The sequence below is a fragment of the Olleya sp. YS genome (assembly GCF_029760915.1).
Classification (GTDB): Bacteria; Bacteroidota; Bacteroidia; order Flavobacteriales; family Flavobacteriaceae; genus Olleya.
Map to the genome: position 1 here is coordinate 1,335,070 of NZ_CP121685.1, position 57,671 is coordinate 1,392,740.

Genomic DNA, 57,671 nt, shown 5'->3' on the forward strand with positions numbered 1-57,671 from the left:
ACGTTGTACACGTCTTGCTCTAGATACTGCTAATTTATCTTCTTCAGATAATTCTTCCATACCTAAGATGGCAATAATATCTTGTAATTCTTTATAACGTTGTAACAACTCTTTAACACGTTGTGCACAGTTGTAGTGTTCATCACCTAAAATGTCAGCAGTTAAGATTCTTGAAGTAGAATCTAGTGGGTCTACCGCAGGATAAATACCTAACTCAGCAATTTTTCTTGACAATACCGTTGTTGCATCTAAGTGAGCAAACGTTGTTGCTGGCGCAGGATCCGTTAAATCATCTGCAGGTACGTAAACCGCTTGTACAGATGTAATAGATCCTCTTTTTGTAGATGTAATACGCTCTTGCATAGCACCCATTTCGGTTGCTAACGTAGGTTGGTAACCTACCGCAGAAGGCATACGACCTAATAATGCAGATACCTCAGATCCGGCTTGTGTAAAACGGAAGATATTATCTACGAAAAATAATACATCTTTTCCTTGTCCTTCACCAGCTCCATCACGGAAATATTCTGCTATAGTTAATCCTGAAAGTGCTACACGAGCACGCGCTCCAGGAGGCTCATTCATTTGTCCAAATACAAAAGTTGCTTTAGAATCTTTCATTACAGTTTTATCAACCTTTTGAAGATCCCAACCACCTTCTTCCATAGAGTGCATAAAGTCGTCACCATACTTAATAATTCCTGACTCTAACATCTCACGAAGTAAATCGTTTCCTTCACGTGTTCTTTCTCCAACTCCTGCAAACACAGATAAACCACCATGTCCTTTTGCAATGTTGTTAATTAACTCTTGGATTAATACTGTTTTACCTACTCCTGCACCACCAAATAATCCAATTTTACCTCCTTTAGCGTAAGGCTCAATTAAGTCAATTACTTTAATACCAGTAAATAATACTTCAGTAGACGTTGATAGGTCTTCAAACTTAGGCGCTTGTCTGTGTATTGGTAATCCAGCATCTCCAGCTTTAGGTAAATCACCTAAACCATCAATAGCATCTCCAATTACGTTAAATAAACGTCCGTAAACATCATTTCCAATTGGCATTTGGATAGGTGCACCAGTTGCAATAACTTCTGTGCCTCTACTTAAACCATCTGATGAGTCCATAGCGATTGTACGCACTGTGTCTTCACCAATGTGAGATTGTACTTCTAATACTAATTTTGAACCATCAGCATTATTAATTTCTAATGAATCGTAAATTTTTGGAAGTTCAGTACCTGCTCCGAATTCTACATCAATAACTGGACCTACTATTTGTGCAACTTTACCTGTAACTTTTGACATTACTTATTTATTTAATATTATGGTATTTAATTGAAAGAAAACACCTTCTGTTTTCGCGTGCAAAGATAGGAGTTTTAATTTAAAATAAAAGTGGTTTATAAACCTTTTTTTATACAAAAAAACGTCTTCCATTGGAAGACGTTTTTAAAACATTTTATTGTTTAATTTTTATTGTAAACCTGCAGAGTAGTTTGTATTGTATTCTCCTATATCTACTAGGTTTCCAGATGCTTCAAAGTTAGAGCCGTATTTTAAATCGATTGCCTTTAAAAATTGATTTGCTAATAAAGCATATCCTCTAGATGTAGGATGTACACCGTCTAAAGAAAAGGCTCCTCCTGTTACTAAAGCAGAAGTTAAATTATAATTTCCAGAGGGTAAATTACCGTCTTTCAATAAATTTAATAATGCATTAGCATCTACAAATGCTAAATTGGCAGCACTTGCTTGAGATTGGATTGTTGCATTGAAACTTGCAGTAGCAGTAGCTATGTCTGCTTGCTCTTCTGGTGTTAATGCCCATCTGTCTTCTAATGGAATTTGGGTTCCATATCCCTGAGGTATTAAAGAAGATAAAGGCAAAACAAATAAGTCATCTTCTGTAGATTGTCTATAACTTGGGATACCAAAATTACTTAAATCAGTCAAATCTTCGTCAATTAAGACCATTGCATTATTTGATCCTTCAGCAAAAGCGATTGTTCTTTTATCTAGTTCTGCTTGCGTTAATAGTCCATTAGTAAATGCAAATTGAAGTCCACCATTGTATGTAGCGTATCCTTGATTTAATGCACTTGCAGTTGCAGCGTCTAAAGGTACAGGATTGTGTGGTACTGTTGTAAAATGAGGTATTGCAGTTACATCTGGAATATTAGCGACTACACCTTTAGCACCACCTGATGTTAAAGTTGTGATTAAAGTAGAATACGCAAAATCAAAAGTAGCAGTTGGTGTAATTGGATTAGTGCCATCTCCACCTGATAAAGCATATCCTAAAACATCGTTATTTCCAATCCATAGAGAAAAGAATGTAGGTGCTTGTGCCATAGCGTCTGCTATTACTGATGTTGTTGTAGAGCTAGCCATTCTTACAAAATATGGATTTGCTGTTGGTGGATTTGAAAATAATCCATTTAGATTTCCATATCCAGGTGCTAGTAAGTGAAAACTTTTTGCGCCTGGAACACCCATGTTATTAAATGGTCCAGTTGGATTGTTTAATACAATATCAGTTGTAGTCATTGCACCTGGATTTAGATTTGTAATTGGCACAGGTCCTGACCCATCAAATACTAATCTAGGCCCAAACCCTTGTAAAGGAGATCCTCCAGCAAGTAAACCACCTACGTTATCATTCATCAACGGTTGATTAAAATTACCACCACCAACTAATGAGAATTTACTTGCCATTATGTTTGGTGTAGAATTCTCTTGGGCGATACTATATAAAGCACCATCTGCAAAACCAGCAGTTAGAGAGTTTCCTAATGATACAAAAGTTGAGAAATCTGCTGAACCAGCAGTTGGAGCAGGTAGTGTAACAGCATCCATTGGAGGCATATCTAAAAACTGCTCGAAATCTTCTTCATCATTACATGCTGTAAAACTAATTGCTATGGCAAGAAGTCCTATATATTTTATGTTTTTAAATGTCTTCATTATTATAAGTTATTAATTGTTAATGATGCATAATACATAGACCCGATAAATCCAGTTCCAAAAGCAGTAAAGTACTCATCTCCTGTTAGGTTTGTAGCTCCTACTTTGATAATAGATTTTAAACTTGGAATTTTATAATTGATTTGTGCATCCAATACGTGAAATTCTGGAACGATACCATTTCCAAATGTAGCTTCCCAGAAATAATCATCACTAAATCTGTATGCTATGTTGAAACCAAAGTTTTCAAACACTTCTGTATGTCCAAAAGTTGCTTTAAACTTATGCTCTGGTGTATTAAAGTTTGTTTGAAAATCTGGATTTGCAGCTTGATCAAAATCTTGTTTAGTGAATGTGTAACTACCACCAAGATCAAAACCACCAAACACTTTAGTAGATAATCCTAAAGAAGCACCATAAGATTTAACATCAGCATCAGAATTAGTGTAGGCACTGTACGCCTGAACATCTCCATTTGCCAATGCAGCCACAGATAGACCTCCATCTCCTGCTGTACCATATAACGGAGAAATCACTACTTCCTGAGAGATAAAATCTTCGTATTTGTTGTAGTAAGTACTAAAATCAACAATAAGACTTTCAAATTTACCTCTATAACCTACTTCAACAGAGGTTACTCTTTCTGGTTTTATAATTTCAGGATTTGCAACTGTTAATAATGCTGGGTTACCTGAAGCTGCAAATGCACTAACAGAGCTAGCAGAGTATGAGTTCTCATAGGCTGCTCTACCAGTTTGATTAACAGTAGCAGGTTGTCCAAACATTGTTTGACCTTCTAAACTAATTGCATAGTCTCTAGAATATCTGTCTAAATTACTTTCAGCAGAACCTACTAAAATGGCTCTACCTGCATCTAAACCAATAAACAAATCTTGAGTTGTTGGGTTTCTAAAACCTGTTTGAGCAGAAGCTCTAATATTATGATTCTGGTTTAAGGTTAGACCTGCAGAAATTCTTGGAGAGAAAAAACCATCAAATAATTCTGATTTGTCGTAACGTCCAGACGCAGTTAACTTTAATTCCATATCCTCAGAAACTTCAATGTCTTTTTGGATTTGAGAATACACTCCAAATTCTGAGTATTCTATTGGGCTATCCCTATCTGTATAAATTGTACCTCCAGAATTTAATGTGTATTTTCTGTAAGACCCTCCAACTTGTATTTCAGCCCAATCTGTAAGGTCACCAAAGTTATAATTTGCATCACTATGGAAATATTTAGAAGCATCTTGAAATTTTGAACCTGTACTTAAGTCTGGATCATTAATACTTCTGTTAAATGCGGCTTGATATTCCGGTGTTCCTGGTAAAAAACGACCAGTATCTGCTGCTGCTCTAGCTGCTTCATGTTTTTGTTGTTCTGTAAGACCTAATGGATTACCAGATAAGTCAATACCTACAAAAGTATTTATATAGTCTCCAAACCAATCAGCATCACTTTTCCATGCTCTATTTATGTTAATACCAGTAAAGACCATGTCATATGAATCACCTGCTTTGTCTGACACCTCATAAGCTCTAACAAAAAAGTTATCGTTTCTAACTTCTAATTTATGTTGTTGCTGGAAGAAACCATTAATGTTATATCTGTTTGTACCTTGATAGATAGTAGAACCTGATCCAACTTTTCCAACATAAGAAAACTCTAAATTATTTCCTTCAATTGGACGATAATATAATCCCCAGTCTGCTTTAACACTTTCAGCATTATAATTTGTCAAATCACGCTCATTATAACCTGTTCTACTAACAACTACGTCTGGTACAACACCTGTACCTCCAGCTAGTGCGTTAATATTTGCAGCTACTTCATCTCCATACACGTTGATACCATCGTAATCTGTATTAGCTCTTGTTCTTGTTGGGTCAATTTTATCTACTTCACTAGTCGCTTGCCAATCTGTTCCTTTTAAGTAACCGAAGTTAACTTTTGCAGCAAATTTATCGCTAAACTTGTGAGCCATTCTGATGCTTAAGTCTGTGTAAGGATTGTCTCCTGCAGACTCTTGTGAAGTGATACCTCTTTTAATAGATCCACTGATACCAGTATAGTCAAACGGGTTTTTACTTCTCATAAATAAAATACCGTTAAAGGCATTTGCACCATACAATGCAGATGATGCTCCTGGGAGTAACTCGACGCTTAAAACGTCAGTTTCTGTCATACCTACTAAGTTTCCAATAGGGAAATTTAATGCAGGTGTTGAATTGTCCATTCCATCTACTAACTGCATAAAACGTGTATTTGCAAAAGTGGCAAAACCACGAGTGTTTACAGATTTAAATGTTAAACTGTTTGTATTAACATCTACACCTTTTAAGTTTTCTAAACCATCATAAAAATCAGCAGATGCTGTATTTTTAATTTCTCTTAGACCAAAACGTTCTACCGTTACAGGTGACTCAAAAATACGTTCTGGTGTTCTTGATGCAGATATAACTACTTCGTCTAGAGACGTTCCTTCTGCAAGGACAACGTTAATATTTTGATTGTTTGAAGTAATTTCAACATTTTCTGTTGTAAAACCTACGCTACTTACTTGAATAGTAAAAGGAGGATTTTCATTTGTTGTTAAGGTGAAATTACCATCGAAATCTGTAGCTGTTCCTACAGATGTGCCATTTATTACCACATTAGCACTAGGAATAGGTTGTTGACTATCGTCCACAACTGTTCCTGTTATTGTTGTTTGGGAAAAAGCTATTCCGCTAAAACACAACAATACAATTGAAAGGATTGTTCTCATTTTTTAGATTTAGTTAATTTATATCGCCAATATACGTTTTTTAACGAAACCTTAAAAAAAACAAGTTAAAAATTATGCATGCATAATAAGTATTTACAAAAAAAAGAGACTTTAAAACTAATTATTAATAAAAATCAACCTTGATTTTTATTAATAAGAAACTTTAAAGCCAAAATTGATTTGTAATAAGATGTTTTACTCTACTGTTACAGATTTTGCTAAATTTCTTGGTTGATCTACATTTTTATCTAACATTACCGCAATATGATATGATAACAATTGTAGAGGTATAGTTGTTAATAGTGGTGTTAAAGATTCTAGTGTTTCTGGAACCTCAATAACATGATCTGCTAATTTTTTGACACTAGTATCGCCTTCGGTAACAATACCTATAATTTTACCGGATCTAGATTTTATTTCTTCAATGTTACTGACTACTTTTTCATAATGCCCTTTATTGACTGCTATAACAATGACTGGCATTTGGTCATCAATTAAGGCTATGGGACCATGTTTCATTTCTGCAGCGGGATAACCTTCTGCATGTATATAAGAAATCTCTTTTAATTTTAAAGCGCCTTCTAGGGCTACTGGAAAATTATAACCTCTACCTAAGTATAGACAGTTTTTTGCATCTTTATATATGTCTGCAACCATTTTTATATGTGCATCAGACTTTAGTGCTTTTTCTACTTTTTCAGGAATAAGTTCTAATTCTTGTAAATGATAGTGATAGTCTGTGTTAGACAAAGCACCTTTAATTTTACCTAATTTAAGTGCTATTAAAGTTAATACTGTTATTTGAGTTGTAAATGCTTTAGTTGATGCTACTCCAATTTCTGGCCCTGCATGAGTATAAGCTCCAGCATGTGTTTCTCTAGCTATAGATGAGCCTACCACGTTACATACTCCAAATACAAATGCGCCTTTTTCTTTAGCTAATTTAATTGCAGCTAAAGTGTCTGCGGTTTCACCTGATTGAGAAATAGCAATAACAACATCGTTGTTTGTTATTACGGGATTACGATATCTAAATTCTGAAGCGTATTCAACTTCTACAGGGATTCTAGCCAAGTTTTCGAAAATATATTCTGCGACTAAACCTGCGTGCCAAGATGTACCACAAGCGACAATGATAATACGACTGGCATTAGTGAACTTTTCAATATTATCATCAATCCCAGCCATTTTGATGATACCTTCTTTTACTCTAAGTCGACCTCTGTAAGTATCCTTAATGGCGTGAGGTTGTTCGTGTATTTCTTTTAACATGAAATGTTCATAACCACCTTTTTCAATTTGCTCAAGGTTAAATTTAAGCTCTTGCATAGAAGGTGTTACCTCAGAATCATCCTTTATTTTTCTAATTTTTATTTTTTTATTTAGCCTTACAATTGCCATTTCCTCATCTTCAAGATAAATGGCATTTTTAGTATATTCTATAAATGGAGAGGCATCACTTGCTATAAAAAAATCGTCTTCGCCAATACCAATAGCTAATGGGCTACCTAATTTTGCGACAACAATTTCATTAGGTTTATTTTTATCAAATACTGCTATTGCAAAAGCACCTACTACTTCTGTTAGTGCTAACTGTACAGCTTTACCTAATTTTACATTTTGTTTTTTCTTAACTTCTTCAATAAGATTTATTAATACTTCTGTATCCGTATCAGATTGGAAAGTGTACCCTCTTTTTATTAATTCTGTTTTAATAGATTCGTAATTCTCAATAATTCCGTTGTGAATAATAACTAAATCTCCAGAGTTAGAGTAGTGTGGGTGAGAGTTAACATCGTTAGGAACACCATGTGTTGCCCATCTGGTATGTCCTATAGCTATATTTCCTTCTGTTGCAATTTCATTGTTTATTTTTTTCTCTAAATCAGCTACTTTTCCTTTTGTCTTAGATAGTTTTAGATCGGTTCCATCATAAATTGCTATACCAGCACTATCATAACCTCTATATTCTAGTCGTTTTAATCCGTCTATGACAATTGGATAAGCTTTTCTTTTACCAATATATCCTACAATACCACACATAATGTTTTAGTTATTAGGTTCTGTATAAAAAATTTCAAAAGTTGCTCTAACATTTTCTGGAACAGTGGAGGAACTTCCATGTAAAATGGTGCCTTCAGGACTTATTGTAGAGCTTTGAGGAACAAACCTTACAACATCATCCTCTAGTGCGTTTTCGATTTGTGATGTACCAAAAAGATTAATGTTAGATGTAACATATAAACCTAGTTTGACATTTGTAGAATCATTTAGTAAAATACGTTTAATGTGTTCTGTTAATCTAATTTTATATTTAACACCGTTTTCGTCTACATCTCTTTCTAATCTAGGAGAGTAAATAATTTTAGAATTTAGTGGTGTAGTCGAATTTGTTGTTGGATCTGTAAAATAATCTACTATTGGTGTATCATTTTTTAAGTCGTAAAGAATAATTCTATCTGGCTCTGCGGTTCCTCTAGTTTGTAAACCTTGATTAGTGTAGTCGACATAAAAATTAAGATTAGCTTCGTTAATTAACCATTTACCCTCTCTGTCTTTAAAATATTCCAAAGCATCTTGCGAGTTGTTGTTTTCGTCAATGATATTACCATTGAAAAGATCTAAAACAGTCATAGATCCTTCAAACCCTTTTAGATATAATTGGTCGTCTCCATTTTGATCATCCCCATCTGTTAATGGTTGGAAATTAGATAAATTTTCTAAAGTGTTAAACTTTATATTATTGAAATTAAATGTGTAAGTTTCTCTTAATCTTTGATTCTCTACAGTTCCATCTCTTTCATATCTCACGTCAATTCTAGCGTTATTCATATTTAGAAATATCATGCTACCATCATTAGACATATTGTCTTGTTCAACCTTAAAGATTAAACCTCTAAAGGCATTTTTAAAATCCGCCTGATCTGATAAAACAGGGTTAGCAGTTCCGTCTTCTTGGATTAAAAAATCTTGCCAATAGTTTATACCTAGAGATTCTGCAAGGTCAACATGTAATCCAGGGGTTAGCTTTTCAAGCTCTTCCTCTTCTGTTGAACCTACTGGAGCTTCTTGAACACTAATTTGCAATTCACTAGGAGTAAAACTATCATTTACATAAAACAAATCTCCTTCAAAACTAGACAGATTTAAGTTAGTATAAGCATTAGAGTAATAGTCTTGTGACTCTTCAAAATCAGATTCTGGATCTAAATCTCTTAAATAATAATTATTTCTAAATATGGATAATTTGTATGGACTAGAAGTATTACCAAATACAGAATCTAGCTCGTATGTGGAATTACCTTCTCCATCTGTTTCTAATAAGGTATAAAAATAAGGTATGTATAATTTAACAGAAATAATCTCTGGGTTTTCTCCAAAATTAGGAGCTGCTAATGTTGGAGCAATTTGTGTAATTAAACTAGCAGAAGTAGATCCATAATTAGGGTCATTATAAATACCTAATACTTTATTGGATAAGTTATTGGTTTGTATGGGATCAACTTTTTTGTTATAAGATACAAAAGGAAATAATCTACTGCCTGTGTTAAAATTTTGAGCACCTCTAATGTCACTTTCAACATTTACAAAATCTTCATCACATGCAACTAAAATTAAAGCAATAGACGATATAAATAATAAAGGTTTAACTATATTTAAAAAGAATGTTTTCATAAATAATTTAAAATATGGAGATACTACTATGCTAAAACGCTAGTTGTGTAAAAATTAGTGTATGCTTCGCTAAATTCGTCTTTAGCGTGATAATCCAAAACTGGTTTTTTAGACTTATTAAGATAGGTTGTAAGCTCTTCTGGTAAATCTTCAGACCCAATAATCAATGCGTCAGAACTGTCAATAGCTACTTTCATTAAATTATTATATGTAGGTTCTGTAAGTAGTTTTATTTTGTCCTCTTCTATATTATCAAACTGAATTTTTTTAATCAAATCTGGATTAAGAGTATTTTCATATCCACTTTTATAAATAGAAGTCACAATTTTACTTTCGTTAAATAAAGGTTCGTCTTTATAAAATTGTTTAAGATAAAGCGGTAATAAGGAAGCCAACCAACCATGAACATGTATAATATCTGGAGACCAGTTTAATTTTTTTACAGTTTCTATCACACCTTTTGCAAAGAAAATTGCTCGCTCATCATTATCTTCAAAAAGTTTTCCGTCTTCGTCAGTTAGTGTTGCTTTTCTTTTAAAATACTCATCATTATCAATAAAATAAACCTGAATACGCTCTTTTGGGATAGAGGCTACTTTAATAATTAAAGGCATATCCAAATCGTTGACTACTAAATTAATTCCTGAAAGACGGATAACTTCATGTAATTGATGTCTTCTTTCGTTGATATTTCCATATCTAGGCATGAATATTCTTATTTGTCCTCCTTGCTGATTTACCATTCTAGGTGTCTCAAATGACATTGAAGAAATTTCTGTTTCTGGTAAATATGGCACCACTTCAGATGATACATATAATATCCTCTTATCTTTCATAAATTGTTTAGCTTTTCAGAATTATAAATAAAAAACACGCAAAAGTACAAAAATTTATGCAGATTGCCACTAAAATATTAAGTTTGCATGCGTTAATTAAATATTAAAAAATGCTTGTATTTGCTGATAAAAACAAATTAACCTCACATCTTTCTGCTTTAAAAGAGAAGGGTTTAAGTCTTGGCTTTGTGCCTACAATGGGTGCATTGCATGAAGGACATATATCTTTAGTTAGGCAAGCATTAGATAACAACAGTCTTTTGGTGGTCAGTATTTTTGTCAATCCAACACAATTTGATAATGCTGAAGACTTAAAAAAATACCCAAGAACTTTAGAGGATGACGTCAACCTGTTAAAGACAGTCTCTAAGAATATTATTGTTTACGCACCAACTGTAGATGATATTTATAACGGAAACACCAAAGCACAAACATTTAGCTTTGATGGATTAGAATTTGAAATGGAAGGGCGTTTTAGAAAAGGGCATTTTGACGGTGTTGGAACTATAGTAAAACGTTTGTTTGAAATTGTACAACCTGATAATGCTTATTTTGGTGAAAAAGATTTTCAGCAATTAACCATCATAAAAAAGTTGGTTGAAAAGCATAAGATACCAGTAAACATTATAGGTTGCAAAATACATAGAGAAAGTAATGGATTGGCCATGAGTTCTAGAAACGTACGTTTAAAACCAGAATATAAAAAAGCTGCACCATTTATCTACAAAACCTTAAAAGCTGCTAAACAAAAGTTTGGCACAAAAAGTGCTAATAAAGTTACAGAATGGGTAACTAAACAGTTTGCAAACCACGATTTCTTAGAATTAGAATATTTTATTATTGCAGATATAGATACCTTAAAAACCGTAAAACGAAAAACTAAAACTAAAACCTACAGAGCGTTTATTGCAGTTTATGCAGACGACATAAGATTAATAGATAATATCGCTCTAAATTAATTATCTTTGCCCTATGCAAATACAAGTAGTAAAATCTAAAATTCACCGAGTAAAAGTAACAGGAGCTGACCTAAATTATATTGGTAGCATAACCATTGACGAAGATTTAATGGATGCAGCCAATATAATTCAAGGTGAAAAAGTGCAAATTGTAAATAATAATAATGGAGCACGTCTAGAAACTTATGCTATTCCTGGTCCAAGAAATAGTGGGGAAATCACACTTAACGGAGCAGCTTCAAGACTAGTTGCAAAAGATGATATCTTAATTTTAATAACTTATGCTTTTATGGATATTGAAGAAGCTAAAGTGTTTAAGCCTGCATTGGTGTTTCCAAATGAAGCGAATAATTTGCTTAAATAAATGTCTAAAAGACCTATTATAAAACTATTAAAAATTTCACTCCCAATTCTGTTGGGAGTTTTTTTAATATGGTATTCTCTATCAAAATTATCTTTTCAAGAGATTATAGGTTTTGCTAAAAATGCAGATTATACATATATTATTCTAGGTGTCTTTTTTGGGTTGTTAAGCCATTTGTCAAGAGCATACCGTTGGGTGTTTATGTTAGAGCCTTTAGGCTATAAAATTAAATTAGGTAACAGTATTATGGCTGTGTTTGCAACCTATTTAATTAATTATACCATCCCACGTGCAGGTGAAGTCGCCAGAGCAACTATTTTAACCAATTATGAAGGTGTCCCTTTCGAGAAAGGCTTTGGTACTATTGTCGCAGAACGTATTGCAGATATGATTATAATGCTTGGTATTGTTGCCATAACACTATTTTTACAGTTTGATTTTATTTATGATTTTTTAGTCGGAAAATTTGACGTAACTAAAATAATTATTGGTGTATTAGGACTTTTAATAATAACTGTTTTTTTTATTCTTTTTATCAAAAGAAGTAGTGCTAAAATAGCTGTCAAAATCAAAGACTTTATCAATGGATTAATAGAAGGTGCGCTTAGTATTTTTAAAATGAAAAAAAAGTGGGCTTTCATTTTTCATACACTATTTATATGGACTATGTATGTGTTAATGTTTTATGTCACAACGCTTGCTTTTTCGGACTTAAATGATATTCCATTTGGAGCTGTTTTAATTGGATTTATTTTGGCAAGCTTTAGTATAGCAGCAACAAATGGAGGTATTGGTTCTTATCCAGAAGCTATAGTTATAGCATTTACATTATTTAACTTACCAGAAGATCCAAGTCGTGCATTTGGATGGATTATGTGGAGCTCTCAAACACTACTAGTTTTTATATTTGGAGGGATTTCCTTATTATATCTACCATTTTTTAACCGACACAAATAATTTGTAACTTACAACCCAAACTAAATTAATACTTATTATGAAACGCATTCTTTTTCTTTTTGTTAGCCTATTTTTTATGCAAAATATTAGTGCGCAAACCATATATAAAGAACTTAATTCTGAAAAGCTTGGTGAAACTAGACAAATAAAAATTCAGTTACCAAGAAACTATGATACCTCAGATAAAAAATATCCAGTAATCTATGTGTTTGACGCAGATTATTTATTTGAACCTGTCGCTGGAAATGTAGATTATTATGCCTATTGGGAAGATATTCCTGAAGCAATAGTTATTGGAGTTAACCAATATGGATTAAGAGAAAACGACTGTTATTATAGCGAGCAAAACTCGTTACCAATCGAGTCTGGAGCAGCATTTTTTGAGTTTGTAGGAATGGAGTTAGTTCCTTTTATTAATAAGACGTTCCGTACAGAAAACTTTAAAGTTGCAGTTGGACACGGTAAGACTGCTAATTTTATCAACTATTATCTGCTAAAAGGAATCCCACTATTTCAATCTTACATTGTGTTAAGTCCAGATTTAGCTCCTGATATGTCAGATTATTTAATAGAAGTATTTCCAAAATTAGAGCAAAAAACATTTTATTATTTAGCAACTACTACTAATGATGTGTCAGATATTCAGAAAAAAACAGAAGCTTTATCCAATAGCTTAAAAGCAATAGATAATGATAATGTATTAAAAACATTTGACACTTTTGAAGGGCCTTCACATTACTCTTTGCCAGCACACGCCATTCCAAAAGCACTAGAGAGTATCTTTTTAGTGTTTCAACCTATTAGTAAAAAAGAGTATAAAGAAACTATCCTTAAATTAGAAGGTAATCCAGTTGAATATCTGACTGATAAATACCAAATGATAGAAGATTTATTTGGTATTGAAAAACCTACTTTAATTAACGATTTTAAAGCTATTGAAGCAGCTATAAAAAAGAACAAAAAATGGGAATATTTTGAAGATTTAGGTAAGCTAGCTAGAAAAGAATATCCAGATACTTTACTTGGAAATTATTATTTAGGACGTTTTTATGAAGAAACAGGTGAGCCTAAAAAAGCAATGAAAACGTATCAATCTGCTTATGTTTTAAATGAAATTGCAGGTATTACGAAAGATCAAGTTTTAGAACTTGCAGAGCAAATTAAAGCAGACTTTGGATACTAACTTATGGCAAAAGTAAAGACCACTTTTTTTTGTCAAAATTGCGGAACGCAATATGCCAAATGGCAAGGACAATGTAACGCTTGTAAAGAGTGGAATACTATTGTGGAAGAATTGGTGCAAAAACCAGAAAAAAGCGATTGGAAAACACCTTCTAACACTCAAAAAAGAATATCAAAGCCTTTACGGATTAACGAAATTGACGCGTCAAAAGAAGCTAGATTAGATACGTTAGACGCAGAATTTAATCGAGTTTTAGGTGGTGGAATTGTACCTGGATCGTTAACACTTTTAGGCGGAGAACCAGGAATTGGTAAAAGCACATTGTTACTTCAAATATCTTTAAAACTACCATATAAAACTTTATATGTTTCTGGTGAAGAAAGTCAGAAGCAAATAAAAATGCGCGCAGAACGTATTAACCCAAATAATGAAAGCTGCTATATTCTTACCGAAACTAAAACACAAAATATCTTTAAACAAATCGAAGCTTTAGAGCCTGATATAGTCATAATTGACTCAATACAGACTTTACATAGCGATTATATCGAATCGTCTAGTGGAAGTATTTCTCAAATTAAGGAATGTACTACAGAGCTAATCAAATTTGCTAAAGAAACAAATACACCTGTTGTTCTAATTGGACACATAACTAAAGATGGTAATATTGCTGGTCCAAAAATATTAGAACATATGGTTGATACGGTTTTACAATTTGAAGGTGACCGCAATCATGTATTTAGAATTTTAAGAGCTCAAAAAAACCGATTTGGTTCTACTCACGAACTTGGAATTTATGAAATGCAAGGCTCTGGATTAAGAGAAGTGACTAATCCAAGTGAGGTGTTAATATCTAAAAAAGACGAAGAGTTATCAGGTCACGCTATTGCAGCGACCTTAGAGGGTATGCGACCGTTAATGATAGAAGTCCAAGCATTGGTTAGTACAGCTGTTTATGGTACACCACAACGAAGTGCAACAGGATTTAATGCTAAGCGATTAAATATGTTATTAGCGGTCCTAGAAAAGCGAGCAGGATTTAGATTAGGTGCTAAAGATGTGTTTTTAAATATTACTGGTGGTATTACAGTTGACGATCCTGCTATAGATTTAGCAGTAGTTGCAGCTATTTTATCTTCTAACGAAGACCAAGCGATTCCTGCTAACTATTGTTTTGCTGCTGAGGTTGGTTTATCTGGAGAAATACGACCAGTACAGCGCGTGGAGCAACGCATTCTAGAAGCTGAAAAACTGGGCTTTTCAACAATATTTGTATCTAAATACAATAAAATATCTTTAAAAAAGACTTCAATAAAAATTCAATTGATTTCTAAGATTGAGGATTTAGTTGAGTTTCTTATTCAATAAGATTAGTTTTCTAGCCTGATTATATGTTTTTTATCGATGTTTTTGGAATAATTATTTATTTAATCGTCAAAAGACATCCTCTTATCGAAAATCCCTCGCTCTATTCTCATAATTAATACTTTGGGCTTAATTTTGATATGTATTAGATCCCAAATCTATATAATATATGAACCTACTTTTAAGCAGAATTAACTGTTTGTGTTTTGGTTATATCACTTCAAGTGTTGTTTCCAATTTTTTACTAATTATTGTATTGTCATTTACTACTATGGTTAATGCACAGACTAATGCACCTAGCATTCAAGCTGGTGTTAGCTTTCAATGGAGCGACAATCAAACCGATAAAGATGATCCTGCTACAATACAGACCATTACTGTAAATGGTACATTATATTATAATTTTGGAGTGCCTTCAGGTTATGAATTAACCCAATTAGGTCCTGGAGGACATGATAAAAATAAAATTAGATTAGACGGAAATCTTGTAGAAAACTCAAGTGCAAATGCAACATGGGATGCTTCTGCTTTATCAGCTTTTCAGTCATTAAATCTTAATCACTATTTTGAGTCTAATGGTAATGGAGATAATATTTGTGATGATTTTATAGATGAAGAAACTACTGATGCACAAAGACAAACTTTAACTTACGGGACAGGTATAAAATCTAATTCAAGTGGACTTATTGCTATCACAGAGCGTAATGCAAACAATTGTTATCATTTAGAATTTTTTGGTATTCCTTTTGGAGGAACGATTGAACAGTCTTTAGGTGAAACATTTGTAAACTCTGGAAATGCAACAGAATATGGTTTTGGCGGAACAGGTAATGGAGGAAATTTAGGTACACCTGGAGCTGTAAATCCACCAGATGCAAATTCAGATTACTGGTTGAGTGATAGAGTTGTTAATACAGGTGGTACAATTGGGATAGCATTATTTTATCTTGATGATATCGCACCTTTTGGTTCTACAATTACTAAAGTACAGCTAACTGCTGCATCAAACGACAATGGTGATGGGAAGCTTTTTATTTTAACATTCCCAGATTATGATGGCGATTCGTTAAGTAATATAGACGATTTAGATGATGATAATGATGGGATTCTTGATACAGATGAGTCTGGTGGTATAAATCCATCTGGAGACCACGATGTAGATGGGATTTTAAATTATCAAGATGCAGATTTTTGCACTTTGAACAGTTCTGGTATATGTGTTAGTCTGGATTTTGATTCAGATGGAATACCAAATCATTTAGATCTTGATAGTGATAATGATGGAATAACAGATGTTTTAGAGTCAGGAGGAACAGATATTGATAATGATGGGATTGCAGATGGTACTGTAGGTACTGGAACAAATACTTTTGGTATTCCTAGTTCTGCAGGTACTGGTAATAGTCCAATCAATACAGATAATACATCAAACTATGATTTCTTAGATATTGATTCTGACGATGATGGTATTCCTGATAATATCGAAGCTCAGCTAACTAGTGGTTATATTACTCCGAGTGGCAACGGACTAGCAATGACAGATTTAGATGATGACGGTATAGATGATAATTACGGCTTTGGATTTGTTTTGCTAGCAGATACAGATGGTGATGGTACACCAGATTATTTAGATATAGATTCTGATAATGACGGTACACCAGATATTGAAGAAAATGGAATGGCTAATGTAGTTTCAGGAGTAGATGCTGATTCTGATGGGTTAGATAATTCTTTCGAAACAACAAACACTAACGATGCTGTTTTAGATGTGAATGAGGGTATAGAAGACCCAACAAATCTAACTATATTACCAGATACTGATGGTGATTTGTTTTCAGGTGGTGATTTAGATTATCGTGATTTATTTGATGTAAATTTACCTTCTTCAGCTACAATAGATTTTGATGGAGTTGATGATTATTTATCTGGTAATAGTATCATAGAAGGTTTAAATGAGGTTACAATTATGGCATGGATAAAAATTGATCCATCAAACCTTGGAACTTCAGGAAATACAATTGCAGGAGAAGACATTACATGTAGATTGTACATTGATAGTGGTAATAAAATTAGATTTGGAACTAGAACAACCGCTGGATACACTAGTGTGACAAATGGTGGTTCAATAAATTATGATGAATGGCATCATGTAACTGGAACATTCTCAGCAACTACTGGAACACAAAGCATTTATTTGGATGGTAAATTAGTTACTACAGTCACAAATACTAATCAAATCGGAAAAACTTTTTTAAACACTTCATCATGGACAGGTAGTTTTGAAGTGGGACGTTACTCAAGAAATGTATCTAATATGCAGTATTTTAATGGAGAAATAGATGAGGTTAGAGTATTCAAAACAGCCATGACTGAAGAACAGATACAGCAGATGATTTATCAAGAAATTGATGACAATAGTGGCTTAGTTAGAGGACGTATAATACCAAAAGATGTTGAGGATTTAACAATTAATGTTAAAGTGCTATGGGATGATTTACAAGGATACTATCCAATGACTGATATTACTAATAATACCACTTTTGATTATTCTGGAAAAGGCAACATTTTAAAATTACATAATATAACTACGGTTCAACCTCAAACCGCTCCAATGCCATATCAGACAACCAATGATGGAAGCTGGACCCAAGAATCTACGTGGTTACATGGAGATGTTTGGGATATAGAAGACGTAGCTTCTAACAAAGATTGGAGTATAGTACATATTAGAGACAATGTTAACGCATCTCACTCAGTCAAGAATCTTGGGTTAATTATTGACATTAATAAATCGTTGACTATTAATGGAGATAATCAAGAAGACAATAGTTGGTATCTAGAATTAAATGGAACTTTAGATTTAAAAGATGATTCACAACTTATCCAAGGGTTAAATAGCGATTTAGTAACTTCTTCCGAAGGACGAATACTAAGACGTCAAGAAGGGTTGAGTAGCGTATATAGATATAATTATTGGAGTAGTCCAGTTGGTGAAAAAGCAACAACTGGCTTAATAAATAATAATGGTATCAGTAATAATCCAAACAATACTACCTTTTCATTAAACATGTTAAAAGACTCAGCAACTAATAATGTGCAATTCACTAATGGATATCATGATGATGGTAAAATTAGTACGTATTGGTTATACAGTTATCAGAACGGAGTCACGTATTACGATTGGGATGTTTTAAATATCAACACACCGTTAATTTCAGGTTTGGGTTACACGCAAAAAGGAGGAGGCTCATTATCTGAGTATATTTTTGAAGGAAAACCAAACAATGGTACAATATTATTAAGTGCAACTGATACAGGTGGTTCTGGTTCGGTTCCAGGAGTAAGTAAGACGGAATATTTAGTAGGTAATCCATATGCTTCAGCAATTGATGCGCATCAATTTATCGACGATAATAGCATGGTAACAACAGGAGCTATTTATCTATGGGAGCAATGGGCAGGAGATTCACATGTCTTAAATCAATACGAAGGGGGTTATGCAACTCTAAACAAATTAGGGAAAGTAAGAGCTTATCAATTTATTGGTATAGATGGAGCAGCGACAAACTATCAAGGAGGTATAAAAACGCCTACTAGATATCTTCCTGTAGGACAAGGTTTTATGATAGAGATTAATGGTACAGGTGATATTAATTTTAATAACGGACAGCGCATTTTTAAAACAGAAGCATCTGGTGAATCAATGTTTTTTAGAGCTAACACGAGCAGTGCAACAACTTCAGTAAATCAAGAAGTATCAATACAAAAAATAAAACTTGAGTTTACTGCAAATAATGGATTGGGTAGAGAGTTGGTGTTAGGTTTTAGTAACACAACTACAGATGACTTTGATTATGGCTATGACGCATTAGCAAATGAAACGTTTGTAAATGATTTAACATTGAACTTAAATAGTAAGCCAATGGTAATTCAAGCTTATAATCAAATTACAACAGATAAGATAGTAGATCTTAATTTTAAGTCAGATGGGTTATTAACCTATTCTATAAAAGTTTCAGAGTTTGAGAACGTTTCAGAAAATCAAGACGTGTACTTATTAGACAACCTTACAGGTGTGTATCATGATTTAAAATCAGAAATGGCATATAATTTTACGTCTGAAGCTGGTACTTTCAACAATCGATTCGATATTGTATTTCAAAATCCTGACACTCTAAGTAGTGAAGAGTTCGAGTTAGATAGTCAAAACACGCTAATTTACTTTAACGACTATAATGAGTTATTATTTATAAAAGGATTAAAACAAGAGGTTAAACTAATAACATTATATAATGTATTAGGTCAAGAAATATTTAATAGTACCACTGCCACCAAAGAACAACTTGAAAAAGGATTACAAATATCTAACACAAGCACAGGATTATACGTTGTAAGTATTATTACCGAAAACAATCAAAGTATCGAAAAAAAGATTGTAATAAAATAGTAAACTAAGTTTAGCTATTTTTTCTTTGTAAATATTAGGGATAACTAAGCTTTTCCAACACTTATTTGGAAGATTATTTCTAATCCAATTAACCTGTTTTTTAGACGTTTATCGGAATTAGATATCACATTTTGCAGATTAACTAATTTTTTAAGTGTTATAACGAAATTAGTGTTTTTCGTTTGTCATACAGTTTATATTTGTTTCATAATTGACCCCAAATCAATAACTTATGAAAACTAAACTACTTGTGGTACTTACCACTTTGTTGGCTTGTAATATCGCGTTATCCCAGAACTCTGATGTGCAATTAACCGTTAAATGGCCAACCAATTCTTACCAAAATAAGATAGAAGTTTATAATACCGCTAATGATTTACTAGTAACTATATGTGATGACAATCAATGTTATACTGGATCTTACGATGGAGATACGGACGAATATGGTGCTAAATATGATTTAGGTTGTGTTGCTAATGGTAACAATTATTATGTGAGATTATATCAAATAGATAATAATAGTTGGGATTCTGGATACGTGTCAATTGTTGTTGCAGGTACAGAAGTAATTAATAACGATGGATCAAATGCCTCAAGTAGTGGATATGATATTTATTTTAATGTATCTGGTGGAGATGCAACTTGTAATACTCTTTTAGATACAGATAATGATGGAATAATTGATAATTTAGATTATGATGATGATGGTGACGGAATCGTAGATTATATAGAGGCTTTAGGTGAGGATGTGTTTACATGTACAATACCAGAATTAGATTTTGAGAACGGTATTTACGACGCGTCTGCAAGTACAGGAGCAGATAAACAAGTAGGTGCAGTTTACAGATTTACTAATGCAATTCAGGGGTACGATATATTATTAGAAGTTTTAGCATTAGATAATACTACAATCTCCAATATAGATAACGATACTATTGATAATCCTACCTTTTTACAAACAGAATTAACGTTTAGTGGGTCAGGTACACCAGGTGCAGAGTTTGGTTTCACTATAGTAAATTCAGGAACTACAACTGCATCTTCCGAGATTTTTAGAATAAATGGAACCACATGGGATTGCGATGGAGGTGGAGGTTTAAGAGAGTCTTTAATCTTTCATAACCCTGCAGCTTATGGTACTGAGAATCCAACGTCATTGATAACTGAAGATTTAGGTGGTGGAGATATTCAAATAAGTGCCTCTGGACTTCAAGAAGGTCCTGGTTTTTCTAATCTTAAAGTCTTAAAATCGTATTACCAATTTATTGGCAATTCCTTTTCATTAAGAATGCAAGCTATAAAAAATGGTGCAAACTCTTCTACTCGTCAATTTGGTCTATCTTTTTCACAGTGCGAATTTTTAGATTTTAATGCTAATTCTTTAATTATTGTAACTGGAAAAGATAGAGATGGTGATGGTAAATACAATCATCTAGATTTAGATAGCGATAATGATGGAATCCCTGATAATGTGGAAGCACAAAGTACACTTAACTACAAGGCGCCTTTAGGAACTGTTAATGGAGATTCAGGTATTGATATCGCTTATGATATTTCTACTGGTATAGATGTTGTAGATACAGATGGAGATAGAATCCCAGATTACATAGATTTTGATAGTGACAGAGATGGTACACCAGATATTGAAGAAAATGGGATGGTAAATTCTATTGGAACTTTTACAGACACAGACAATGATGGTTTAGATAATGTTTTTGAAGGTTCAAATACATCAGACCCATTAGATGTAAATGATGAAATTGAAAACCCAAGTGCTTCAGTTTTACCAGACACAGATGGAGATTTATTTTCTGGAGGAGATTTAGACTACAGAGATACTATTGATATCTATATTGAGTCTGCAACGTTAGATTTTGATGGTGTTGATGACTATGTTATTGGATCAGAAACATTTTCCAGTATAAATCAGACTAATACAGATGGTACAACATTTATGGCATGGATTAAGAGCAATTCTGACGCATCAGATACTAATCAAAAATTTGTAATAGGTGAAAAAAATGCAATTGAAATAACATTAACAGGAGAAACCATAAGTGCAAGTATACACTATGTTAAATCAGATAATACTACTGCGACAAGTTCTGTATACAGAAGTACAACTGGTATTGCTAGAAACGTATGGAGACACGTTACAGTATCTGTTTCATTTACAGACAATACAGCCTATTTATTATTAGATGGTGATTTGGTGTTTTCAACAAATTTAATAGATGCAGTTGCTTTTAGAAGTTCTGTAACAACAGAATTGGACTATTTAAGAATGGGTAATGACCAATCACTTATGGCTTCAAAATTCTTTAAAGGATCAATAGATGAGGTAAGAGTGTTTAATAAATTTTTACCTGAAGATGAAGTGAAAGAAATCGTTTATCAAGAGATAAATAATAATGCAGGTCAAGTAGAAGGTTCTATTATTAAAAACCAATTAACTTCTTTAGATTGGTCAAATCTAGAGCTTTACTACCCATTAACTAACATCACTACAGGATTTATTAAAGATCAGTCATTAAACAACAAAAATGCTGAAATGTTTAATATTACTACTGTACAAGAACAATCTGCACCTATGCCTTTTGTAACAAAACAAGCTGGGAATTGGCATGATAAAAACACATGGCTACATGGAGATGTGTGGTATATTCCAGGAGATGAGGTAAGTCAAGCAGCCACTTTTGGTAATGACGAGGTAGTAACTTGGGGAATTTATCAAATAAAGCATAGTATAAATGTAACAACCTCATTGTCTAAACCTAACGTGCCAACTTATTATAAAGGGTTATTAGCATTAGGTGTTATTGTCGATGAAAAAGATGAAGTTAATAACGATGTTGTTTTTACAATAGGAGACTCTAATACAGACTTACAACTAAATGTGTCAAAATATTTAGAAATTAATGGAACTATCAACTTAAAAAGAGATTCTCAGTTAATTCAAGGATTAGAAAGTAATTTAGTGACCTCTGATAAAGGAAAAATTCAAAGAGGTCAAGAAGGACTTAGCAGTGTGTATAGATATAACTATTGGAGCTCTCCAGTAGGGCAAATATCAACAACTAGTTTGATAGACGATAACTCATCAATTAATAATCCAAACAACACACCATTTTCTTTAGGTATGCTTAGAGATGATGCTTGTAATAATGTGCAATTTACAAATGCTTATCATGAAGATGGTAAAATAAGCAGAGTGTGGTTATATGGTTTTGAGAATGGTGTAACTTACTATGATTGGAATGTTTTAGGTACAGGAACTCCTATAGAAGCAGGTAAAGGTTATACTCAAAAAGGAGGTGGATCTTTATCAAATTACACATTTGAAGGTAAACCAAATAACGGAACTGTACTTTTAAGCGCAACTGATACAGGTGGACTAGGATCAGTTGGAGGAGTTAGTAGAACAGAATATTTAGTAGGTAACCCATATGCTTCAGCAATAGATGCACATCAATTTATAGATGATAATGCAGGAGTTATTGGAGGCGCAATTTATTTATGGGAACAATGGGCTGGAGATTCTCACAATTTAAATGCATATGAAGGCGGTTACGCTACCTTAAATAAGTTAGGTAAAGTAAGAGCATACCAATTTATAGGATTAAATGGAGCTAATACTGGATTTCAAGGTGGTCAAAAAACACCAAAACAATATCTTCCTGTTGGGCAAGGATTTATAGTTGAAGTCACTGGAACTGGAAATATTGAGTTTAATAATGGACAACGTACTTTTAAAACGGAAACAGATGGAGAATCTATATTTTTTAGAAATAGTAACCCACAAGAATCTGCAAATTCGACTCAAACTGACAGTACAGGAATCCAGAAAATAAAATTAGAATTTAAAACAAATTCAGATTTAGGAAGAGAGTTAGTTTTAGGATTTAGCGATACGACTTCAGATACTTTTGATTATGGATACGATGCACTAGCAAACGAAACATTTGCTAATGATTTAACTATGACTTTAGATGCTAAACCTATGGTTATACAAGCTTTTGGTCAAATAACAGTAGATAAAGTAATAGACTTAAACTTTAAAGCAGACGGAATTGCAACCTATACCATAAAAGCTACAGAAATTTTAAATCTTGAAGATAATCAACCAGTTTACTTATTAGATAATCTTACAGGTAACTACCACGATTTAAAATCAGGATTAGACTATAACTTTACCTCTTTGGTAGGTGAATTTAATAACCGTTTTGATATTGTATTTCAAAATCCAGATACATTAAGTAATGATGAGTTTGAATTAGACACAGATAACACAGTAATTTATTTCAATAGTACTCAAGAGTTATTATATGTAAAAGGATTAGATCAAGACGTAAAATCAGCGACTTTATACAATGCTATCGGTCAAGAAGTTTTTAAAAGCACTTCAGTAACTAAAAATCAACTAGAAAGCGGATTGCAAATTTCTAATTTAAGTACAGGTATGTATATTGTAAGTATCAAAACAGAAAAAAATCAAATTATAGATAAAAAGATTATAATAGAGTAAATTGTAAATGCTATTTAGTATTTAGAGCTTCAGCATAATTTATGTTGAAGCTTTTTTTATGCATAAAACCACTCTTTTAAACAGAATTTCTTAATTTCGCGACTCGTATAAGAAATCAGAAACAATGAGCGCAGGATTCCCTGAATATAAAGGACTTAACTTACCAAACGTCGCAGAAGAAATTCTAAACTATTGGCAAGACAATAACATCTTCGAAAAAAGTGTAACCACTAGAGAAGGTGCAGAACCTTACGTGTTTTTTGAAGGACCACCAAGTGCAAACGGATTACCTGGAGTACACCACGTTTTAGCACGCGCTATTAAAGATATTTTCCCGCGTTATAAAACCATGAAAGGGTACCAAGTGAAGCGTAAAGCAGGTTGGGATACACATGGTTTACCTATAGAACTTGGTGTAGAAAAAGAATTAGGTATTACCAAAGAAGATATTGGTAAAACGATTTCTGTAGAAGATTATAACGCAGCTTGTAGAAAAGCTGTTATGCGTTACACAGACGTTTGGAATAACCTGACACAAAAAATGGGCTATTGGGTAGATATGGATAATCCATACATTACCTACGAGCCTAAATACATGGAAAGCGTATGGTGGTTGTTAAAAGAAATTTATAATAAAAATTTATTATATAAAGGGTACACCATTCAACCCTATTCGCCTAAAGCAGGAACAGGATTAAGTTCGCATGAGCTTAATCAACCAGGTACTTATCAAGATGTAACAGATACAACTGTAGTTGCTCAGTTTAAAGCTATTAATGAAACCCTACCTGACTTTTTACAAAACGAAGGAACGATTTACTTTCTTGCTTGGACCACAACTCCTTGGACTTTACCAAGTAATACAGCTTTAACCGTTGGACCTAAAATAGATTATGTTTTAGTGGAAACCTATAATCAATACACATTCAAACCAATGAATGTGATTTTGGCAAAATCACTAGTCAACAAACAATTTGATGGTAAGTTTAAACTTGTTGAGGAAAAATCAGAACTGTTAGACTATAAAGATGGTGATAAGAAAATCCCATATTTTGTAGTCAAAGAATTCAAAGGAAAAGATCTAGTTGGTATTAAATACGAACAACTTTTACAATACGCCTTACCAAATGATAATCCAGAAAATGCTTTTAGAGTCATCTCTGGAGATTTTGTAACTACAGAAGATGGTACAGGAATTGTACACACAGCACCTACATTTGGAGCAGATGATGCACTAGTTGCCAAGCAAGCAACTCCAGAAGTCCCTCCATTATTGGTCAAAGACGAAAACGGAAACTTAGTCCCATTAGTAGATTTACAAGGTCGATTTAGACCAGAGCTTAAGGAGTTTGGTGGTAAATATGTGAAGAATGAATACTATAATGAAGGAGAAGCTCCAGAACGTTCAATTGACGTTGAGTTAGCCATTAAATTAAAAGAAGAAAATAAAGCCTTTAAGGTTGAAAAATACAAGCATAGTTATCCTAATTGTTGGAGAACAGACAAGCCAATTTTATACTACCCATTAGATTCATGGTTCATTAAAGTCACAGACGTTAAAGATAAAATGTTTGAACTAAATGAAACCATTAATTGGAAACCAAAATCGACTGGAACTGGACGTTTTGGTAACTGGTTAGCAAATGCAAACGATTGGAATTTGTCACGTTCTCGTTATTGGGGAATCCCATTACCAATCTGGAGAACAGAAGATGGAAAGGAAGAAATTTGTATAGGTTCTGTTGAAGAATTAAAAGCAGAAATGCAAAAAGCTGTTCAGGCTGGATTGCTTGCTAAAGATATCTTTGAAGAATTTGAAGTTGGTAACAATTCTGAAGACAACTACGCGAAGCTAGACTTACACAAAAATATAGTAGATCAAATTGTTTTAGTTTCAAAAAGCGGTCAGAAAATGTATCGTGAAGCCGATTTAATTGACGTGTGGTTCGATTCTGGATCTATGCCATATGCACAGTGGCATTATCCGTTTGAAAATAAAGACTTAATTGACGATAATAAAGCATTTCCAGCAGATTTTATTGCGGAAGGTGTAGATCAAACTCGCGGTTGGTTTTACACATTACATGCTATTGGAACTATGGTTTTTGATTCTGTAGCTTACAAAAATGTCGTCTCTAATGGTTTAGTGCTAGACAAAAACGGACAGAAAATGTCCAAACGTTTAGGTAATGCAACAGACCCTTTTGAGACCTTGGACACTTATGGTGCAGATGCCACACGTTGGTATATGATTAGCAACGCTAATCCATGGGACAACCTAAAATTTGATTTAGACGGAATAGAAGAGGTAAAACGTAAATTTTTCGGAACACTTTACAATACCTACTCATTCTTCAGTTTATATACTAATTTAGATAAATTTAGTTATGCTGAAGCAGAAACTCCGTTAGCAGAACGTCCAGAATTAGACCGTTGGATACTTTCAGAATTACATACGTTAATTCAAAAAGTAGACGACTATTATGCAGATTACGAGCCTACTAAAGCAGCACGTGCTATTTCAGATTTTACTCAAGATTACTTAAGTAACTGGTTTGTACGTTTAAGTAGAAGACGTTTCTGGAAAGGCGATTATCAAACCGATAAGATTTCAGCTTACCAAACCCTATACACCTGTTTGGTGACTATTGCTAAGTTAGGAGCGCCTATTGCGCCTTTCTTTATGGATAAATTGTATTTAGATTTAAATTCAGCAACAAAAAAAGAAAACTTTGAGAGTGTGCATTTAGCAGAGTTTCCAAAATTTGATACCAGTTTTGTTGATAAATCATTAGAACGTAAGATGGAAAATGCACAGACTATTTCATCTTTGGTATTGTCTTTAAGGGCAAAAGAAAAAATTAAAGTAAGACAGCCTTTACAGAAAATTATGATTCCTGTAGATTCTGCTCAATTTAAAGAAGAAATAAAAGCAGTAGAAAACCTGATTAAAAGCGAGGTTAATATTAAGGAGATTGAATTGATGGAAGATGCTTCAGATATCTTGGTAAAGCAGATTAAACCTAATTTTAAGACCTTAGGACCACGTTTTGGAAAAGATATGAAAGTCATTGCAGCAGCAATTAATAAAATGGGTGCTGAGGATATTAAAATTGTTGAACAAAAAGGCGAAATTGATGTGGATTGTAATGGAAAAATTATTACATTACACCTAGAAGATGTAGAAATTACTTCTCAAGACATTGAAGGTTGGTTAGTTGCTAATGAAGGTAATATAACTGTCGCTTTAGACGTTACAATTTCAGAAGCTTTAAAAGAAGAAGGAATAGCTAGAGAATTAGTAAATCGTATACAAAATTTACGTAAAGATTCAGGTTTTGAAGTAACAGATAGAATTACAGTACAGCTTCAAGAAGATAAATATATAACACAAGCAGTAAAATCAAATATAGATTATATTAAAGCGGAAACGCTTACAGATAATCTAGAAATTATTAACCAAGTAAATAATGGTATAGAAATTGCGTTTGATGATGTAAATACCAAATTATTTATTCAAAAAAATTAACATTATGGCATCAGACATAAACGTAAGATATTCAGATAAAGAATTAGCTGAATTCAAAGTGATAATCCAAGATAAGATTAAACAAGCACAACACGATTTAGAATTAATAAAAAGTGCTTACATGAACGACCATAACAATGGTACAGACGATACGTCGCCAACATTTAAAGCGTTTGATGAAGGTAGCGAAACTATGAGTAAAGAGTCTAATTCTGCTTTAGCTATTAGACAAGAAAAATTTATTCGTGATCTTAAAAATGCTCTAATCAGAATTGAAAATAAAACCTATGGTGTTTGTCGTGTTACAGGTAAGTTAATTAATCCAAAACGTTTAGAGTTAGTACCTCATGCTACACTAAGCATCGAAGCAAAAAACATGCAATAATAGTAAGATAAAGACTTAACAATATAAAAACGCTTCAATGAAAATTGAAGCGTTTTAAATTTTAAAATAACTGTAGTTGAAAAACATCTTAACCATCTTACTTTTTTTAATGAGTGCGTCTTTATGTGCCCAAAAAAATACAGAGAAATCATGGAGCGCAAGCAACATCAATACATTATCTATTGCAGGTGATAATATTTTTAAAATCAAGGTGTCAAACAATGTAACTAATATCATTTCATTAAAAGTAAAAATTGAAGGCGAATATGCAGAACAACTAGTCATTGTTGATTCTGTTACAGAAGATAAAATCACAATATCATCCTCCTTTCAGCCTTTATTTAAAAACGATAATGATAAGTTAAGTGCACATAAAGTATTGTCTGTAGAATACGAAATAACGGTTCCAAAACATGTTAAACTAGATATTAAAAGTGATATTGCTTCCGTACAAATTAGTGGTCAATACCCTTTTGTTTTTATAGAATTAAATCAAGGTAATTGTGACTTAAAACAGTTTGTAGGTGATGCAACTATTAATACCATAGAAGGTCATATTACTGTTGAAACCAATAATGCTAAAGTTGAAGCGTTTACTAAAACAGGAACAAAACAAATATATCAATTTAAGTATATAACACATACAATAAGTTGCCATACAATTAATGGGAATATTAAGGTGAGTAAAATAGAAAAATAAACCTATTTTTGCTTTCGTAAATCATGAACTTAAAAAAAGCATCACTACTAATAATTATTATTTTACTTATTGATCAAATAAGTAAAATCTACGTAAAAACTCATTTTGTTTTAGGCGAAGATTTTACGGTTTTTAACTGGTTTAAAATTTATTTTATTGAAAATAATGGAATGGCTTGGGGCACAAAACTAAGCGATATTTTACCATTTATGACCGATAGAACCGCTAAATTAAGTTTAACCATTTTTAGGATTCTTGCAATAATTGGGATTGGCTATTGGCTAGTTAGCGCTATTAAGAGACAACAGTCTAAAACATTAATTTTGGCTTTAATATTCATTTTCGCTGGAGCTTTAGGTAATATTTTAGATTCTGTATTTTATGGTCTTCTATTTGATGACAGTGTTGGGCAAGTTGCTACGTTTTTACCACCAGAAGGTTATGATACTTTATTACACGGTAAAGTTGTAGATATGTTATATATGCCTATTTGGAAAGGATATTTACCAGAATGGATTCCAGGAGTTGGAGGTGATTATTTTACATTTTTCGAACCTGTTTTTAATATTGCTGATGTCTCAATAAGCATAGGTTTTGGGATATTAATTTTCTTTAACAGAAAAGCGTTTGGTAAAAAGGGATAGACTTAAAAGCTATATATTTTTTCTGGTGTCACACAATAGTCTAGTTTAATATCTGTATTAGATGTATCTTCAATTCTAGTTTCAGCTTCAAAAAAAGACAAACCTATTTTAAGGGTTTCTGGTTTGCAAGAGGCTAAAAACGTATCATAAAATCCTTTACCATATCCAACTCGATGACCTTGTAAATCAAATACCAAAAGTGGCACGAAAACAACATCTATTTTATCGTTTGTAATTGCAATACCATCAACTGGTTCTGGGATGTTGTAAGTATTTAGCTTTAGTGTAGTCGCATCTGTTAACAGATAGTTGGTTAACGTATTGGTTTCAAAATCACTTTTAGAAACAACAATATTTTTGTCTTTACCTGATAGTATATTTAAAATAAAATCTGTATTTATTTCTTTTTGTGATTCAATAGATAAAAACACATGATAAAAACTATAATCCCAAATAGAAAGTGTCAATAATTGATTAGCAATTTTTAGACTTAAATCGTCTATGTTTTCATCAGATAATTGACTACGTAATGTTTTGTATGTCTTACGTAATGTAGTTTTAGTCATGATGATTAATCTATAATTTCTGTAGAAATATGAAACAAAGCATCACCTTGATAGACAATTGGCGATTGGTTAATATTAATAATATAACCAGAATGAGTCGCTCTTACAAAATGATTAAATTTCCCGTAAGGATCAGTAATATTACCTATTGTATCTCCAGTATTAACTTGTACACCTAATTTTATGGTTGATTTAAACATACCAGAATAATTGGCTCTTATCCATTTACTTTTCGTGATTTTGACACAAGATTTTTTTGGTTCTGAAACATTAAAAGGTGTGCGCAACATTCCAAAATGATTCAAAATACGTTTGGCACCATTAACACCAGTATTAGTAATAGTACTATCTATATGAAATGATTTACCACCTTCATAAAGCAAAATTGGTTTGCCCATTTTATTACAGGTGTTTCTAAACGATTTATTTAAATTTTTTGAATATAAAATAAACGGAGCTCCAAATATTTCAGCCATGACATCATCATCTTCATTGCCATATTCTATGCGTATTTGCGGTGCATTAAAACGGAAGGCGCCTCCTGTATGAAAATCTACTATAAAATCTACATGCGTTACCACTTCGTGTATAATTTCATAAGCTACACGACTAGCTAGTGATCCATTTTTTATACCAGGAAATACACGGTTTAAATCGCGTCCATCAGGAAACTCACGCTCCATATTTATAAACCCAAAAATATTAAGTACTGGAATACAAATAGTCGTCCCAATTTTAGGCTTATTAATACCTTTTGAGATAAGTTGACGGACAATTTCTATACCGTTAACTTCATCACCATGGATTCCAGCAGTAAATAAAACGGTTGGTCCTGGTTTTTTTGATCTAGAAATAATTATTGGAACATCAACAGGAGTTCTAGTATGAAGTTTTGCAACGTTAAAGCTAACTTCTGCATGTTGACCTGGCTTTACAGTTTCACCTAAAATTTTTAAATCTTGATTAACAAACATATGCGGTTACTTTCTGTTTTTTTCTATGTAGGTAATAATGCTACGCGCTATATTCCTACCTGTAGCTTTTTCTATACCTTCTAATCCTGGACTAGAGTTAACTTCTAACAATAATGGACCTCTTGCAGATTGTAACATATCTACTCCACAAACAGGTAATCTTAATGCTTTAGACGCTTTCATAGCTACCCTTAATTCGTCTTCACTTAATTTAATAATATCTGCACTACCACCTCTGTGTAAATTAGACCTAAATTCGCCATCCTTACCTTGACGTTTCATAGCTCCAACCACATGACCATCTACAACTAAAGCACGTAAATCGGCACCTTTAGCTTCCTTTATAAATTCCTGTACTATAACTCTGGCTTCAAGTCCGTTAAAAGCTTCTAAAACAGATTCTGCTGCATTTTTAGTTTCTGCTAAAACCACACCTAACCCTTGAGTTCCTTCAAGAAGTTTGATAATAACAGGGACACCACCTACATGCTCAATAACTTCTTCGACATCTCTAGAATAATTAGTAAAAACTGTTTTAGGCATGCCAATTCCTGCTTTACTTAAGCGTTGTAAACTTTTTAGTTTATCTCTAGATCTTAGTATTGCATCAGATGATGCTGTTGTAAAGACATTCATCATTTCAAATTGTCTGACCACTGCGCAACCGTAGAAAGTAACAGAAGCACCTATACGTGGTATAACAGCATCTACATAATCTAAATAACGATCTTTATAGTAAATAGTTGGTTTTTCTTTTTCTATAATTATATCACACTTAAGCGGATCAATAATTTCTATTCTATGACCTCTATGTTCACCTTCTTCAACCAATCGGTCTGTAGAATATAAATTAGCGTTGCGAGATAAAATAACAATGTTCATTAGTTGTTTGAATTAAAGGATTGGTTTTGAAGATCAACATCTACTAAAAATTTACGTTTTAAAAATTGGCGACCAATTAAAACAGGAAATCTCATGTCATCTCTCGTGCTTAAAGTTAAGTTAATCTTATATGTTTTACCAAAAAAAACAACATCTGTTTTTATTTTATAGCGGTTTTCTACATAGCCATTACTGCTTTTAACATCTGTAAAAGTATAATCTTTAAAGACTTTAGTTTTACTGTTAAAATTTGGATGACCTTTACTGTAAAACGTGCAATGTAAACCATCCTTTTCTACTCTTACCTCAGAACAATGTATGGCAGACGTATATGCTCCAGTATCTATTTTACAGTCCACTTCAAATAAATCCAACTTTGGGAAGTCAATTTTATCTGTTCTACCAATTGTTTTTTTAGTCATTACTATCTTTAAAATGTGATGCAAGGTAATAAATAAGTCTTCTATATTAATTTTATTTTTTTGGTTTAAAATTATATGCTATAAACACTTAGTTATTTATAAATAATTACCTTTGATAAGCAACCAAATGTCTTCTATTTTATTAAATATAATGAGTCAAACTAATTTAGATATTCAGCTTAAAACCTTGCCAGAATCTCCTGGTGTATACCAGTATTTTGATGCTGAAGGCAAGATTATTTATGTAGGAAAAGCTAAAAATTTAAAAAAAAGAGTTAGTTCATACTTTACAAAAACACATGAAAACGGTAAAACCAGAGTGCTTGTTAAACGCATAACTAACATTAAACATATTGTAGTAGAGACAGAAACAGATGCATTGTTATTGGAAAACAACCTGATTAAAAAGTATAAACCACGCTATAATGTATTATTAAAGGATGATAAAAGTTATCCTTGGATTTGTATTAAAAACGAACGTTTTCCTAGAGTGTTTCCTACACGTCGTATGATTAAGGATGGTAGCGAATATTTTGGACCATATACTAGTATGAAAACGGTCAAGACATTGTTAGACTTAATAAAAGGCTTATACAAATTAAGAACTTGCAATTATCATCTATCTCAAGAAAAAATAGAAGCAGGTAAATATAAAGTCTGTTTAGAATACCATTTAGGAAATTGTAAAGGTGCATGTGAAGGTTTAGAAACCGAAGCTAGTTATAATGAAAATATAATTGCAATTAAAGAGATTATTAAAGGAAATTTTAAAGCCTCATTAGGAAAGTTTAAACTGCAAATGAAACAATTTGCTGAAGACATGCAGTTTGAAGAAGCCCAGAAAATAAAAGAAAAAATTGAAGTTTTAGAAAACTATCAAGCCAAATCTACAATTGTAAATCCAAAGATTAGTAATGTGGATGTGTTTTCAATAGTTAGTGACGCTGGACATGGTTATATCAATTTTTTGCAATTGTCTTACGGTTCAATAATTAGATCACATACTCTAGAAATTAAAAAGAAATTAGACGAAACAGATAAAGAATTATTGGAACTGGCAATCATAGAAATTAGAGCACGATTTAATTCCACTTCAAAAGAAATTTATGTGCCTTTTAAAGTAGATATAGGCGAAGATATTAAAGTAACTATCCCTCAATTAGGCGATAAAAAACACATCCTTGACTTGTCTGTAAGAAATGCTAAATATTACAGGTTAGAGCGTTTTAAACAAGTCAAAATTACAGATCCAGATCGTCATGCTAATAGGATTATGGCACAGATGAAAGCAGATTTGCGTTTAAAAGAAGAACCTAGACATATTGAATGTTTTGACAACTCTAATATCCAAGGTACAAACCCAGTTGCAGCTTGTGTAGTGTTTAAAAACGGAAAGCCAAGTAAAAAGGATTATAGACATTTTAATATTAAAACGGTTGAAGGTCCAGACGATTTTGCATCAATGGAAGAGGTGGTTTATAGACGTTACAGACGTTTGTTAGATGAAGAGCAGCCACTTCCACAATTAATTATTATTGACGGAGGGAAAGGACAACTATCTTCTGCTTTAAAAAGTTTAGATGCTTTAAATTTAAGAGGAAAAATTGCCATTATCGGAATTGCTAAACGTTTGGAAGAATTATTTTATCCAGATGATCCAATTCCATTATATTTAGATAAAAAATCAGAAACATTAAAAATTATCCAACAACTGCGTAACGAAGCACATCGTTTTGGAATAGAGCATCATCGTAACAAACGCAGTAAACAAGCATTAAATACAGAGATGGAAACCATTCCTGGAATTGGTGAAAAAACAATTATCGAATTATTAAAAACATTTAAATCTGCAAAACGAATTGCCAACGCTAAACTAGACGAGTTAGAAGATGTAGTTGGTGTTTCTAGAGCAGCAAAAATTTATAATTACTATCATAAAGAATGAGACAAATCCTAATCACTATTATCTTAATTTTTGTCTTTAATACAACAGTTAAAGCACAAGATACTATACCAAAAGATCCGAAAATTGGATTGGTATTAAGTGGTGGTGGTGCAAAAGGATTCGCTCATATTGGTGCGTTAAAAGTTATTGATAGTCTTGGCATAAGAGTAGATTATGTTGCAGGTACAAGTATGGGAGCAATTATTGGATCTCTATACGCATCAGGTTACTCTGGTAAACAATTAGACTCAATTTTTGAAGGTGTTAATTTTGATGATATTTTAAACGATAATATTCCGAGATATGCAAAGTCAACTTACGAGCGTGAAATCTCAGAAAAATATGCTATCACTTTACCTTTTGATAACTTAAAAGTTAAGTTGCCATCTGCGTTGTCTAAAGGACAAAATACATTTAATTTGTTAACTCAACTACTATTGCATGTCTGTAATGAAGACGATTTTTCTAAACTTCCCATTCCGTTTTTCTGTATTGGTACAGATGTAGAAACTGGACAGCAAGTTATCTTAGATAAAGGTAATTTACCTCAAGCAGTAAAAGCTAGTGGAGCATTCCCATCGTTATTTCAACCAGTGGAAATTGATGGAAAGCTATTGATAGATGGAGGTGTAGTCAATAACTACCCTATTAAAGAACTTAGAGAAAAAGGAGTCGATATAATTATTGGTGTAGATGTTCAAGATGGTTTAGCAAATCGTACGGACTTATCTTCTGCACCACAAATACTATTTCAAATTAATAACTTTAGGACGATTAATGACATGAAAATTAAGTCCAAAGAAACAGATATTTACATTAAACCAGATATTACAAAATTTAATGTTGTATCATTTGATGATGGTAGGCAAATAATTGATAACGGTCATATAGCAGCGATTGAAAAGATAGAAGTTTTAAAGCAATTAAAATTGAATCAACTAAAAAAGCCTCCTATTAGGCGAACTATGACTTCTCCAGATAGTTTGCAAATAAATTATATTGAAACTAATGGAATTGACAAATATACGAGATCATACATTTTAGGTAAATTAGATTTGAGACCTTACTCCAAGGTAGCTTATCAAGATTTATCCAAAGGAGCCAACAATGTTGTAGCAACAAATAATTTTGACAATTTTTTTTATGAGTTAAAGTTAGAGGATAATAAGGGTTATAGAATTATTACAGATGTTTCTGAAACCAAAAAAACTACATTCTTAAAATTAGGTTTACATTATGATGGATTGTACAAAAGTGCTATGTTGGCCAATGTTACTAAAAAACAGTTTTTATTAAAAAATGATGTAGCTTCTCTAGATTTAATTGTGGGTGACCATGTTAGATATAATTTTGATTATTTTATAGATAAAGGTATATATTGGAGTATAGGGTTAAGCTCTAGATATAGCGAGTTTGATCAAGCTTTTGTGGCTAATGCTTTTTTAACACCTGCTCAAATGGCTAGCTCAGGAATTAATAAAATTAGTACAGATGTTTCAGATTTAACTAACCAATTTTATTTGCAAACATTATTTAGAAATGATTTGGTTTTTACCGTAGGTGCAGAGCATAAAAAGTTAAAAATAAAAACCGAAACTATCTTATCTTCTCAAAATCAAAATGAAACAGTTTTTGAAAACAGTAATTACCTTAGCCTTTTTGGAGCTTTAAAGTTTGATACTTATGACAGTAAATATTTTCCAACTGAAGGAATTTATTTTTCAGCAGAGGGTAACTATTATCTATACTCTTCAGATTTTTCAAGCACATTTTCGCCATTCACTATCCTTAAAGCAGATTTAGGCTATGCATTTAAAATTAACGACAAATTGTCTTTAAACCTAACATCCGATGGAGGATTTAAAATTAACCCTAAAGCTAACCGTTTCTTAGACTTTGTACTTGGTGGTTATGGTAATAATTTCATCAATAATTTTAAGCCATTTTATGGTTATGATTTTTTATCAATAGCTGCAGATTCTTACATTAAAGGAGGAATTAATTTAGATTATCAATTTTTTCCTAAAAATCATATTATGTTAAGTGCAAACTATGCCAATGTAGAAGATAGACTATATGATACTGGAAATTGGTTCTCTTTACCAGATTATTCAGGCTATGCAATTGGTTATTCTTTTCAGTCATTTTTAGGACCAATAGAAGCTAAATACACTTTTTCACCAGAAACAAAGCAAAGCTATTGGTTTTTTAATTTAGGATACTGGTTTTAGTCTTGTTTTTGATAGAAAAACGCTTCACAAACTCATAAAAATTCACGATATTTGTTAGATTATGGTAACAATTTGGAACAACTTATTATCACATCTAAAATTCTTGATTAAACGTAATCCGGAATGAGTGCCCTACCTTGTTAAGCATTTAGTCAGACGTCAATTGTATTATCATGACGCTCTTATATTCAATCTAAAAACTAAAGAAAATGCCATTTTATCATAAACTAGGAAAAATACCACCTAAAAGACACACCCAATTCCGTAAGCCAGATGGCTCTTTGTATGCTGAGCAATTATTTGGAACTATAGGATTTGATGGTATGTCAACAAACTCGTATCATGAGCATAGACCAACCCAAGTAAAAGCTATAAAAAAACAATATAGTGTTGCACCTAAAATTGCAAGAGCCAATCATATACAATCCTATCGTTTAAAAGGGTTTCAAGTGAAGCCAGAAAACGATTATTTAGAATCGCGTAAAACAGTATTAATTAATAGCGATTGTAGTATTATTTTAGCTGCGCCAAAACAATCTACTAACGATTATTTTTATAAAAATACAGATGCAGACGAGCTTATTTTTATACATAAAGGTAAAGGTAAATTAAGAACTCATTTAGGGAATCTTGATTTTAAATATGGTGACTATTTGTTGGTACCTCGTGGGATTATTTACAAAATAGATTTTGACACAGAAGACAACCGCTTATTTATTGTTGAGTCTAAAAGACCAATATACACACCAAAAAGATACCGTAACTGGTTTGGACAATTGTTAGAGCATTCACCATTTTGCGAACGTGATTTAAGACAACCTCAAGAGTTGGAAACACACAATGAAAAAGGAGATTTTTTAATGAAAGTTAAAAAGCAAGACGATATTTTCGAGATGGTATATGCTACACATCCATTTGATGTGGTTGGATATGATGGTTATAATTATCCGTATGCGTTTTCAATTCATGATTTCGAACCTATTACAGGACGCATTCATCAACCACCACCAGTACATCAAACTTTTGAAACCGATGCATTTGTAGTGTGTAGCTTTGTCCCAAGGTTATACGACTATCATCCAGATAGTATTCCTGCACCATACAACCATAGTAATATTGATAGTGATGAGGTATTGTATTATGTAGACGGAGATTTTATGTCACGTAATGATGTTGCAGCAGGACATATTTCCTTACATCCAGCAGGTATACCACATGGACCACATCCAGGCGCAACAGAACGTAGTATAGGAAAAGTTAAAACAGACGAGTTAGCAGTAATGGTAGATACATTTAAACCACTAATGATAACTGAAGAAGCATTAAAAATTGCTGATGAGGAGTATTATAAATCTTGGTTAGAATAAATTCTTAAAAAAAGCGAGATAAGAGAAACAAGAATAACGGAAAATCAAATAAACTCATCCACAAATAAACTTTAAAAAATGAGTAAAAAAATAGAATCAGTAAACTACGGTTTAGAAAAAATATTTGAAGGCGCACAAGACTTTTTACCACTTTTAGGTACAGATTATGTCGAGTTTTATGTAGGTAACGCCAAACAAGCTGCGCACTTTTACAAAACAGCATTTGGCTTTCAGTCACACGCATACAGAGGTTTAGAAACGGGATCAAAAGACACAGTAAGTTATGTCTTAACTCAAGATAAAATTAAGCTAATGCTTACCACGCCTTTAAACAGTAAATCAAAAATTAACGAGCATATTGTTAAGCATGGAGATGGAGTTAAAATTGTTGCACTTTGGGTTGAAGATGCCAAACAAGCTTATAAAGAAACAACATCTAGAGGTGCAAAGTCTTACATGGAACCAACAGTTGAAAAAGATGAACATGGTGAAGTCGTTAGAGCAGGAATATACACTTACGGAGAGACAGTACACATGTTTGTAGAACGTAAAAATTATAATGGTGCCTTTTTACCAGGTTTTCAAAAATGGGAGTCTGACTACAACCCTCCAACAGCAGGATTAAAGTATATTGATCATATGGTTGGTAACGTAGGTTGGAACCAAATGAATGTTTGGGTAAAATGGTATGAAGACGTCATGGGATTTGAAAACTTCTTATCTTTTGACGATAAACAAATCCATACAGAATACTCAGCTTTGATGAGTAAAGTAATGTCTAATGGGAATGGACGTATTAAATTCCCAATCAACGAGCCAGCAAAAGGAAAAAAACGTTCTCAAATAGAAGAGTATTTAGACTTTTATGAAGGTGCTGGTGTACAACATATTGCTGTAGCAACAGATGATATTATAAAAACGGTATCTCAATTACGTGCTAACGGTGTAGAATTTTTATCCACACCTCCAGAAGAATATTATAGAGCAGTTCCTGGTCGTTTAGAAGAATTTAGTCATGAGCTAAGAGAGGATATCGAAAAATTAAAAAGCTTGGGTATTATGATTGATGCTGACGAAGAAGGGTATTTACTTCAAATTTTTACAAAACCAGTACAAGACAGGCCTACCTTATTTTTTGAAATCATCCAACGTATGGGAGCACGAGGGTTTGGAGCTGGAAACTTTAAAGCATTATTCGAATCTATCGAACGTGAGCAAGCCAAACGTGGTACGCTTTAACAAAACTTTATAGGTTTAATATCAAAAAAATGCCATCAAATATTAAGATGGCATTTTTTTGTTTTATATTTTTGGAATAGTAATTGTATTCTAAGTTATAAATAACCAATAACTTATTAAATTAAGTTATATAATTACTTTAGTTATGAAAAAACAAATACTCTTAATATTATCAATTCTTACAATAACTTTTACTGTTGCTTCTAATCCAGAACCTGCATTTAAAGGTGGTGAATGGTTTAAATTTAAAATGAGTTATAGTGGCTTTCTAAAAGCAGGTAATGCAACATTACAAGTTAATGAGACCACATTAAATGGTAAACCAGTATTTCACGTGGTTGGAAAAGGTTGGACAACCGGAATGATTAAATGGTTTTTTAAAGTAGAAGATCGTTACGAGAGTTATTTTGATAAAACCACTATTTTGCCTTACAAGTTTATTAGAAATATTGACGAAGGTGGTCATAAAAAAAATATCGAAATAAAATTTGATCAAGAAAACAGAAAAGCACTAGTTTACAATAAAAAGCATGATACAAAAAAGACTGTAGATACAAATGCAAACGTACAGGATATGGTGTCAACGTTTTACTATCTTAGAAATAAGTTAGATACTAACACACTTAAAGTTGGTGACGAAATAAAACTTGACATGTTTTTTGACGAAGAAAACTATGGATTTAAGCTTAAGTTTTTAGGTAAAGAAAATTTAGATACAAATTTCGGAACTGTTGAAACACTAATGTTTAGACCATATGTTATGGCTGGTCGTGTTTTTAAAGAAGAAGAAAGTTTAACACTTTGGGTCTCCAATGACAAAAATAAAATACCTTTACGTATCAAAGCAGACTTAGCTGTAGGATCTTTAAGAGCAGATTTAGAAGCTTTTAAAGGACTAAAACACAGTTTTAAAATTATAGCAGACAATTAATTTGTAATGAGTGTAGACCAAAAATTAACTAACCAATTAGTAGATAAATACAAAGCACTTGACCAAAATGTAAATACACATTTAGACGGTCTTTTGCACAGTAAGCCTATTGATTATTGGGATTATATTCAGACAGATGCCTTATTAAATCTTCAAGTACAACGTACCACGCTACCAGATGAGATGGTGTTTTTAATGTATCATCAGGTTAACGAGTTATTGTTTAAAATGATTCTCTGGGAAATTGATCAAGTTGCACATAAAGAAAATATTACCGCAGCTTATTTTGAAACTAAAATCATGCGTATAAGTCGCTATTTTGATGTGTTAACATCATCCTTTACCGTTATGAAAGACGGTATGGATGTCGATCAATACAATAAGTTTCGTAATACATTAACACCAGCTAGTGGGTTTCAGTCAGCACAATACCGTAAAATAGAATTTGCTTCAACCGAGTTGATTAATCTTATAGATAACCGTTTTAGAGAAACCATAGACCGCAACACCTCTTTTGAACATGCTTTTGAGCATTTATATTGGCAAGCAGCAGGAAAAGACTACAAAACAGGAAAAAAAAGCTACACATTAACAGTTTTTGAAGCTAAATACAAAGACGAATTTATTAGATTTGCAGAATTCTATAACACGCACAATTTGTGGACTATTTTTAAAGGATTACCGCAAGACGTTAAAGAAGACGAAGATTTAATTAAAGCCATGCGCCATTATGATTACACGGTAAACATTACTTGGGTCATGGCACATTATAATACAGCAAATCACTATTTGAATATAGGTGGTAAAACTGCTGAAGCAACAGGAGGAAGCGAATGGGTAAAATATATGCATCCAAAATATCAAAGACGAATATTTTTTCCAGACTTATGGACCGAACAAGAATTGCAAGATTGGGGCAAAAATGTCTGATTTTAGTATGTCTTTTCCTAACAATTAATAGTTGCAAAAAAGAAGAACGAGAACCTGTAGAAACCGTTTCGGTATTAGAACCAGCAGAGCTTTATGAATTTGGTTTTAAATTAAACGACTATATCGTTAAACGTGACACTATCAGAAAAGGAGATAGCTTTGGCGAAATTCTCCAACGTCATGAGATTGATTATTCCAAAATTTTTCAAATCGCTCAACAAACCAAAGACACCTTTGATATTAGACGCTTGCAAGTAGGTAAACCGTATACTTTACTGTGCTCTAACGATTCCCTTCAACAACCAAAATGCTTTATATATCAACCGACTAAAGCAGATTATGTGGTCATAAATTTTCAAGATTCCATTCACGCCTATTCAAGTACAAAACCTATTAAATATATTGAAAAAGAAGTATCTGGTGTCATAGAGTCTAATATTTCTGAAGCATTAGCTAAACAAGGAAAAAGTGTGCTATTAGCCTATAAAATGAGTGATATTTATGCGTGGACCATCGACTTTTTTAGACTTCAAAAAAACGATAAATTCAAACTTATTTATACCGAAAAATATATTGACGATTCTATTTATGCAGGAATCGATAACATAAAAGCTGCTTATTTTGAGCATAATGGCGAGCCTTTTTATGCTTTTGAATTTGAAACAGATACTATAAAAGGATTAAAAGATTATTTTTCAGAAGACGCTAAAAACTTACGTCGTGCTTTTTTAAAAGCACCTGTAGAGTATAAAAGGATTTCCTCTAGATACAATTTAAACAGACGTATTGCACTTTACGGAAACAGAGTAAGACCACACAAAGGGACAGATTTTGCAGCCAATGTTGGTACACCAATTAGGGCAACTGCAAATGGTACAGTAGTCGAGTCTGCAAAACGAGGAGGTAACGGTAATTATGTTAAAATAAAACATAATTCTACTTACAGTACTCAGTATTTACATATGAGTAAGCGTAAAGCTAAAGTAGGAGATTTTGTAAAACAAGGAGACGTTATTGGTTATGTTGGTATGACAGGTAACACATCTGGACCACACGTGTGTTATCGTTTTTGGAAAAACGGAAAGCAAGTTGACCCATTTAAACAAAAACTACCTGAAGCAGAACCAATATCTGATAGCCTAAAAACAGAATATTTAAAGTTTATTAAACCGCTTAAAATCCAATTAGATGATATTGATTTTATACTTCCAATAGAAGAAAATCAGATTTTGGACATAGAGCTAGATCAAGACAACGAAATTACCTTCAATAACTAATGGCATTACCTTCAATTAACCCTACCACCACTAAAGCTTGGCAAAAATTACAACAGCATTTTGAAGTTGTAAAAGATTTAAAAATGAAGGACTTGTTTGCTCAAAATCCAAATAGAGCAAAACAAATGACCATCAAATGGGAAGATTTTTATGTGGATTATTCTAAAAATAGAATTACTCCTGAAACTCTAAAATTACTTTTAGAACTGGCTAATGAGACTAAGCTAAAAGAAGCAATTGACGCACAATATTCTGGAGAGGTAATCAATAAAACAGAAGGTAGAGAAGTATTACACACTGCATTACGTGCAAAAGCATCAGATACTATATTAGTAGATGGTAAAAACGTAATGCCAGAAGTAATAGCTGTTAAACAAAAAATAGAAATATTTTCTAACCAAATAATTTCTGGAGAATTAAAAGGATATACCAATAAAGCATTTACGGATGTTGTAAATATTGGTATAGGTGGCAGTGATTTGGGACCAGCAATGGTTGTAGATAGTTTACAGTATTATAAAAACCATTTAACCACTCATTTTGTTAGTAATGTCGATGGTGATCATGTTAACGAGGTTATTAAAAATCTAAATCCAGAGACCACACTATTTGTTATTGTTTCCAAAACATTTACGACTCAGGAAACGTTGTCAAATGCCAATACCATTAGAGATTGGTTTTTAAAACATGGTGGTAAACAAGATATTGCCAAGCACTTTGTGGCTGTGTCAACCAACATTGAAAAAGTCAAAGATTTTGGAATAGATCAAAATAATATTTTTCCAATGTGGAATTGGGTTGGTGGACGTTTTTCACTATGGAGTGCTGTTGGTTTAACTATAAGTTTATCTGTAGGTTATAATAATTTTAATGCTTTACTAGAAGGTGCAAACAAAATGGATACCCATTTTAAAACAGAAGCATTTGAAAATAATATTCCTGTTATTCTTGCTTTATTAAGTGTATGGTACAATAACTTTTTTAAAGCCGAAAGCGAAGCAATAATACCTTATACACAATACTTAACTCAGTTTGCAACGTATTTGCAACAAGGTATCATGGAAAGTAACGGAAAAAGTGTGGACCGTAACGGTAATCCTGTAAACTATCAAACAGGCACCATTATTTGGGGTGAACCAGGAACAAATTCGCAGCATGCATTTTTCCAGTTAATACACCAAGGAACAAAGCTGATTCCAGCAGATTTTATAGGTTTTACAAAAGCATTACATGGTAACAAGGATCATCATGACAAATTAATGTCTAACTTTTTTGCGCAAACAGAAGCCCTTTTAAATGGTAAATCAAAAGAAGACGTCGAAGCCGAATTTAAACTTCAAAACCTATCTGAAGATAAAATACTATCGTTACTTCCATTTAAAGTATTTGAAGGCAATAAACCAACCAATACAATCTTCATAAATAAATTAACTCCAGAGAGTTTAGGAAAACTAATAGCAATGTATGAGCATAAAATATTTGTTCAAGGAATCATCTGGAATATTTACAGTTACGACCAATTTGGTGTCGAATTAGGTAAGCAATTGGCAAATAAAATTCTAAAAGAATTTGAAAACGACACTTTTGTCAATCATGATGCATCTACTTCAAATTTATTAGAATACTACAAAAAATTAAGTTAAATATTGTTAAAAACTATGTTTATAGTTTTGGGTTTTAACTATTCAATACGCTAAAAACAATCTGTACCTTAGCGATGTGAAAAAATGTTAACCTTAAGTTAATGTTGCAACTATAAATAGTCTTATTTTTGCACAAAATTAGAAACTAACAAATCTTAATTTAATACAATGAAACACACAATTAAAATTATGTTTTTTGCAGTAGCAATAATGTTTTCTGCATTTACTATGGCACAAAGTACCATAACAGGTACCGTTATGGATGCCGACTTAAACTCTCCGCTACCTAGTGCTAGTGTAGTAGAAAAAGGGACTACTAATGGTACAACAACAGATTTTGACGGAAACTTTACCTTAACAACTCAGTCAAATTCTGGAGTAATCGAAATTTCTTATGTAGGTTACAACAAAATTTCAGTATCATTTAATGGTAACAAAAATTTAGGTAACGTTTCTCTTAATCCTGATAATGCTTTAGATGAAGTAGTTATAATAGGTTCTGGAGTTATTGACTTAGCTGCTGGTAGAGAAACTCCTGTCGCTGTTTCAACAATTAGAGGAAAAGATATCCAATTAAAGTCTGCTGGTAACGTAGAATTTGGAGAAGCTTTAAAAAACACTCCATCTATTTATGTATCAAATCAAGCAGGTGGATTTGGAGATAGTCAAATATTTTTAAGAGGTTTTGACCAAATTAACACAGCTTACTTATTAAATGGTCAACCAATTAATGGTATGGAAGATGGTAGAATGTATTGGTCAAACTGGTCAGGTATGTCAGATGTTGCTAATGCAGTACAAATTCAACGTGGATTAGGAGCTTCTAAATTAGCAATTTCTTCTGTTGGAGGTACAGTAAATATCGTATCAAAGACTACAGATAACCAAGAAGGTGGATTTGTAAGATTACTTGGTGGTAATGACAGTTACGGTAAAGCTACAGTGTCTTATAGCTCTGGATTAAAAGAAAGCGGATGGGCTTATACAGTTTTAGTAGACCATTGGCAAGCACATAGAAAATATTCTATTGGTACAGCTGGTCAAGGACAAAACTATTTATTCTCTGTTGGTTACAAACCAAACGATCAACATGCGTTTAATTTCTTGTTAACTGGTGCGCCACAATGGCACGATCAGAATTTTTCTAGTGATTTAGAAGAGTATGAGCAGTATGGAGAAAAATACAACCCTAATACTGGGTTTTTAAACGGTTCTCGTTATACTGAAAGACGTAATTATTATCACAAACCAGTAGCTAACTTAAACTGGGATTATAAAATCAAAGACGGTTTAGAGTTATCTTCTGTATTATATGCATCATGGGGACGTGGTGGTGGAACAGGTGGTTTAGGTCGTGGTAGAGTAAGAAATGACTCTAACGGACAAATTGACTTCGATCAAATTGTTGAAAACAATATTGATACTGCTACAGATGGTGTTGGTAATTTTGGAGATTCTTATTTAAGAAGATCTTCTGTGAACAACCATAATTGGTATGGATTACTATCTAACTTAAATGTTGAAATGAATGATAATTGGTCATTTAACGTAGGTGTTGATGGTCGTACTTATACAGGAGATCACTTTAGACAAATCAACGACTTTTTAGGATTATCAGGTTATAATGATAATTTTAGAACAGATCGTCCAAGTGATTATGTTTTAACAGAAAGCTTTGAAGCTAACCCATGGGCTGCGTTATTTAATTTTGCAGATGAAGACCAAAGATATGATCGTGACTATTCTGAAACAATCAATTATGTTGGTGGTTTTGGTCAAGTAGAGTATAAACAAGACAATTTTTCAACATTCTTTCAGGGAGCTTTATCAACTCAATCTTACCAAAGAGAAGGACGTTTAACAGGAAGAGGAGATGGTTTAGGTAAATCTGAAAAAATAACTAAAACAGGATACAACCTTAAAGGAGGATTGGCTTACAAGTTTAACGACATGCACTCAATTTTTGGTAATGCAGGTTTGTTTTCACGTCAACCTTTCTTAGATAATATCTTTGCAGATATTAGATACTCTAACAGATTAGTAGAGCCAGAAGTTGAAAATGAAGAAATCGTTGGTCTTGAAGCTGGTTATAGATTTAAAGGTAATGAGTGGAGACTTAACGTAGATGTATACTCTTCTACTTGGGGAAATAGATTTTTAGGTTTTGGTACAGATTTACCAGGTGCTGATGGTATTTTAGGAAATAGTGATGATGAGTTTGGTAACTATAGAATCACTGATGTAACTCAAGTACACAACGGAGTAGAATTTGATTTTGAGTACAGACCAATAGCATCTTCATTTAGCTTTAGAGGATATGGTTCTATCGGAAATTGGAAATACGATGGAGAAACACCTTATACATTACAAAATGACGATACTGGAGAGTTTTTAGTAACAGATGGTAAAGTTGATTTAACAGATGTGAAAATAGGTAATGCACCTCAAACTTCTTTTGGTGTTGGATTTAGAGCTAATTTAAGTAAAGGCTTATCCGTAGATATGGATTACAACATTTACACTGATTTATATGAGTTTGTTGATGTAGAAGATGTTGCAGCAGCTGCTTTAGCTGGTGGTAAATACGAATCTGTAAGATTACCAGCTTACACACTTGCTGATGCAGGTTTAACATACAACTTTGAGTTAGGTTCTAACAGAATGACTTTTAGAGCTAACGTATATAACTTATTTAATGAAGCTTATATCAATCAAAGAGATGCTTTTGGTTATTTCTTAGGTATTGGTAGAACTTACAACGCAAGTTTACGTTACAATTTCTAATTAATTTTAGAAGTACATACATTAAAAAAAGCCTCTTCGTATGAAGAGGCTTTTTTTATTTATTAGAATAAAAGCTAGAAGCGGTATCCTATATATAGATCACCTTTAAATAAAGCATCAAACTCACTTCCATTTAAAAGGTTTCTTCCAGCACCAAATTTAATTTCAAAAACAAAACCAGCAGAATTTATCCATTTTTTTCCTAGACCTAAACCTACAGAAATATCAAAGAAGTTTTCATCATTAGATTGATTACTATCAAAATCGAATAGGTCGTAATTTTTACCTCCAAAAAATGAAGTAAAACCTTCTACAAAAAAACCTTTAGCGCCATAATCTTCTTTTGTTTGAAAATACATACGATAAAATGGTGTTATAGAATAATCTTCTATGTATTCGTTACCAGAATCGATATTAAGTAATAAAGCAGCTCCAAAACCTCTATTACTATCTTGTACATACTCATAAACACCTTCTATAATTCCTGAAGATAATAATTTTACAGCTCCAAGTCTTACTTCATGTTTTTTGTCTATTGCTGGTGTTATTTTATCGTCTTCTTGAGCATTAATAAACGTAAAATTCAAAATAAACAATATCGAGAATGCAAGTAATTTTTTCATAGTTTTTAAGAGTTAGAGAGTTAATATAATACCTTTATTAGATACACAATGTAAAAAAAGGTTGCGTAAACAAAAGTTAAAAGATAACTAAAAATAAGCTTTCAATTGCACGTTTCCAGTGTGTATGGTTTTACTGGTTTCTGTTTTCCGACCAAAATAGGTGAGATTTAAATCTAAAAACTTGGTCAGTTTTTTTTGTGCCAATAGCGTCCAAGTTAAGTTTTTTCCTGGTTGTAAACCCTCAAGCATTTGGTAGGCAACAGGACTATTGGCATTACCTTCAAACGTATTATTAAAGATGCTAAACTCGCCAGAAATAGCTCCTGCTTGCGCATTATTTTTAGGTGAATAGGCAAACGACAAACCGTACTTTTGTTGCTGTAAAGATTCTAAATTATTAATAGTATTTTGTTTGTTAGTATGTTGATAAAATACATCAAACTGTACATTATCGTTTAATAAATAAGAGAGTTTCGGATTAATTTTTTCGGTATCAATATCAAAATTTTTACTGCTAAAATTTTCGCTGCTACTAAACTGTTGCTCTAAAGCAGAAGTTAAAGTTACTAACCAGCTATTTTTAATTTTATGAATAAAATTTAATTGATGACTAGTTAAATTATTTTCTAAAAACCCAAAACTTAAGGTATTCTCACTGCTGTTCCATAAGTAGGTATAAGAGGTTGTATAGCGTTGTTTTCCGCGATTAAAAAATAGAATGTTTCTAAAATTAAGTGTTAGACCAAGTTGGTTGTCTTCATCTTTTTTAAATGGATTTAAATCAAAATTATCTCCAGTTCGCTTAATTTTTCGATCTATTAGATAACTAGTTTGATTGTAAAACTTTGAAAAGAATAATTTAGTTTTATTGGTTGCATTAACCCAATCTATAGGGTTTAACGTCAAGGTCTGACTCAGCCTATTTTGATGTGTTTTAATAAATACTTGATTTGGTAAAAGTACTCGAATGTAGTCTCCTTGATCTTGGAATTGTGCAATTTCAAATTCTTCTAATTCTTGTATACCGTTACTATTGTAGTCTATCCATGTGTAAGCACCTTGTCCTGGTTCGACTTGCACATACGTAAAATCTTGTTGTGGTAAGGTTCCAGAATTGGTCTCAAAAGCAGTATTCCATAGGATTCCGTTTTTTAAAAACCGTTGACTAAAAAGTAAACGGGAATTTAAAGAGTTTTCATCGTCTTGTGTATTGTCTTCATTCTCTAAAGTTCGATAATTGACATATAATGTAAGATTAGTCTTGTCATTTTTCAATAATCTAGAATCCAAGTAATAGGTGTTAGAGCTGTTAACACGTTGTAATTTATTAACTCTTAAACTATCGTTTACTCGGTATTTATAGCCTACTTCTGCAAAAACATTAGTGCTATCTCCAATTCCTGTAAACGCTTCGTAGGCAGTAAAACGCTGTGTTAAATCTGTAAATTGTTGCGTCTCTTTAACTCGTTCTTTATTTTCTTCAGCAGAAAAACCAACACCAAACCAATGTTTTTCTAAAGCATAAATAGCTTTGTTATAAGTTCTGACAAATTTGGATGAATTCTGGCTGCCATTAGCTTTTAAAATACTTGTATTTGTTGAAACTCTTAGCTTTTTTAAATTCAAGTTCGCACTTAAATTATGCTTATTTCCATTAAAATTTCCTGAATAATTTAAATGCTGAAAACTATAATTTGCTATGCCTTTTTTAGAATAAAACGCTTTAAATCCACCAGAAACCAAACTTTGATTTCCTAAATTAGAATTTAATAAGTTAGAGTTGGTTTGGCTTAAATTCCAGTCTCTATTAAATTCTGGAGCGTATAAGCGTTGGATAGTTTTAAAGTCTTGTTGGATATAATCGGCATCTACAAAAGCATTCACATTCCATAAGCTATCATGTTTGATTAGGTTTTGTTCTACCAATAATTTACCAGCAAAACCAGTGTTATTGCCATCATCAATACTAGAAAACAAGTTCAGGTCGTTTTTACTTGCAGCAATTTCAAAATTTACATTTGTTTTTGCTGATGGATTGTATTCGCCATTTACAACAGCAATTTGCAGTAAATTTGGTGCTACTAATTGCACAATTGGTGCATAATTACCTTGTTTAACTCCACCAACTGGTGCAACAAACTCGTAAATATTATTAATAGCATTGGTTGAGGTTAAAATATAATCGCCTTGGTTATCACCAACCAAAGTAAAATTAACGCTAAATAATTCGTCATCAGGATTATTAGAAAATACGTAAATGGTTTCACCATTAAACAAGTCTTTTCGGTATAAAATACGGTTTTCATTATAGGTTTCAGGGACTTCGGAAGGTGCAACCATAAGTTGCATATCATCTCCAGCTTCACTTAAAATTAAGGCTTGAGTTTCAGATAAATTTTGCTGTAAAGGGTTGTTTTTTGAATCACTTTCAGAATAAACAGAAGCGCCTATTTTAAGTTTTTCAGTGTTGAAATGTCCTCCACCAAAAGCGATGATTCTAGAATAATCACGCTCAGAATACTGAAAATCTACACTAATACGCATCTCTGAAGTAATTGGATAAGTAGAGTTGAATAATAACTCACCAGCATTATAATCGATAATATAATCTTCATTTTCACCTCGTTTTAAAGCCACTCCATTAACATAAACGGTCTCACTTCCAGAGACGATTAATACAAATAATTCACCACTTGGACCTTGTAATTTATAAGGACCTTGATTACCCTCTTGAGCAGTAAATTGATAATTAGTAAACTGTCCTCTTACTAAAGCTCCAGAAGCAAAAACGTTAGTTTGTTGATCGTCATCACCAAATTTGGCTTTAACCTGTAACCCTTGCACACGCTTAGTAAATGATGCAAAATAAGATTGGTCATTTAGCAAATCAATATCTCCAGCTCTAATTGCCCAATTGTCTGAAAATAGTTCTAAAAACACTTGGTCAAACTCATCCAATCGTTGGGAATATCCACTTTCTTGCAAAGGGATATTAGCATCTTGGATGCTAGCGCGAAGCGAGACTTTATCGTTAAGTTTTCCAGTTATTTGTAGGTCTAATTCGCTATTTAAAACTGAGTTTTGATTATTACCAATGGTGACACCACGACTAATACTTCCAGAAGTAGTTAATCCGTCAAAAGGCGTATACGTTTGGGTAGTATTGGACTGTGTTAGTTTAATTAGCTTATTAATATTATCTGTGTTTTCTACAATAACATTAGTGTCAAATTGCTTGTAAGTTTTGGTTAAAAACTCTGGATAACTTTGATAGTTTATTATAATTGAATCGGTTTCAACAGGTTTTAAAAAAGTAAGCAATGATTTACCAAAATCAATGTTGTAGTATGTTGAATCCAAAACAATACCTTGCTTAGTTTCAATTTTAAAACCGTTGGAATTGATGCTAACGCTATCTATTTGTATGGTGTTGGCTGCAGCAACTGTTTTTTGTTTCAACCCATAAGTTTGTTCTTGCGCTAACGCAAAAATTCCAAATAAAAAAAGGAAACAAGTAAGGGTTAATTTCATCTATAAGTATAACACCAAAAATAGAGGTTTATTTTGTTAATATTTTTTGAGTAAAAAGGCGGTAATTCATCCTGTAAAAGTAAAGCATTATTTAATTTAGCAGAAACAAATATTACACTCATGAAAATTATCTCATATAACGTAAATGGAATACGTGCAGCAATCAACAAAGGATTTATAGATTGGCTAAAAAGTGCCAATCCAGATGTAGTATGTTTACAAGAGATAAAAGCAATGGAAGAGCAACTAGATTTAGATTTATTTACAGACGCTGGATATAAATTTAATTATTGGTTTAGTGCTCAAAAAAAAGGCTATAGTGGTGTGGCTATTCTGTGTAAAACTAAACCCAATCATGTCGAATTTGGTACTGGAATAGAATCTATGGATTTTGAAGGCAGAAACCTTCGGGTAGATTATGACAACGTTTCTATAATGAGTATGTATTTACCTTCTGGAACTAATGACGCAAGGTTAGCACATAAGTTTGAATATATGAACATGATTCATAATTATTTAAACAAATTAAGAGAACAAATACCCAATTTAATAGTTTGTGGCGACTATAATATTTGTCACGAAGAAATCGATATCCATAACCCAAAAATGAAAGGCGTTTCTGGATTTTTACCAGAAGAACGTGAGTGGTTAGGAAATTTTATAGATAGCGGATTTATAGATTCGTTTAGATACTTAAACCCAGAACGACAAGAATACTCTTGGTGGAGTTATCGTGCCAATGCTAGAGCAAATAATAAAGGTTGGCGTTTAGATTATGCAATGGTTAGCCAGCCTTTACAACAAAAAATAAAAAGAGCAGTTATATTACCAGAAGCAAAACATAGTGACCATTGTCCTATTTTGTTAGAACTATAATCATAATCTAATCCCAATAATAGAAATATGAAAAATAAAATTGTAATTATCTTGCTAGTTATATGTTTAACTAGTTGTGTGTCTCCAAAAGTTTACAAAGAATTAGAAGGGAAATATGCAGACCTTAAAAAGGAAAATAAAACTCTAGCTCAAGAAAATCAGGATTTACTAGACCTGAAAAATAGTCTAGAAAATGATTTAACAGTATTAGCCTCAAAATATGATGATGCACTAGCAAGAAAACATCAACTTGAAGCAGACTATGCAGCAATAAAAAGTAAGTACGATAATTTAAAAGCCTCTTACGATGCGCTAGATGCCAATAGTAGTTCTGCTATTGCTGCAAACACTCAAAAAAACAGAGAGTTACTAGCACAACTAGAAGCAAAAGAGCAAGCGTTAGCTGCAGAAAACACACGTTTAGAACAGCTAAAAAAAGAGTTAGAATCACGCTCACAACGTGTTGCAGACTTAGAAAATATCATTGCCTCTAAAGAAGCCGAGATGACAGCACTTAAAAATGCTATTTCTAGCGCGTTAACAGACTTTGAAGGCAAAGGATTAACCGTAGAGCAACGCGATGGTAAAGTTTACGTTTCTATGGAAAACAAACTATTGTTTCAATCTGGTAGCTGGGCAGTAGGTACACAAGGTCGTCAGGCTGTCAAACAATTAGGAAGCGTTTTAGGAGATAATCCAGAGATTTCTGTGCTTATCGAAGGTCACACAGACAATGCACCATATCCACCAAACGGAAATATAAAAGATAACTGGGATTTATCCACAAAGCGTGCAACAGCAATTGTCGCTATACTACAAGAAAACCCTAATATAAAAGCCGAAAATCTTACTGCTGCTGGACGCGGAGAGTTTGCACCAATTGCACCTAATACAACTCCAGAGGGTAAAGCCAAAAACAGACGTATAGAGGTTATATTAACTCCAAAGTTAGATAAGATTACAAATCTTTTAAATAACTAATTGGGCGTTACCACAAGGGTCGGGCTATTCGCTACTAGTTTTGGCTCGAAGCGTACGCTCGCCAAAAGCTAACCGCTACTATCCCTAACGCAAACCTTAACAAACTTTTAAACCTTTAGTTAAAAAACAAACTAAAGGTCTTTTTTATATTTGTCAAAAATTCTATTCAACACCTTATGATATATACTACTCTTCCAAATACAGATATAAAAGTCAGTAAAATTTGTTTAGGCACCATGACCTTTGGTAACCAAAACACTGAAGCAGAGGGACATGCACAATTAGATTACGCAGTAGATAATGGTGTTAATTTTATTGATACAGCAGAGTTATATCCAGTACCAGCAACAGCAGAAACCTCTGGAAGAACTAGTGTAATCATAGGTAATTGGCTAAAAAATAAAAAACGAGAAGATTTAGTAATAGCTTCTAAAATAGCAGGAACAGGAGATTACACAGCCCACATACGTACAACAGGATTTTCAAAATCGGCAATTAACGAAGCTGTAAATTTAGAGCTTAAAAGATTACAAACAGATTATATAGATTTATACCAACTCCATTGGCCAGAACGTGAAACCAATACCTTTGGAGTTAGAGATTATAAGCACAATCCAAACGATCCTTGGGAAGATAATTTTAAAGAAATTTTAGAATCATTAGAACAAGTAAAAAAAGAAGGTAAAATAAGAGAAATTGGAATCTCCAACGAAAAAGCTTGGGGAACCATGAGATATCTTGAAGAATCTAAGAATAATAATTTACCTAGACCGGTAACTATTCAAAATGCATATTCACTTTTAAATCGTGTTTTTGAAGGCGATATGGCTGAAGTATCGCATCGCGAAAATATAGGATTGTTAGTTTACTCTCCTATGGCTTTTGGTGTATTATCAGGTAAATATATTCAAGGTACAGCAAATGATAAAGCAAGGTTAAATCTCTTTCCAAGATTTGCAAGATACAGTAGTGAGCAATCCACTTTAGCTACTAAAAAATACTTGCAATTAGCTGAGCAAAACAACTTAACTCTAGCGCAAATGTCTCTGGCATTTGTCAATCAAAGATCTTTTGTGACCAGTAATATCATTGGAGCCACTAACCTTAAACAGCTTAAAGAAAATATAGGTAGTGTAAATACAAATTTGTCGCAATCTATATTAGATGAGATTGATAATATTCATGCAATAATCCCTAATCCAGCTCCTTAAATGGTGTAAACTTTTACAAGCCTCATTAACACTTTTTGTCGGTAATTAAGGTCGTTAATCTATTATAACAATCTTATACCTTTTTCAATATGTTTTTTTTTTAGTTTAGGAGACTAATTAATTTTCCTCATAATGAAAAAAACTACCTTCATTTTAGTTTTGCTTTTATCTTTAATAGGTTTGCAGGCTAATTCACAAGTACTTAATGAGCCAGCCAATTGGCCAAATACCAATTGGACAGTTACTGGAACTTATAACACAGCTCCTACAGCATTTGAAGCAGATCCAACCACTACCGCAAACTTTGCATTTGACGATGATGATGCAGGTAGTACGAGTTCGGATAATATTCAAGCCGAGTCACCAATTATAGATTTGACTGCAGCATTTACTGCAGGAGAGACGTGGTTGTTTGTAGACTTTGATTATGTTTTTAATTGGATAAGTGCAGACGCCATAGGAGTTGAATATTGGGATGCAGATGCTGGGACTTGGAACCCTTGGGGAACTCCAATACAAGCAGATACACCAACACCACCAACAGATAATTTTTGTTCAGGTACTACGGTAGCCTTTACCTCAGAGCAATTAAACATAGCAGGCTTTACTGCGACACAGTTATCAGGATTTAAATACCGTCTATATTATGATGATGGTGGTATCTGGGGATGGGGATTTTGTATAAACTCTCCAACCGCAACCTCACAAATGCCTCCAACTTGTCCAGATATTACAGGTTTAACAGCAACAACTACAGGCGATAGTACTGCAGACATTTCATGGAACGTAGGAGGTACAGAAACCGAGTGGCAAATTTGGGTACAACCAGCAGGAACAGGTGTACCAACAACAGATGGTACAGCAACCATGTCTAACATGCCTTATCCAGCGATGGGGTTAACCCCTAGTACAGCGTATGAAGTATATGTTAGAGCTAATTGTGGTACAGATGGGTTTAGTAATTGGATAGGTCCAGTCAACTTTACAACCTTTAACACACCACCTCCACCACCAGTAGGAGTAACCTGTGCAAGTGGCGCATCGACATTTGTCTTTACAGAAGACTTTGGAACCGATACCAACACCAATCCATCAGGATGGACAGGAACAGGGTTTGATGGTTCTAACGGAAATTGGGACATTACCGCAGTGAGTGGAAACTCAGGTGGTACAGGACCAAACATCACTTGGGATGGAGTTGCAGGAGGCATGCACTTAGAATATGAAGCTTCAGGAAACGCAACAGATATTGCATCAGCCATTACACCTGCAATCGACTTATCGACTGCGGTTGATGGTGCAGAACTATCGTTTTACATGCATGCTTTTGGTACAGATATGGGAACGCTAAACGTAGGTGTTAGCACGTCTCAAACAGGACCATTTACGACAGAATATGCTTGGGTAGGTGACTATCAAGCTACAGCAGATGAAGCTTGGGTACCAATAGGAGTTAACTTAGATGCTTACTTAGGACAAGTCATTTATATAGAATTTAGCTATGGAGGTGCAGGAACAGGATTTGAAGGTGATATGTCTATCGATCAAGTTCGTGTGGAAACCTGTGGAAACTTCTGTGTAGCGCCAACAGGTTTAATGGTAGACGCTATAACAGATACTACAGCAGATATCTCTTGGACAGCTAATAACGGAGAAACCGCTTGGGAGATAGTAGTACAACCAGCAGGAACTGGTGTACCAACAGGACCAGGAACAGCTATTACCACCAATCCTTACACAGCAATGGGATTATCCTCAAGTACAGTGTATGAAGTATACATTCTAGCAGATTGTGGAAACGGAATGAGTGTATGGGCAGGACCAGTTAACTTTACCACACTTAACACACCACCACCACCACCAGTAGGAGTAACTTGTGCAAGTGGATCTTCTACATTTATCTTTACAGAAGACTTTGGAACTGATACCAACACCGATCCATCAGGGTGGACAGGAACAGGGTTTGATGGTTCTAACGGAAATTGGGATATTACTGCAGTGAGTGGAAACTCAGGTGGTACAGGACCAAACATCACTTGGGATGGAGTTGCAGGAGGCATGCACTTAGAATATGAAGCTTCAGGAAACGCAACAGATATTGCATCAGCCATTACACCTGCAATCGACTTATCGACTGCGGTTGATGGTGCAGAGCTATCGTTTTGGATGCATGCTTTTGGGGATGATATCGGTACGTTAAACGTAGGTGTTAGCACCTCTGCAACAGGACCATTTACGACAGAATACACTTGGATAGGTGACTATCAAGCTACAGCAGATGAAGCATGGGTACCAATAGGAGTTAACTTAGATGCTTACTTAGGGCAAGTCATTTATATAGAATTTAGCTATGGAGGTGCAGGAACAGGATTTGAAGGTGATATGTCTATCGATCAAGTTCGTGTAGAAACTTGTGGTAACTTCTGTGTAGCGCCAACAGGTTTAATGGTAGACGCTATAACAGATACTACAGCAGATATCTCTTGGACAGCAAATAACGGAGAAACCGCTTGGGAGATAGTAGTACAACCAGCAGGAACAGGCGTACCAACAGGACCAGGAACAGCTATTACCACCAATCCTTACACAGCAATGGGATTAACTGCAACAACAGATTACGAAGTATATATTCTAGCAGATTGTGGAAACGGAATGAGTGTATGGGCAGGACCAGTTAACTTTACCACGCTTAACACACCACCACCACCACCAGTGGGTGTGACTTGTGCAAGTGGAGGATCTACTTTTATATTTACAGAAAGTTTTGGAAACGATCCCAATACTGATCCAATCGGTTGGACAGGAACCGGTTTTGGAGGCGGAAATGGTGATTGGGATATTACTGCCGAGAGTGCAAACTCTGCAGGAACAGGACCAAACATCACTTGGGACGGTAGCCCAGGAATGCATTTAGAATATGAAGCTTCAGGAAACGCAACAGATATCGCATCAGCCATTACGCCAGCAATCGACTTAACACCTGCAATAGATGGTGCAGAGCTATCGTTTTGGATGCACGCTTTTGGAGATGATATCGGCACGTTAAATGTAGGTGTTAGTACGTCTGCAACAGGACCATTTACGACAGAATTTACATGGGCTGGTGACTATCAATCTACAGCAGATGAAGCATGGGTACCAATAGGAATTAACTTAGACGCTTATTTAGGACAAGTTATTTATGTAGAATTCAGCTATGGAGGTGCAGGTTCAGGATTTGAAGGTGATATGTCTATCGATCAAGTCCGTGTAGAGACTTGTGGTAGCTTCTGTATAGCACCATCGAATATAACAGCAACAAGTATTACAGAAACCTCTGCAGATATTTCTTGGACACCTAGTGGACCAGAAACTCAGTGGAATTATGTGGTGCAACCAGCAGGTACTGGTGTGCCAACATCAGGAACAACCGTTAGTACAACAACAGTGTCTGAAACCGCATTAAACCCAGCAACAGATTATGAAGTCTATGTACAGGCTATTTGTGGTGCAGATACCAGTGTTTGGGCTGGACCATATTATTTTTCAACCTTGTTACAATTTAATTTCACACTTGACTGTGCTGTAGATGGACCACAAACTATTAGTTATTGTTATGAAAATAATGATACTAACGTATTTACATTTACATCTACAGATGGAACTCCACTTAATTTAACCATTAATGCAGGTCAAGTAGAAAATAACTTTGATGAAGTGATTGTTTTAGATTCTGATGGAGTAACTAATTTGAATGCAGCAACTCCTTATGGAGCAGGAGGTCAAATAGGAGGATTAACTTTTCAATCTACAGGAGGCACCATTTCTTTTCAAGTTCAATCTGACGGTAGTATAAATTGCCAAGGAAACGGTTATACTTCAATTAACTTAACAGTAGCTTGTGCTACTTGTATAAATCCAACTGCAACATTTGTAGTTGTAGATGATTGCGCTAATGGAAATCAATTCCTTGTA

36 protein-coding genes (2 of these 36 only partly in view) are annotated in these 57,671 nt (G+C 33.2%); 24 read left to right on the forward strand and 12 right to left on the reverse strand.

Annotated features, from left to right (window positions below; genetic code table 11):
• The 6 genes from atpD to Ollyesu_RS06155 form a co-directional block, all read right to left on the reverse strand.
• A protein-coding gene (atpD, locus tag Ollyesu_RS06130) for a F0F1 ATP synthase subunit beta (protein WP_279302915.1) crosses the window boundary here: on the reverse strand, positions 1–1,311 show its 5' portion. The gene continues 198 nt to the left of window position 1, outside the view; the window shows 1,311 of its 1,509 coding nt (coding positions 1–1,311); it begins with the start codon at positions 1,309–1,311; the stop codon falls past the left edge of the window.
• A gap of 168 nt (positions 1,312–1,479) precedes the next feature.
• Positions 1,480–2,970 carry an SGNH/GDSL hydrolase family protein gene (locus Ollyesu_RS06135; protein WP_279302916.1) on the reverse strand — a complete coding sequence of 497 codons (1,491 nt, stop codon included), beginning with the start codon at positions 2,968–2,970 and terminating at the stop codon, positions 1,480–1,482.
• Positions 2,971–2,972: 2 nt separating this feature from the next.
• Positions 2,973–5,738 (reverse strand): TonB-dependent receptor, encoded by a 2,766-nt coding sequence (locus Ollyesu_RS06140; RefSeq protein WP_279302917.1) that lies wholly within the window; start codon positions 5,736–5,738, stop codon positions 2,973–2,975.
• A gap of 195 nt (positions 5,739–5,933) precedes the next feature.
• Positions 5,934–7,781 (reverse strand): glutamine--fructose-6-phosphate transaminase (isomerizing), encoded by a 1,848-nt coding sequence (gene glmS / locus Ollyesu_RS06145; RefSeq protein ID WP_279302918.1) that lies wholly within the window; start codon positions 7,779–7,781, stop codon positions 5,934–5,936.
• Positions 7,782–7,787: 6 nt separating this feature from the next.
• On the reverse strand, positions 7,788–9,413 hold the full coding sequence (locus tag Ollyesu_RS06150; protein WP_279302919.1) for a DUF4270 domain-containing protein: 1,626 nt from the start codon (positions 9,411–9,413) through the stop codon (positions 7,788–7,790).
• A gap of 26 nt (positions 9,414–9,439) precedes the next feature.
• Positions 9,440–10,249: a glycogen/starch synthase gene (locus tag Ollyesu_RS06155; protein WP_279302920.1), complete on the reverse strand. Its 810-nt coding sequence runs from the start codon at positions 10,247–10,249 to the stop codon at positions 9,440–9,442.
• 110 nt (positions 10,250–10,359) lie between these two features.
• On the opposite strand from Ollyesu_RS06155, the gene panC reads away from it, so the two are divergent.
• The 11 genes from panC to Ollyesu_RS06210 all read left to right on the forward strand — a co-directional run bounded on the left by panC (position 10,360) and on the right by Ollyesu_RS06210 (position 29,304).
• The gene (panC, locus tag Ollyesu_RS06160; protein WP_279302921.1) at positions 10,360–11,208 is read left to right on the forward strand and encodes a pantoate--beta-alanine ligase; all 849 of its coding nucleotides are present in this window, start codon (positions 10,360–10,362) and stop codon (positions 11,206–11,208) included.
• Positions 11,209–11,221: 13 nt separating this feature from the next.
• Positions 11,222–11,572: an aspartate 1-decarboxylase gene (gene panD / locus Ollyesu_RS06165; protein ID WP_279302922.1), complete on the forward strand. Its 351-nt coding sequence runs from the start codon at positions 11,222–11,224 to the stop codon at positions 11,570–11,572.
• Positions 11,573–12,529 (forward strand): lysylphosphatidylglycerol synthase transmembrane domain-containing protein, encoded by a 957-nt coding sequence (locus Ollyesu_RS06170; RefSeq protein ID WP_279302923.1) that lies wholly within the window; start codon positions 11,573–11,575, stop codon positions 12,527–12,529.
• Between the two features lie 76 nt (positions 12,530–12,605).
• Positions 12,606–13,712 carry an alpha/beta hydrolase-fold protein gene (locus tag Ollyesu_RS06175; protein WP_347567270.1) on the forward strand — a complete coding sequence of 369 codons (1,107 nt, stop codon included), beginning with the start codon at positions 12,606–12,608 and terminating at the stop codon, positions 13,710–13,712.
• Positions 13,713–13,715: 3 nt separating this feature from the next.
• Entirely contained in the window at positions 13,716–15,077 is a 1,362-nt protein-coding gene (radA, locus tag Ollyesu_RS06180; protein ID WP_279302925.1) for a DNA repair protein RadA, read from the forward strand.
• A gap of 166 nt (positions 15,078–15,243) precedes the next feature.
• Positions 15,244–19,521: a LamG-like jellyroll fold domain-containing protein gene (locus Ollyesu_RS06185; protein WP_279302926.1), complete on the forward strand. Its 4,278-nt coding sequence runs from the start codon at positions 15,244–15,246 to the stop codon at positions 19,519–19,521.
• 232 nt (positions 19,522–19,753) lie between these two features.
• Positions 19,754–24,046 (forward strand): LamG-like jellyroll fold domain-containing protein, encoded by a 4,293-nt coding sequence (locus tag Ollyesu_RS06190; RefSeq protein WP_279302927.1) that lies wholly within the window; start codon positions 19,754–19,756, stop codon positions 24,044–24,046.
• Between the two features lie 124 nt (positions 24,047–24,170).
• A complete protein-coding gene (ileS, locus tag Ollyesu_RS06195; RefSeq protein WP_279302928.1) occupies positions 24,171–27,575 on the forward strand; it encodes an isoleucine--tRNA ligase in 3,405 nt (1,134 codons plus the stop codon).
• 4 nt (positions 27,576–27,579) lie between these two features.
• Positions 27,580–27,960, forward strand: a complete 381-nt coding sequence (locus Ollyesu_RS06200; protein WP_279302929.1) for a TraR/DksA C4-type zinc finger protein — start codon at positions 27,580–27,582, stop codon at positions 27,958–27,960.
• A gap of 76 nt (positions 27,961–28,036) precedes the next feature.
• On the forward strand, positions 28,037–28,660 hold the full coding sequence (locus Ollyesu_RS06205) for a hypothetical protein (RefSeq protein ID WP_279302930.1): 624 nt from the start codon (positions 28,037–28,039) through the stop codon (positions 28,658–28,660).
• A gap of 23 nt (positions 28,661–28,683) precedes the next feature.
• Positions 28,684–29,304 (forward strand): lipoprotein signal peptidase, encoded by a 621-nt coding sequence (locus tag Ollyesu_RS06210; RefSeq protein ID WP_279302931.1) that lies wholly within the window; start codon positions 28,684–28,686, stop codon positions 29,302–29,304.
• A gap of 2 nt (positions 29,305–29,306) precedes the next feature.
• Here the strand turns inward: Ollyesu_RS06210 and Ollyesu_RS06215 are convergent, their stop codons facing one another.
• The 4 genes from Ollyesu_RS06215 to Ollyesu_RS06230 are packed head-to-tail and all read right to left on the reverse strand — an operon-like array spanning position 29,307 to position 32,148.
• On the reverse strand, positions 29,307–29,870 hold the full coding sequence (locus Ollyesu_RS06215; protein WP_279302932.1) for a 5-formyltetrahydrofolate cyclo-ligase: 564 nt from the start codon (positions 29,868–29,870) through the stop codon (positions 29,307–29,309).
• Positions 29,871–29,875: 5 nt separating this feature from the next.
• On the reverse strand, positions 29,876–30,844 hold the full coding sequence (locus tag Ollyesu_RS06220; protein ID WP_279302933.1) for a succinylglutamate desuccinylase/aspartoacylase family protein: 969 nt from the start codon (positions 30,842–30,844) through the stop codon (positions 29,876–29,878).
• 6 nt (positions 30,845–30,850) lie between these two features.
• Complete coding sequence (gene rimK, locus Ollyesu_RS06225) at positions 30,851–31,726, reverse strand: 30S ribosomal protein S6--L-glutamate ligase (RefSeq protein WP_279302934.1); 876 nt, start codon at positions 31,724–31,726, stop codon at positions 30,851–30,853.
• Entirely contained in the window at positions 31,726–32,148 is a 423-nt protein-coding gene (locus tag Ollyesu_RS06230) for a RimK/LysX family protein (protein WP_279302935.1), read from the reverse strand. The genes rimK and Ollyesu_RS06230 overlap by 1 nt, the downstream gene beginning before the upstream one ends.
• Before the next feature lie 151 nt (positions 32,149–32,299).
• Here Ollyesu_RS06230 and uvrC point away from each other — a divergent pair, with 151 nt between their 5' ends.
• From uvrC to Ollyesu_RS06275, 9 genes are all read left to right on the forward strand, one after another.
• Positions 32,300–34,093, forward strand: coding sequence for an excinuclease ABC subunit UvrC (gene uvrC / locus Ollyesu_RS06235; RefSeq protein WP_279303064.1), 1,794 nt, complete (start codon positions 32,300–32,302; stop codon positions 34,091–34,093).
• Positions 34,090–36,324 (forward strand): patatin-like phospholipase family protein, encoded by a 2,235-nt coding sequence (locus Ollyesu_RS06240; RefSeq protein WP_279302936.1) that lies wholly within the window; start codon positions 34,090–34,092, stop codon positions 36,322–36,324. Before uvrC ends, Ollyesu_RS06240 begins: the two co-directional genes overlap by 4 nt.
• 209 nt (positions 36,325–36,533) lie before the next feature.
• Positions 36,534–37,691, forward strand: a complete 1,158-nt coding sequence (locus tag Ollyesu_RS06245) for a homogentisate 1,2-dioxygenase (protein WP_279302937.1) — start codon at positions 36,534–36,536, stop codon at positions 37,689–37,691.
• A 78-nt stretch (positions 37,692–37,769) separates the two neighbouring features.
• Entirely contained in the window at positions 37,770–38,930 is a 1,161-nt protein-coding gene (gene hppD / locus Ollyesu_RS06250; RefSeq protein WP_279302938.1) for a 4-hydroxyphenylpyruvate dioxygenase, read from the forward strand.
• Between the two features lie 145 nt (positions 38,931–39,075).
• On the forward strand, positions 39,076–39,861 hold the full coding sequence (locus tag Ollyesu_RS06255) for a DUF3108 domain-containing protein (RefSeq protein WP_279302939.1): 786 nt from the start codon (positions 39,076–39,078) through the stop codon (positions 39,859–39,861).
• Positions 39,862–39,867: 6 nt separating this feature from the next.
• A complete protein-coding gene (locus Ollyesu_RS06260; protein ID WP_279302940.1) occupies positions 39,868–40,791 on the forward strand; it encodes a tryptophan 2,3-dioxygenase family protein in 924 nt (307 codons plus the stop codon).
• Entirely contained in the window at positions 40,749–42,068 is a 1,320-nt protein-coding gene (locus Ollyesu_RS06265; RefSeq protein WP_279302941.1) for a peptidoglycan DD-metalloendopeptidase family protein, read from the forward strand. The genes Ollyesu_RS06260 and Ollyesu_RS06265 overlap by 43 nt, the downstream gene beginning before the upstream one ends.
• The gene (pgi, locus tag Ollyesu_RS06270; protein ID WP_279302942.1) at positions 42,068–43,711 is read left to right on the forward strand and encodes a glucose-6-phosphate isomerase; all 1,644 of its coding nucleotides are present in this window, start codon (positions 42,068–42,070) and stop codon (positions 43,709–43,711) included. Before Ollyesu_RS06265 ends, pgi begins: the two co-directional genes overlap by 1 nt.
• A 168-nt stretch (positions 43,712–43,879) precedes the next feature.
• Positions 43,880–46,495 (forward strand): carboxypeptidase-like regulatory domain-containing protein, encoded by a 2,616-nt coding sequence (locus Ollyesu_RS06275; RefSeq protein ID WP_279302943.1) that lies wholly within the window; start codon positions 43,880–43,882, stop codon positions 46,493–46,495.
• 74 nt (positions 46,496–46,569) lie between these two features.
• Here Ollyesu_RS06275 and Ollyesu_RS06280 read toward each other — a convergent pair whose 3' ends face one another.
• The gene (locus Ollyesu_RS06280; protein WP_279302944.1) at positions 46,570–47,118 is read right to left on the reverse strand and encodes a hypothetical protein; all 549 of its coding nucleotides are present in this window, start codon (positions 47,116–47,118) and stop codon (positions 46,570–46,572) included.
• 87 nt (positions 47,119–47,205) lie between these two features.
• Complete coding sequence (locus Ollyesu_RS06285; RefSeq protein WP_279302945.1) at positions 47,206–50,649, reverse strand: hypothetical protein; 3,444 nt, start codon at positions 50,647–50,649, stop codon at positions 47,206–47,208.
• A 120-nt stretch (positions 50,650–50,769) separates the two neighbouring features.
• On the opposite strand from Ollyesu_RS06285, the gene Ollyesu_RS06290 reads away from it, so the two are divergent.
• The 4 genes from Ollyesu_RS06290 to Ollyesu_RS06305 form a co-directional block, all read left to right on the forward strand.
• Positions 50,770–51,525 carry an exodeoxyribonuclease III gene (locus tag Ollyesu_RS06290; RefSeq protein ID WP_279302946.1) on the forward strand — a complete coding sequence of 252 codons (756 nt, stop codon included), beginning with the start codon at positions 50,770–50,772 and terminating at the stop codon, positions 51,523–51,525.
• Between the two features lie 27 nt (positions 51,526–51,552).
• A complete protein-coding gene (locus Ollyesu_RS06295) occupies positions 51,553–52,506 on the forward strand; it encodes an OmpA family protein (RefSeq protein ID WP_279302947.1) in 954 nt (317 codons plus the stop codon).
• Positions 52,507–52,682: 176 nt separating this feature from the next.
• On the forward strand, positions 52,683–53,717 hold the full coding sequence (locus tag Ollyesu_RS06300; protein WP_279302948.1) for an aldo/keto reductase: 1,035 nt from the start codon (positions 52,683–52,685) through the stop codon (positions 53,715–53,717).
• A gap of 132 nt (positions 53,718–53,849) precedes the next feature.
• Positions 53,850–57,671: the 5' portion of a fibronectin type III domain-containing protein gene (locus tag Ollyesu_RS06305; protein ID WP_279302949.1), read on the forward strand. The gene runs 2,436 nt beyond the window's last position; the window shows 3,822 of its 6,258 coding nt (coding positions 1–3,822); it begins with the start codon at positions 53,850–53,852; its stop codon lies off the right edge, out of view.

Bases quoted from the DNA above. Each gene is read 5' to 3' on its own strand.
- Ollyesu_RS06215 (WP_279302932.1), bottom strand. From the start codon at position 29,870: ATGACTAAAACTACATTACGTAAGACATACAAAACATTACGTAGTCAA.
- radA (WP_279302925.1), top strand. From the start codon at position 13,716: ATGGCAAAAGTAAAGACCACTTTTTTTTGTCAAAATTGCGGAACGCAA.
- Ollyesu_RS06240 (WP_279302936.1), top strand. From the start codon at position 34,090: ATGAGACAAATCCTAATCACTATTATCTTAATTTTTGTCTTTAATACA.
- Ollyesu_RS06155 (WP_279302920.1), bottom strand. From the start codon at position 10,249: ATGAAAGATAAGAGGATATTATATGTATCATCTGAAGTGGTGCCATAT.
- Ollyesu_RS06230 (WP_279302935.1), bottom strand. From the start codon at position 32,148: ATGACTAAAAAAACAATTGGTAGAACAGATAAAATTGACTTCCCAAAG.
- Ollyesu_RS06140 (WP_279302917.1), bottom strand. From the start codon at position 5,738: ATGAGAACAATCCTTTCAATTGTATTGTTGTGTTTTAGCGGAATAGCT.
- Ollyesu_RS06135 (WP_279302916.1), bottom strand. From the start codon at position 2,970: ATGAAGACATTTAAAAACATAAAATATATAGGACTTCTTGCCATAGCA.
- pgi (WP_279302942.1), top strand. From the start codon at position 42,068: ATGGCATTACCTTCAATTAACCCTACCACCACTAAAGCTTGGCAAAAA.
- panC (WP_279302921.1), top strand. From the start codon at position 10,360: ATGCTTGTATTTGCTGATAAAAACAAATTAACCTCACATCTTTCTGCT.
- Ollyesu_RS06265 (WP_279302941.1), top strand. From the start codon at position 40,749: ATGGACCGAACAAGAATTGCAAGATTGGGGCAAAAATGTCTGATTTTA.
- uvrC (WP_279303064.1), top strand. From the start codon at position 32,300: ATGAGTCAAACTAATTTAGATATTCAGCTTAAAACCTTGCCAGAATCT.
- Ollyesu_RS06295 (WP_279302947.1), top strand. From the start codon at position 51,553: ATGAAAAATAAAATTGTAATTATCTTGCTAGTTATATGTTTAACTAGT.
- Ollyesu_RS06185 (WP_279302926.1), top strand. From the start codon at position 15,244: ATGAACCTACTTTTAAGCAGAATTAACTGTTTGTGTTTTGGTTATATC.
- Ollyesu_RS06275 (WP_279302943.1), top strand. From the start codon at position 43,880: ATGAAACACACAATTAAAATTATGTTTTTTGCAGTAGCAATAATGTTT.
- Ollyesu_RS06210 (WP_279302931.1), top strand. From the start codon at position 28,684: ATGAACTTAAAAAAAGCATCACTACTAATAATTATTATTTTACTTATT.
- Ollyesu_RS06280 (WP_279302944.1), bottom strand. From the start codon at position 47,118: ATGAAAAAATTACTTGCATTCTCGATATTGTTTATTTTGAATTTTACG.
- Ollyesu_RS06175 (WP_347567270.1), top strand. From the start codon at position 12,606: ATGCAAAATATTAGTGCGCAAACCATATATAAAGAACTTAATTCTGAA.
- Ollyesu_RS06245 (WP_279302937.1), top strand. From the start codon at position 36,534: ATGCCATTTTATCATAAACTAGGAAAAATACCACCTAAAAGACACACC.
- Ollyesu_RS06255 (WP_279302939.1), top strand. From the start codon at position 39,076: ATGAAAAAACAAATACTCTTAATATTATCAATTCTTACAATAACTTTT.
- Ollyesu_RS06220 (WP_279302933.1), bottom strand. From the start codon at position 30,844: ATGTTTGTTAATCAAGATTTAAAAATTTTAGGTGAAACTGTAAAGCCA.
- hppD (WP_279302938.1), top strand. From the start codon at position 37,770: ATGAGTAAAAAAATAGAATCAGTAAACTACGGTTTAGAAAAAATATTT.
- Ollyesu_RS06150 (WP_279302919.1), bottom strand. From the start codon at position 9,413: ATGAAAACATTCTTTTTAAATATAGTTAAACCTTTATTATTTATATCG.
- Ollyesu_RS06285 (WP_279302945.1), bottom strand. From the start codon at position 50,649: ATGAAATTAACCCTTACTTGTTTCCTTTTTTTATTTGGAATTTTTGCG.
- Ollyesu_RS06200 (WP_279302929.1), top strand. From the start codon at position 27,580: ATGGCATCAGACATAAACGTAAGATATTCAGATAAAGAATTAGCTGAA.
- rimK (WP_279302934.1), bottom strand. From the start codon at position 31,726: ATGAACATTGTTATTTTATCTCGCAACGCTAATTTATATTCTACAGAC.
- Ollyesu_RS06170 (WP_279302923.1), top strand. From the start codon at position 11,573: ATGTCTAAAAGACCTATTATAAAACTATTAAAAATTTCACTCCCAATT.
- ileS (WP_279302928.1), top strand. From the start codon at position 24,171: ATGAGCGCAGGATTCCCTGAATATAAAGGACTTAACTTACCAAACGTC.
- Ollyesu_RS06190 (WP_279302927.1), top strand. From the start codon at position 19,754: ATGAAAACTAAACTACTTGTGGTACTTACCACTTTGTTGGCTTGTAAT.
- Ollyesu_RS06300 (WP_279302948.1), top strand. From the start codon at position 52,683: ATGATATATACTACTCTTCCAAATACAGATATAAAAGTCAGTAAAATT.
- Ollyesu_RS06290 (WP_279302946.1), top strand. From the start codon at position 50,770: ATGAAAATTATCTCATATAACGTAAATGGAATACGTGCAGCAATCAAC.
- glmS (WP_279302918.1), bottom strand. From the start codon at position 7,781: ATGTGTGGTATTGTAGGATATATTGGTAAAAGAAAAGCTTATCCAATT.
- Ollyesu_RS06260 (WP_279302940.1), top strand. From the start codon at position 39,868: ATGAGTGTAGACCAAAAATTAACTAACCAATTAGTAGATAAATACAAA.
- panD (WP_279302922.1), top strand. From the start codon at position 11,222: ATGCAAATACAAGTAGTAAAATCTAAAATTCACCGAGTAAAAGTAACA.